The sequence below is a fragment of the Xanthomonas sp. NCPPB 2933 genome (assembly GCF_056725225.1).
Map to the genome: position 1 here is coordinate 1,149,024 of NZ_CM161518.1, position 56,838 is coordinate 1,205,861.

At 64.8% G+C, this 56,838-nt stretch carries 51 protein-coding genes and 1 other RNA gene (2 of these 52 running past the window's edge); 21 read left to right on the top strand and 31 right to left on the bottom strand.

Features of this window, described 5'->3' with window-relative positions; translation table 11 throughout:
* Positions 1-1,743, bottom strand: partial view of a bifunctional DedA family/phosphatase PAP2 family protein gene (locus AC1PLU_RS04790; RefSeq protein WP_481107853.1) — the 5' portion only. It extends 360 nt beyond the left edge of the window; the window shows 1,743 of its 2,103 coding nt (coding positions 1-1,743); its start codon is at positions 1,741-1,743; its stop codon lies off the left edge, out of view.
* A gap of 162 nt (positions 1,744-1,905) precedes the next feature.
* On the opposite strand from AC1PLU_RS04790, the gene AC1PLU_RS04795 reads away from it, so the two are divergent.
* The 4 genes from AC1PLU_RS04795 to AC1PLU_RS04810 all read left to right on the top strand — a co-directional run bounded on the left by AC1PLU_RS04795 (position 1,906) and on the right by AC1PLU_RS04810 (position 5,843).
* Complete coding sequence (locus AC1PLU_RS04795; RefSeq protein WP_006448836.1) at positions 1,906-2,565, top strand: serine/threonine-protein kinase; 660 nt, start codon at positions 1,906-1,908, stop codon at positions 2,563-2,565.
* Between the two features lie 212 nt (positions 2,566-2,777).
* On the top strand, positions 2,778-3,593 hold the full coding sequence (locus AC1PLU_RS04800; protein WP_481107854.1) for an SDR family oxidoreductase: 816 nt from the start codon (positions 2,778-2,780) through the stop codon (positions 3,591-3,593).
* Positions 3,594-3,811: 218 nt separating this feature from the next.
* The gene (locus AC1PLU_RS04805; protein WP_481107855.1) at positions 3,812-4,792 is read left to right on the top strand and encodes a YiiG family protein; all 981 of its coding nucleotides are present in this window, start codon (positions 3,812-3,814) and stop codon (positions 4,790-4,792) included.
* A 109-nt stretch (positions 4,793-4,901) separates the two neighbouring features.
* The gene (locus tag AC1PLU_RS04810) at positions 4,902-5,843 is read left to right on the top strand and encodes a YiiG family protein (protein WP_481107856.1); all 942 of its coding nucleotides are present in this window, start codon (positions 4,902-4,904) and stop codon (positions 5,841-5,843) included.
* Between the two features lie 542 nt (positions 5,844-6,385).
* Here AC1PLU_RS04810 and AC1PLU_RS04815 read toward each other — a convergent pair.
* A complete protein-coding gene (locus AC1PLU_RS04815) occupies positions 6,386-7,258 on the bottom strand; it encodes an ion transporter (protein WP_176339137.1) in 873 nt (290 codons plus the stop codon).
* 72 nt (positions 7,259-7,330) lie between these two features.
* On the opposite strand from AC1PLU_RS04815, the gene AC1PLU_RS04820 reads away from it, so the two are divergent.
* Positions 7,331-8,557: an acetylornithine transaminase gene (locus tag AC1PLU_RS04820; protein WP_481107857.1), complete on the top strand. Its 1,227-nt coding sequence runs from the start codon at positions 7,331-7,333 to the stop codon at positions 8,555-8,557.
* A 108-nt stretch (positions 8,558-8,665) separates the two neighbouring features.
* Here AC1PLU_RS04820 and AC1PLU_RS04825 read toward each other — a convergent pair whose 3' ends face one another.
* Positions 8,666-9,283, bottom strand: coding sequence for an HAD-IA family hydrolase (locus AC1PLU_RS04825; protein WP_481107858.1), 618 nt, complete (start codon positions 9,281-9,283; stop codon positions 8,666-8,668).
* Positions 9,284-9,567: 284 nt separating this feature from the next.
* Between AC1PLU_RS04825 and AC1PLU_RS04830 the strand changes: the two genes are divergently transcribed.
* From AC1PLU_RS04830 to azu, 6 genes are all read left to right on the top strand, one after another.
* Positions 9,568-11,862 carry a TonB-dependent receptor gene (locus AC1PLU_RS04830; RefSeq protein WP_481107859.1) on the top strand — a complete coding sequence of 765 codons (2,295 nt, stop codon included), beginning with the start codon at positions 9,568-9,570 and terminating at the stop codon, positions 11,860-11,862.
* A gap of 87 nt (positions 11,863-11,949) precedes the next feature.
* Positions 11,950-13,557 (top strand): flavin monoamine oxidase family protein, encoded by a 1,608-nt coding sequence (locus AC1PLU_RS04835; RefSeq protein ID WP_481107860.1) that lies wholly within the window; start codon positions 11,950-11,952, stop codon positions 13,555-13,557.
* Positions 13,554-13,979 (top strand): c-type cytochrome, encoded by a 426-nt coding sequence (locus AC1PLU_RS04840; RefSeq protein ID WP_481107861.1) that lies wholly within the window; start codon positions 13,554-13,556, stop codon positions 13,977-13,979. The genes AC1PLU_RS04835 and AC1PLU_RS04840 overlap by 4 nt, the downstream gene beginning before the upstream one ends.
* 32 nt (positions 13,980-14,011) lie before the next feature.
* Positions 14,012-14,515, top strand: a complete 504-nt coding sequence (locus tag AC1PLU_RS04845) for a RidA family protein (RefSeq protein WP_481107862.1) — start codon at positions 14,012-14,014, stop codon at positions 14,513-14,515.
* Positions 14,516-14,545: 30 nt separating this feature from the next.
* On the top strand, positions 14,546-15,748 hold the full coding sequence (locus AC1PLU_RS04850) for a pyridoxal phosphate-dependent aminotransferase (protein ID WP_481107863.1): 1,203 nt from the start codon (positions 14,546-14,548) through the stop codon (positions 15,746-15,748).
* A 91-nt stretch (positions 15,749-15,839) separates the two neighbouring features.
* Positions 15,840-16,289, top strand: a complete 450-nt coding sequence (azu, locus tag AC1PLU_RS04855) for an azurin (RefSeq protein WP_481107864.1) — start codon at positions 15,840-15,842, stop codon at positions 16,287-16,289.
* An 84-nt stretch (positions 16,290-16,373) separates the two neighbouring features.
* Here azu and AC1PLU_RS04860 read toward each other — a convergent pair whose 3' ends face one another.
* Both AC1PLU_RS04860 and hemL read right to left on the bottom strand, forming a co-directional pair.
* A complete protein-coding gene (locus AC1PLU_RS04860) occupies positions 16,374-19,145 on the bottom strand; it encodes a winged helix-turn-helix domain-containing protein (RefSeq protein ID WP_481107865.1) in 2,772 nt (923 codons plus the stop codon).
* A gap of 249 nt (positions 19,146-19,394) precedes the next feature.
* Positions 19,395-20,684, bottom strand: coding sequence for a glutamate-1-semialdehyde 2,1-aminomutase (hemL, locus tag AC1PLU_RS04865; protein WP_074058193.1), 1,290 nt, complete (start codon positions 20,682-20,684; stop codon positions 19,395-19,397).
* A gap of 307 nt (positions 20,685-20,991) precedes the next feature.
* Here hemL and AC1PLU_RS04870 point away from each other — a divergent pair, with 307 nt between their 5' ends.
* On the top strand, positions 20,992-24,171 hold the full coding sequence (locus tag AC1PLU_RS04870) for a TonB-dependent receptor domain-containing protein (RefSeq protein WP_481107866.1): 3,180 nt from the start codon (positions 20,992-20,994) through the stop codon (positions 24,169-24,171).
* Positions 24,172-24,953: 782 nt separating this feature from the next.
* On the opposite strand, the gene thiE is transcribed toward AC1PLU_RS04870, so the two are convergent.
* Entirely contained in the window at positions 24,954-25,577 is a 624-nt protein-coding gene (gene thiE, locus AC1PLU_RS04875; protein ID WP_115040889.1) for a thiamine phosphate synthase, read from the bottom strand.
* A 23-nt stretch (positions 25,578-25,600) separates the two neighbouring features.
* On the opposite strand from thiE, the gene AC1PLU_RS04880 reads away from it, so the two are divergent.
* Positions 25,601-25,840 (top strand): rubredoxin, encoded by a 240-nt coding sequence (locus tag AC1PLU_RS04880; RefSeq protein WP_229009144.1) that lies wholly within the window; start codon positions 25,601-25,603, stop codon positions 25,838-25,840.
* Positions 25,841-25,937: 97 nt separating this feature from the next.
* Here AC1PLU_RS04880 and AC1PLU_RS04885 read toward each other — a convergent pair whose 3' ends face one another.
* From AC1PLU_RS04885 to AC1PLU_RS04920, 8 genes are all read right to left on the bottom strand, one after another.
* Entirely contained in the window at positions 25,938-26,819 is an 882-nt protein-coding gene (locus AC1PLU_RS04885) for a SirB1 family protein (RefSeq protein WP_481107867.1), read from the bottom strand.
* A 40-nt stretch (positions 26,820-26,859) separates the two neighbouring features.
* On the bottom strand, positions 26,860-27,309 hold the full coding sequence (locus AC1PLU_RS04890) for a DUF192 domain-containing protein (RefSeq protein ID WP_481107868.1): 450 nt from the start codon (positions 27,307-27,309) through the stop codon (positions 26,860-26,862).
* A gap of 164 nt (positions 27,310-27,473) precedes the next feature.
* Positions 27,474-28,121 (bottom strand): ribose-5-phosphate isomerase RpiA, encoded by a 648-nt coding sequence (gene rpiA, locus AC1PLU_RS04895; protein ID WP_115040887.1) that lies wholly within the window; start codon positions 28,119-28,121, stop codon positions 27,474-27,476.
* Positions 28,122-28,211: 90 nt separating this feature from the next.
* Positions 28,212-28,688, bottom strand: coding sequence for an EVE domain-containing protein (locus AC1PLU_RS04900; RefSeq protein ID WP_481107869.1), 477 nt, complete (start codon positions 28,686-28,688; stop codon positions 28,212-28,214).
* Positions 28,685-29,275: a 5-formyltetrahydrofolate cyclo-ligase gene (locus tag AC1PLU_RS04905; protein ID WP_481107870.1), complete on the bottom strand. Its 591-nt coding sequence runs from the start codon at positions 29,273-29,275 to the stop codon at positions 28,685-28,687. Before AC1PLU_RS04905 ends, AC1PLU_RS04900 begins: the two co-directional genes overlap by 4 nt.
* An 81-nt stretch (positions 29,276-29,356) precedes the next feature.
* Positions 29,357-29,541, bottom strand: a non-coding RNA gene (ssrS, locus tag AC1PLU_RS04910) — 6S RNA.
* A 96-nt stretch (positions 29,542-29,637) separates the two neighbouring features.
* Entirely contained in the window at positions 29,638-29,937 is a 300-nt protein-coding gene (locus AC1PLU_RS04915) for a cell division protein ZapA (protein ID WP_006451377.1), read from the bottom strand.
* Complete coding sequence (locus tag AC1PLU_RS04920) at positions 29,934-30,155, bottom strand: TIGR02449 family protein (RefSeq protein ID WP_011038363.1); 222 nt, start codon at positions 30,153-30,155, stop codon at positions 29,934-29,936. The genes AC1PLU_RS04915 and AC1PLU_RS04920 overlap by 4 nt, the downstream gene beginning before the upstream one ends.
* A gap of 237 nt (positions 30,156-30,392) precedes the next feature.
* Between AC1PLU_RS04920 and AC1PLU_RS04925 the strand changes: the two genes are divergently transcribed.
* Both AC1PLU_RS04925 and AC1PLU_RS04930 read left to right on the top strand, forming a co-directional pair.
* Positions 30,393-30,935 carry a YecA/YgfB family protein gene (locus AC1PLU_RS04925; protein ID WP_006451375.1) on the top strand — a complete coding sequence of 181 codons (543 nt, stop codon included), beginning with the start codon at positions 30,393-30,395 and terminating at the stop codon, positions 30,933-30,935.
* A 13-nt stretch (positions 30,936-30,948) separates the two neighbouring features.
* On the top strand, positions 30,949-32,280 hold the full coding sequence (locus AC1PLU_RS04930; RefSeq protein ID WP_481107871.1) for an aminopeptidase P N-terminal domain-containing protein: 1,332 nt from the start codon (positions 30,949-30,951) through the stop codon (positions 32,278-32,280).
* Between the two features lie 506 nt (positions 32,281-32,786).
* On the opposite strand, the gene AC1PLU_RS04935 is transcribed toward AC1PLU_RS04930, so the two are convergent.
* From AC1PLU_RS04935 to rph, 8 genes are all read right to left on the bottom strand, one after another.
* Positions 32,787-33,185: an XVIPCD domain-containing protein gene (locus tag AC1PLU_RS04935; protein ID WP_481107872.1), complete on the bottom strand. Its 399-nt coding sequence runs from the start codon at positions 33,183-33,185 to the stop codon at positions 32,787-32,789.
* Positions 33,186-33,213: 28 nt separating this feature from the next.
* The gene (pepQ, locus tag AC1PLU_RS04940; RefSeq protein WP_481107873.1) at positions 33,214-34,539 is read right to left on the bottom strand and encodes a Xaa-Pro dipeptidase; all 1,326 of its coding nucleotides are present in this window, start codon (positions 34,537-34,539) and stop codon (positions 33,214-33,216) included.
* Positions 34,540-34,608: 69 nt separating this feature from the next.
* On the bottom strand, positions 34,609-34,956 hold the full coding sequence (locus AC1PLU_RS04945) for a PilZ domain-containing protein (RefSeq protein ID WP_006451372.1): 348 nt from the start codon (positions 34,954-34,956) through the stop codon (positions 34,609-34,611).
* Positions 34,953-37,385, bottom strand: a complete 2,433-nt coding sequence (locus tag AC1PLU_RS04950; protein WP_481107874.1) for a DUF1631 domain-containing protein — start codon at positions 37,383-37,385, stop codon at positions 34,953-34,955. Before AC1PLU_RS04950 ends, AC1PLU_RS04945 begins: the two co-directional genes overlap by 4 nt.
* A 179-nt stretch (positions 37,386-37,564) precedes the next feature.
* Complete coding sequence (gene hemW / locus AC1PLU_RS04955) at positions 37,565-38,722, bottom strand: radical SAM family heme chaperone HemW (RefSeq protein ID WP_481107875.1); 1,158 nt, start codon at positions 38,720-38,722, stop codon at positions 37,565-37,567.
* 16 nt (positions 38,723-38,738) lie between these two features.
* Positions 38,739-39,338, bottom strand: a complete 600-nt coding sequence (gene rdgB / locus AC1PLU_RS04960; protein ID WP_481107876.1) for an RdgB/HAM1 family non-canonical purine NTP pyrophosphatase — start codon at positions 39,336-39,338, stop codon at positions 38,739-38,741.
* Positions 39,335-39,727, bottom strand: coding sequence for a VOC family protein (locus tag AC1PLU_RS04965; protein ID WP_481107877.1), 393 nt, complete (start codon positions 39,725-39,727; stop codon positions 39,335-39,337). The genes rdgB and AC1PLU_RS04965 overlap by 4 nt, the downstream gene beginning before the upstream one ends.
* Positions 39,724-40,449, bottom strand: coding sequence for a ribonuclease PH (rph, locus tag AC1PLU_RS04970; RefSeq protein WP_005996762.1), 726 nt, complete (start codon positions 40,447-40,449; stop codon positions 39,724-39,726). Before rph ends, AC1PLU_RS04965 begins: the two co-directional genes overlap by 4 nt.
* A 109-nt stretch (positions 40,450-40,558) precedes the next feature.
* On the opposite strand from rph, the gene AC1PLU_RS04975 reads away from it, so the two are divergent.
* From AC1PLU_RS04975 to rpoZ, 3 genes are all read left to right on the top strand, one after another.
* Positions 40,559-41,419, top strand: a complete 861-nt coding sequence (locus tag AC1PLU_RS04975) for a YicC/YloC family endoribonuclease (RefSeq protein WP_481107878.1) — start codon at positions 40,559-40,561, stop codon at positions 41,417-41,419.
* Positions 41,420-41,571: 152 nt separating this feature from the next.
* On the top strand, positions 41,572-42,183 hold the full coding sequence (gene gmk, locus AC1PLU_RS04980) for a guanylate kinase (protein WP_043888920.1): 612 nt from the start codon (positions 41,572-41,574) through the stop codon (positions 42,181-42,183).
* 289 nt (positions 42,184-42,472) lie between these two features.
* Positions 42,473-42,772, top strand: a complete 300-nt coding sequence (gene rpoZ, locus AC1PLU_RS04985) for a DNA-directed RNA polymerase subunit omega (protein ID WP_002812428.1) — start codon at positions 42,473-42,475, stop codon at positions 42,770-42,772.
* Between the two features lie 195 nt (positions 42,773-42,967).
* Here rpoZ and AC1PLU_RS04990 read toward each other — a convergent pair whose 3' ends face one another.
* The 9 genes from AC1PLU_RS04990 to AC1PLU_RS05030 all read right to left on the bottom strand — a co-directional run bounded on the left by AC1PLU_RS04990 (position 42,968) and on the right by AC1PLU_RS05030 (position 52,938).
* Complete coding sequence (locus AC1PLU_RS04990) at positions 42,968-44,629, bottom strand: FGGY-family carbohydrate kinase (RefSeq protein WP_481094960.1); 1,662 nt, start codon at positions 44,627-44,629, stop codon at positions 42,968-42,970.
* Positions 44,630-44,632: 3 nt separating this feature from the next.
* Positions 44,633-45,406, bottom strand: a complete 774-nt coding sequence (locus AC1PLU_RS04995) for an SDR family NAD(P)-dependent oxidoreductase (RefSeq protein WP_481107879.1) — start codon at positions 45,404-45,406, stop codon at positions 44,633-44,635.
* 85 nt (positions 45,407-45,491) lie between these two features.
* Positions 45,492-46,511: an ABC transporter ATP-binding protein gene (locus AC1PLU_RS05000; protein ID WP_481094962.1), complete on the bottom strand. Its 1,020-nt coding sequence runs from the start codon at positions 46,509-46,511 to the stop codon at positions 45,492-45,494.
* Positions 46,512-46,536: 25 nt separating this feature from the next.
* Positions 46,537-47,367, bottom strand: a complete 831-nt coding sequence (locus AC1PLU_RS05005; RefSeq protein ID WP_115006829.1) for a carbohydrate ABC transporter permease — start codon at positions 47,365-47,367, stop codon at positions 46,537-46,539.
* A gap of 1 nt (position 47,368) precedes the next feature.
* Complete coding sequence (locus AC1PLU_RS05010) at positions 47,369-48,238, bottom strand: carbohydrate ABC transporter permease (protein ID WP_481094963.1); 870 nt, start codon at positions 48,236-48,238, stop codon at positions 47,369-47,371.
* Positions 48,239-48,340: 102 nt separating this feature from the next.
* Entirely contained in the window at positions 48,341-49,636 is a 1,296-nt protein-coding gene (locus AC1PLU_RS05015) for a carbohydrate porin (protein WP_481094964.1), read from the bottom strand.
* A 96-nt stretch (positions 49,637-49,732) separates the two neighbouring features.
* Positions 49,733-51,076, bottom strand: a complete 1,344-nt coding sequence (locus tag AC1PLU_RS05020) for an ABC transporter substrate-binding protein (protein WP_481094965.1) — start codon at positions 51,074-51,076, stop codon at positions 49,733-49,735.
* Positions 51,077-51,260: 184 nt separating this feature from the next.
* Positions 51,261-52,214, bottom strand: coding sequence for a sugar-binding transcriptional regulator (locus AC1PLU_RS05025; RefSeq protein ID WP_005996784.1), 954 nt, complete (start codon positions 52,212-52,214; stop codon positions 51,261-51,263).
* Positions 52,215-52,239: 25 nt separating this feature from the next.
* Positions 52,240-52,938, bottom strand: coding sequence for an HAD family hydrolase (locus tag AC1PLU_RS05030; RefSeq protein WP_481094966.1), 699 nt, complete (start codon positions 52,936-52,938; stop codon positions 52,240-52,242).
* A gap of 193 nt (positions 52,939-53,131) precedes the next feature.
* On the opposite strand from AC1PLU_RS05030, the gene AC1PLU_RS05035 reads away from it, so the two are divergent.
* The 3 genes from AC1PLU_RS05035 to recG form a co-directional block, all read left to right on the top strand.
* Positions 53,132-55,303, top strand: coding sequence for a RelA/SpoT family protein (locus AC1PLU_RS05035; protein WP_006451365.1), 2,172 nt, complete (start codon positions 53,132-53,134; stop codon positions 55,301-55,303).
* Between the two features lie 71 nt (positions 55,304-55,374).
* Positions 55,375-55,755: a RidA family protein gene (locus AC1PLU_RS05040; RefSeq protein ID WP_006451364.1), complete on the top strand. Its 381-nt coding sequence runs from the start codon at positions 55,375-55,377 to the stop codon at positions 55,753-55,755.
* Positions 55,756-55,785: 30 nt separating this feature from the next.
* On the top strand, positions 55,786-56,838 hold the beginning of the coding sequence (gene recG, locus AC1PLU_RS05045) for an ATP-dependent DNA helicase RecG (protein WP_481094968.1). Its footprint extends 1,092 nt past the window's final position; only the first 1,053 of its 2,145 coding nucleotides appear in the window; the start codon lies at positions 55,786-55,788; the stop codon falls past the right edge of the window.

The following is a 56,838-nucleotide window of genomic DNA, read 5'->3' on the forward strand; positions in this document are numbered from 1 at the left end:
ATGGCCGGGTGCGGCATGACGCACCATCAGCAGGGCTTCGACCTGTGTATCCAGGGTGGCCGGCAGGATCGGCACCTCGTCCGGGCGGCCGCTGACGTCGAGCAGATGCAGCGCTTGCTCCCAACCGGCCTGCGGTTGAACACGCCAGCCGCGCGCTTCGAGTTGGCGCTGCAGCGGTGCGAGCGGGCCGGCCAGTTGCACGTCCAGCGGCCAGCGCTGGTCGTCGTCGAATTCGTTGCGGCGCGCCGGCAGCAGGCGCCACTGGCCGTCCCACCAGTCGCTGGCCGGCAACTCCATCAGCAGCGGCGGCGGCGGTTCGAACTTGGCCAGTTTGGTTTCCAGATTGCGCGGGGCAAACACGATCGCGCAGGTCAGGAAAACGCCGTAGAACATCCACGACACCGGCTTGACCCAGAACGCGCGCGTGGCGCGGCGTCGGTAAGCGATGCCCAGCACCAGCAGCCAGAAAATGCCGAACAACATGCCGCCGACCACGTCGCTCAGCCAATGCGCGCCCAGGTACAACCGTGCAAATCCAATGAGCGACACGATTGCGCCGCTGACCAGATACGGCCATACCCGTCGCCGGCCGGGCAGCTCGCGCGCGATCAACAGCGCGAAGAAGCCGAAGCCAATCGTGGCCATGGTGACGGCCACCGACGGGAACCCGAATCCGCTGCTGGCCGCAGGCGGGCGCACCACCTGCACGGTGGCGCCCAGCAACTGGGTCAACGCCAGGCCAAAGGCCAGCGCGATCACCCAATGCGCCACCGCCATCCAGCGTCGGCGCCAGGCCAGGTAGCCCATTGCTGCGGCGATCGCCGGCAGCAGTACCTGCCAGTCGCCCAGCGAGGCCAGCGCCACCATCGGGTAGTCGGCCAGCGGGTTGCGCAGCGCCAGCATCAGATCGTGCACGGCCAGGTCCACGCGCAGCGGCTCGCCATGCGCCAGCACCACCATCAGCAACACGAACCAGCCCCAGCCCAGCAACAGCAGCATCAACGCCATCATCGCCAGCGGCACCGACTCGCGACGGCGCGGGTCGAACACGCCCACCGACCAGTTGCCCAGCACCGGATGCCGATGCGACCACTCCAGCAGCCGCGCAAGCAGCGCATCCAGATGGCCGGCCGACCAGCGATACGAGTACAGCACCACCGCCCAGGCCAGCCCGATCACCGCGACCAATAGCGTAACCACCACGAACAAACGCCCGGCCACTGCCGCAACCGCATCGTAAGCGGTGCCCAGCACCCAGCCCGGCACCAGAAACAGCAGCGCCCACGAGATGCAGGCCAGGCCGCTGGCAAACAGATAGCGCTTGAACGGCATGTGCGACATGCCGGCGATGGCCGGCACGAACGGCCGCACCGCGCCCACGTAGCGGGCGATCAGAATGCTCTTGAAGGCATTGCGCCGGAACAGCAGCTCGCCGCGTTCCAGCAATTGCGGGTAGCGGCGAAACGGCCAATAGGTGTGCAGCTGGTGACCCCAGCGATGGCCCACCCAAAAGCTCAGCGCGTCGCCGACGAAGGCGCCCAACGTGGCGCAGACCACCGCATACGGCCCGTTGATCTGGCCGAGCCCGATCAACACGCCGATGGCGAACAGCAACGGCAGCGCCGGCACGATAGCGCCGAGCACGATCACCGCATCGCAAAATGCGATGGCAAAGATCACCACGCCAGCCAAGGTGGGGTGGTGTCCGATCCACTCCAGCGTGGCGTCGATCCATGAGTTCATTGCCGAATTATAGGTGGGCATGGCGACGAGGGGACTTGCGCCGTCATCACATCGGCCTGCCTGCTTCACCTCAGGTTGCGAGCGGGCAACGTTGCACGCTTGTGTGACACGCAGGCAACGCGCGCTGTGTGGCGAGGCGGACGGCCCGCCTACAATGCAGGGATGAGTGACGATCCCGCCGGCCATCTGCCGCTGAAGTCCGATACCTTCGGGCGCATCCTGTTGATCCGCGAAGGCGATCGCGTGTTCGTGCGGCGCGACCTGAGCGTAGCGCCGTGGTTGTTGCGCGGCGTGGCCTGGTGGTTGGCGCGACGCGAAGCCCTGGCCTTGCGTCAGCTGGATGGCTTGCCGCGGACGCCACGGCTGCTGCGCTGGGATGGACGCCAGCTGGATCGCAGCTATCTGGCCGGCGATGCGATGTACCAGCGCCCGCCGCGCGGCGATCTTGCTTACTTCCGTACCGCACGCAAGTTGCTGCAGCAGCTGCACCGCTGCGGGGTGGCGCACAACGACCTGGCCAAGGAAGCCAACTGGCTGGTGCAGGACGACGGCAGCCCGGCGGTAATCGATTTCCAGCTCGCGGTGCGCGGCAATCCCCGCGCGCGCTGGATGCGTCTGCTTGCACGCGAGGATCTGCGCCATCTGCTCAAGCACAAGCGGATGTATTGCCCGGCCGCCATCACCCCGGTGGAACGCCGCGTGCTCAAGCGCACCTCCTGGGTCCGCGAGCTGTGGTTCGCCACCGGTAAACCGGTCTATCGCTTCGTGACCCGCCGCGTGTTGCATTGGGAAGACAACGAGGGGCAGGGGCCGAAGCCTTGAAGTGCCGGGATTAGGGAGTCGGGATTGGGGATTGGGGATTCGTAACGGCGCATGGCTTGGGTTGTGGCGTTGGTCGAGCGGAGGGGTGAAGGCGATAAGCTTTTGCGAATCCCGAATCCCGAATCCCGAATCCCGAATCCCGAATCCCGAATCCCGGCCGTTTTGCCGGGAGCTGTAAGCTCACAAATCCCCAATCCCGACTCCCCAATCCCATGACCTTAAACGGCAAAACCCTGTTCATCACCGGTGCCTCGCGCGGGATTGGCCTGGCGATTGCGTTGCGGGCGGCGCGCGATGGCGCCAATGTGGCGATTGCGGCCAAATCGGCGGTGGCCAATCCCAAGTTGCCGGGCACCATCCATAGCGCAGCCGCGGCGGTGACTGCGGCCGGTGGGCAGGCGTTGGCGCTCAAGTGCGATATCCGCGAAGAAGAGCAGGTGCGTGCGGCAGTGGCCGCGACTGTCGAGGCGTTCGGCGGTATCGACATCCTGGTCAATAACGCCAGCGCGATCTGGTTGCGCGGCACGCTGGACACGCCGATGAAGCGTTTCGATCTGATGCAGCAGGTCAATGCGCGGGGCAGTTTTCTGTGCGCACAAGCGTGCCTGCCGCATCTGTTGCAGGCGGCCAATCCGCACATCCTCACCCTGGCGCCGCCGCCATCGTTGAACCCGGCGTGGTGGGGGGCGCATACCGGCTACACCCTGGCCAAGATGGGGATGAGTCTGGTGACCCTGGGGCTGGCAGCCGAGTTCGGCCCGCAAGGCGTGGCAGTCAACGCGCTGTGGCCACGCACCGTGATCGCCACCGATGCGATCAACATGATCGATGGCGTGGATGCGGCTGCGTGTCGCCGGCCGGAGATCATGGCCGACGCCGCACATGCAGTGCTCACGCGCGAGGCGGCAGGATTTCATGGCCAGTTCCTGATCGACGACGAGGTGCTGGCCCAGGCCGGCATCACCGACCTGAGCGGCTATGCGGTCGACCCGTCGCGTGCGTTGCTGCCGGATCTGTTTCTCGACTGAGGGCGGCGAACATCGCAGCGCGCTTGGCTGGATACGGAGGGCGGCCGGGGAATCGGCGTGCGGGGGTACCGCGATTCTGAGGATCGATGTGGCAGACCAGCGGTCGCGCTTTCGAGGTGCAGCTGTCTTACGCCCGTCCTGAAGTGAGCACAAAAAGTTCACAGTAGGGTTTGTTATCGTGCGCGGCTGAAAACGTTTCCAACAGGGATGTACCGCGCGTGTCTCCGAAGTTCCGTGTGCTTGTCCTGGTGGCTTGCGTGTCCGTGCTGGCGACCGCCTGTGGCGGCAAGTCGCAGCAGCCTGCAACCGGTGCCGATACCAAGACGACTGAAAAGCAGCTGGATTCCTTGCAGGGCGTCAACGCCAAGCTCGGCGCCTATATCGACTGCTTCAACCGCGTCAACGCGAAAGTGCACACCGGCGCCAGGTACTACACCGGCTGGATGCAGGACCCGTTCGCCGGCCCGACCGGTCGCGAATCCGGCATGACCGGTCCATACGATATCGACCACGACGACATGAAGCAGTGCGATGCGCCGGTCAGTGCGGCCGCTGCGGCGAAACCATCGCTGTCTGCGTTGGACAAGGCGGCACGCGACTATCGCGCGGCATTGAAGGCGCTGCAGCCGATCAGTCACGCGGTGGCCGATTACTACACGCGGCAGGACTACGAAGACGACCAGTTCGCCAAGGGCAAACAGCTGCATCCGGAGTTGATGGATGCGCTGGCGACCTACGCCGATGCCAGTACCACCTTCAGCGCCGAACTGGACATACAGAACGACGCGGCGCAACGCGAAAAACTCAAGATGCTGGAGCGAGGCGAGGGCCGCACGCGCGAGTACTACCGGCTGGCGATGATGCTCGACGCCAAGAAGATCGCCGATGCGCTGGAAGAGGAGCAGTTCGACGTGCCACGTGTCACCGCGCTGCTGGACGGCTTCAACCGTATCTCCGATGAGGCGCATGCCAAGGTGGCCGATCAGGAGCCGGGCAAGCTGACCTGGAACAGCTTCGAAACCGCTGCAGAAACCTTCCGCAGACAAGCCAAGGCGCGAGTGAAACGCGTGGTCGAAAAAACGCCCTATAGCAAGCTGGAACAGGGCTGGTTGAATAGCCCCACGCTGGCACCCGAAGGCTCGTCGCGCAAGTTGCTCAACACTTACAACGCACTGGTGTCCGAAAGCAATCGTGAGTAAGCACTGCTGTCCTCAGCCATCGTTCGTGTGCCGGGCGATCGGCTGCGCCAGATGTCATTCGGCCGCACGCTGCGGCGCCACCTTCTTCAACCCATCAATGGAACGCAAGATGACCCATCAACTTCGTTATGCGCCGCTCGCCGCGACGATGGCTTTCGCTGCGCTACTTGCCGGCTGCCAGAAAAACGCACCCGCCGCCGCGGTGGAAGGCGCCGACAAGATCAACGCCTACATCACCTGCTTCAACGGCGTCGAGCAGCCGATCCATGAGAGCTATCAGCAATATATCGGCTGGATGCAGGACCCCGAGGCTGGTCCGACCGGCAAGGAAAGCGGTATCCATGCGCCGGGCACGGTGCTCTCGCATCACGTGGACGAATGTGGCGCGCCGATGACTGCGGCGTTGGCGCAAACGCCGGCCAACCCCGAGCTCGACCCGGTGGCCAAGACCTATCAAGAACGTTTCACCACGCTCAACGAACGTATCGGGGAAGCGGTGCGCTACTACGACCGCGAGGATTATCTGCGCGACGATGGCAAGGGCATGAAGGCGCTGCACGCGCCGCTGATGCAGGCCTATCAGGCATTCTTCGAAGCCGGCGCAGCCATGAATACCGCGCTTGAACATAATGAAGACACGCGTCGCCAAGCCCAGATCGATGCGATCGAAAAGGAAGAAGGCCGCAGCGCTTCCTGGTATCACCTGAAGATCATCGGCGAAGGCAAGCAGCTGGTGCAGGTGCTCGACAGCGACGCGCCGGATCTTGCCGCAGCGCAGTCCCAGCTGGCGCGCTACCAAGGCATTCTGGAAGAGGCGCAGAAGGCCAAGATCGGGCAGGGCGATGCGATGTGGGGCCATATGGAACGTTCCGCCGACAAGCTTGCGCGCGAGTCGGGGCGGCTGGTCGAGCGTATCCGCACCAAGACACCATTGAACAAGAGCGAGCAGATGCTGCTGGAAAGCGGCTCTATGCCGCCGGGCGGTACGCGCCAGGCAGTGCTGGCCAGCTACAACGATCTGATCGACATGAGTAACCGCATGTCGCATTGATGCTGTGCACGCATCTCTGTCGCGTTGTGGAAGCGCATCGAACAGGTGATTGTGCAAGTTCCGAAGGCATCGCTATTTCGAGTGGTAGCTGAATTTAGATGTAGTCAAAAGCTCAGTGATCGAGGGCGCGGTGCCCTCACCCCTCGCGGGACACGCCGCAAGTACCTCCATGTAGGCTCGGTGGCGGCATCCATGCCGCCACACGGTCCCGCAATCGGTGAGGACACCGCACCAGAAAGTTGGTCGGTGACTGGATGAAAGCCAGCCTGTTGATCGCGTCGTGTGGGAAAGTTGGCAGGATGTGCCGTTATCAGAAAACGCACGCCATGCATTGCTTTGACCACACACACCGACCATCTCGACGGGTCCTTGCCCGCTCACCGGCGCGGGACCTTACGCGGCATGGATGCCGCGTAAGAGCCTACACGGACGTACTTGCGGCGTGTCCCGCGATGGTGGGCGGGCAAGGGCCCTGCAACCAAGCCGCAGATCAGCCGCTCCACACCTGATCCACCCGCACTGCCCAACCACTCCAAGACAATTTAGCCATTGGAGAGTTCCGGCAGCGGCTCTGCGCATTGCCGGCAATACCGCGCATCCGGCGCATGGCCTTCCAGCCCGCAACGCGGGCAATTGCGGACATCGCGCTTGCCGGCGTGGCCGCCTTCGCGCAGCGTGCTGGCCAGTTCGGCGGTGTAGATGCCGGTGGGCACCGCGATGATGCTGTAGCCGATCAGGATCAGGGCCGAGGTGACGAAGCGGCCCAGCGTGGTCTGCGGCACCAAGTCGCCAAAACCCACAGTAGCCATGGTCACGATGGCCCAGTACATGCTGGTCGGGATGCTGGTGAACCCGTGTTGCGGGCCTTCGATGACATACATGGTGGCACCGGCGATCACGGTGATGGTGAGCACGCTGAACAAGAACACCAGCACCTTGCGCCGGCTGCGCCACAGCGCGTCCACCAACTGCCCGCTCTCTTCGATGTAGCGGGTGAGCTTGAGGATGCGGAACAGGCGCAGGATGCGCAGCACGCGCACGACTAGCAGCGTCTGCGCACCGGGGACGAAGAACGACAAATAGCTGGGCAGGATCGACAATAAATCGATCACCCCCCAGATGCTGAGTGCGTAATGCAGCGGGCGCCGTACCACCGCCAGACGCAACGCGTACTCGACGGTGAACAGCACCGTGAACGCCCATTCCAGCGGTACCAGCCAATGCGCCGAATGCGAGTGGATGCGCGGCACGCTGTCGATCATGATCACCACCACGCTGGTGAGGATCGCCACCACCAGCATCAGATCGAAATTGCGCGACGGGCGGGTGTCGTGCCGGTAGATGATGTCGAACCATTGCCGGCGCCAGCCGTCGTCGGTGGCAGGGGTAAGCTGAGGATCGGAGAAAGGGCGCATGCGCGCATTGTGCCGCAGGCCGGCGAATGCGCGAGAATGCGGGTTCTCCCTCCGCTTCTGCGACCCACCATCATGAGCACCGCTGCCGATTCGCCCCTGTCCCTCGCGCATTACTACCTGCCGGTCTACCGCCCGCGCCAGGTGGTGCTGGAGCGTGGACAGGGCAGTCGCGTGTGGGACGACCAGGGCCGCGAATATGTGGATCTGTCCGCCGGCATCGCGGTCAGCGGGCTGGGCCATAACGATCCGGATCTGATGGCTGCGCTCACCGAGCAGGCCGGCAAGTTGTGGCACACCAGCAATGTGTTCTTCAGCGCACCGCCGCTGAAGCTGGCCGAGGAACTGGTCACTGCTTCGCGTTTCGCGCAGAAGGTTTTTCTCTGCAACTCGGGCACCGAGGCCAACGAGGCGGCGATCAAGCTGGTGCGCAAGTGGGCCAGCAATCAGGGCCGCCCGGCCGACAAGCGCGTCATCGTGACCTTCCGCGGCAGCTTCCATGGGCGCACCCTGGCCTCGGTCACCGCGACCGCACAGCCCAAGTATCAGGAAGGCTACGAGCCGCTGCCCGGCGGCTTTCGCTATGTGGATTTCAACGATGTGGCGGCACTGGAAACGGCCATGGCGGCCGGCGATGTCGCTGCGGTGATGCTAGAGCCGATTCAGGGCGAGGGCGGAGTGATGCCGGCCGCGCCGGGTTTCCTGAGCCGCGTGCGCGCGCTGTGCGATCAGCACGATGCGCTGCTGGTGCTGGATGAGATCCAGTGCGGCATGGGCCGTACCGGCACGCTGTTTGCGCACTGGCAGGAGCAGGTGACGCCGGACATCGTGACGCTGGCCAAGGCGCTGGGTGGCGGCTTCCCGATCGGCGCGATGCTGGCCGGCCCCAAGGTGGCCGAGACCATGCAGTTTGGCGCGCATGGCACCACCTTCGGCGGCAATCCGTTGGCCGCAGCGGTGGCGCGCGTGGCGCTGCGCAAGCTGGCCTCGCCGCAGATCGCCGAGAACGTGGCGCGGCAGTCGGCCGCGCTGCGCGCCGGTCTGGACGCGCTCAATGACGAGTTCGGCGTGTTTGCGCAAATCCGCGGGCGCGGCTTGATGCTGGGCGCAGTGCTGGCCCCGACGCATGCCGGGCAGGCCGGGGCGATCCTGGATTTTGCGGCCAAGCATGGCCTGCTGCTGTTGCAGGCGGGGCCGGATGTGTTGCGTTTTGTGCCGGCGCTCAATCTGACCGATGCCGAGCTGGCTGATGGGTTGGAACGTTTGCGCCTGGCGATTGCCGAGTACGTCGCGCAGCAGTGATGCAGAGCTGCGCTTTCTGCGTCATCGTGGCCGGCACCGCGCCGGCCACGATGACGGAGGAAGATCCGCCGGCGATTTCCGATGATTCAATCTCGAATCCCGGCTCTCCTACGCCACCCCATACCGCTTCAACACCCGCCGCAAGGCGCGCGCATCGCGCACCGTATCCGCGTGCAGGCCGGCTGCACGCGCGCCACGCACGTTGACGAACAGGTCGTCGACAAACAAGGTGTGCGCTGCAGTGGCGTCCAGCTGTGCAAGCGCGCGCTGATACACCTGCACGTCGGGCTTGCGGCCGCCGAGTGCGCCGCTGCACAGCACGCGGCCCTGCAATAACGGAAACAGCGCAGGCACGATCCGCTCGATTGCCTCCGCCATCAACGGTCCATTGTTGGTGAGTACCGCCACGGCCGTCGTCGCCGATACCGCCAGCACCTGCGCCACCACCGAGGGGTCCGCGCGGCATGCCGCCACGCGCGCGTCGATCCAGGTGGCACGATCGATTACGCCGCCCAGCTCCTCGCTCAATTGCGCCAGGTAGTCCTGCGTGTCGATAAGCCCAGCATCGTAGGTACGCTCCAGGCCCTGCTCGAACAACACCTGCTGTACCCGTTGCGGCGTGCAGGCAGCGGCTGCAGCAAGTGCAGCCACGCGGCGCGGCCGCGAGTAGCTGGCCAATACGCCATCGAAATCGAGCAGTAACAGAGAGGGTGCTGCAAGCGGCATGCGCGGACTCGTTATGCGGCTGCGCAGCGTTGTCGATCTGCGACGTCATGGCAAGCATGCGAGAGCTGGTATGACCGGATGCATGCAGGTGGGTGGGGACAGTACGTATTCAGATCGTTGAATTCGGCAGCAACCTACCCACCCGCGCCGCCCCTACCCTCCGCGCGGGGCTTGCGGCGGAACTGCGCTGGTTATGGTCGATGCATGCCGCATTTGCGGTGTCAGCCGGTCTGGGGGAGCGGCCCGGTCACTCAGCACGCCACACGCATCCAGGGGTCGATTGCATGCCTAAGCGCTTCAAAACCGATCAGCTGGCGGTCTCGGTCGCCGCCATTCTCACCACCGCCACGCGTCGCCACACGCTTGCCTCGATGACCTTGTTGCTGGCCGGCGCACACAGCCTGCCCGCACTGGCACAGGAAGCGCGCACGCTCGATGCGGTCAGTGTGGTGGGCACCGGCTCCACGCGCACCACCGCGTCCATCTCCGCCGCCGAGATCCAGGCGCAGGTGCCCGGCGTGGCACCGCAGCAGTTGCTGGCGAGCCTGCCCGGCGTGAATGTGCAGACCACCGATCCGTTCGGGCTGTACGAGTTCGGCGACTCGATGACCATCCGCGGCTTCTCTGCCAACCAGATCGGCGTGACCCTGGACGGCATCCCGATCGAAACCTTCGACACCCGCGAAGGCGGGCCGATCACCCGCTACGTGTCCAGCGAGAACCTGCTCGACGTCACTGTGTCGGCAGGTTCCGGCGATGTCACCCAGCCCTCGTATCACGCACTCGGCGGTGCGATCCGCTACACCAGCCTGCCCCCGAAGGGCGGCGACAGCTGGAGCGGCAATCTCACCCAGACCATCGGCTCGGACGATCTGGTGCGCAGCTTCATACGCCTGGATACGCCGGATTGGTGGGAAGGTGGCCCCAGCGCATACCTCTCCGCATCGCGCACGCAGGGCGGGGTGTGGGACATGGAACCGGCCACGCAAAAGAGCGATCACTTCGAAGCCAAGATTCGCCAGGCCTGGGATGCGGGCAGCCTGACCCTGGGCTGGATCTACAACAACCGCAAGGACTACGACGTGCAGTCGTACAACTCCGACGGCTCGGTGTCGTGGGATCTGCACGAACGCATCACCGGTAATCCGGAAGTGGATGCAGAGCACTACAGCGAATGGCAGAACGGTCGACGCGATTCGTTGCTCAGCCTGCACGGCGATTTCCTGTTCAACGATGCGATCGGCTTCACCTTCACCGGCTACTACGAAAACAAGCATGGTTACGGCGTCGGCGGCACCCCGCCAAGCACCGCCACCGGTTTATACAACGATGCCATCGCCGGCACGCCGGGGCGTACCGATATCGCCATCAACGACCCCCAGATTGTCGATGCCAACGGCAACGTCACCAGCGTCGGTGCGATGACCCGGCGCGAAGAAATCATGGGCGGCGATCGTTATGGTGTGACCACTGCAGTGTCGTGGGAGACCGAGCACAACAAGCTCGAAGTCGGCGCCTGGTACGAGAATTACGACTTCGATCAGGTGCGCCCGCTGTACAACCTGGACCCGGCCACTGGCGCCTTGCTCAAGGGCTCGCTGCCGATCGTCATCTACTACGACAACCACTTCTCCACCGAGGTGAAGCAGCTCTACATCAAGGACACGCTGCGCCTGCTCGATGACCGGCTCACGATGGAGTTCGGCGCCAAGGGCCTGGATGTCAAACGCGATTACAACGGCATCGCCAATCTGGATGATTTCAATGTCGGTGTGCGGCGCGATGTCACCATCAAGAACAGCGACTGGTTCCAGCCGCAGGTCGGCGCCAGCTTCCAGCTTGCCGAAGGCGTGCAACTGTTCGCCAACTACGCAGAAAACTTCAGCTCCGCCCCGCGGCTGGCGTTGACCTCCGGTGCGTTCAATCCGGATATCGCACCGGAAGAATCCACCAACATCGACATCGGCATCCGCGCCGAATCCAGCCAGTGGAGCGGCTATATCGCCGCCTACAAGATCGATTACGAAAACCGCATCATCGCGCTGACCGATCCGGATCCATTGGTGGTGGCACCCACCGTCTACGCCAATGTCGGCGACGTGCAGACCTATGGTGCGGAAGTGTCCGGCATGTGGAAGCCGGCGCCGGGCTGGCGGCTGGGCGCCTCGTTGACCTGGAACAAATCCGAATTCCAGGACAACTATTTCGGCCCGGTCAGCGGCAACCTGGTGCAGGTGGAAGGCAACGAAGTGCCGGATTCGCCCAAGGTGATGTTCAGCGTCAACGGCGGTTGGGAAGGCGAACATTTCTTCGTCAACCTCGATACCAAATACACCGGCAAGCGCTACGGCGACACGCTCAACACCGATCAGGTGGATGCCACCTTCATCGTCAACGGCAGCGTGGGTTATCAGGGTGAGGATGCAGGGTTTCTTGCCGGTGGGCGACTGCAGTTGTCGGTCTACAACCTGTTCGACAAGGACGATGCGATCGGTGCGGTGTTCCCGAACGAAAGCTCCGGCTCGTATCAGTTGATCGCACCACGCCAGCTGTTCGCCAGCCTGGCCTACAAGTTCTGAGCCAGTGATGCGGCCGGCGTCGCTGCCGGCCGCGCCACTGTTTTTGTCGGTCGTACTTGATCCATGACATGCAAGGACTACGCGTTGATGCAAGGCAACCACTCTGGGGCGATGACGCGGCGGCAATTGCTGGCGCGTATCGGCATGACCGCTGGCGGCGCAATGATGTATCAGGCGATGAGCAGCCTGGGCATGGCAGCCGAATCAAATTTCAAAGGGCCGCTGCAACTGGATGGCGACCCGAAGGGCGCCTCGGTGCTGATTCTGGGTGCTGGGCTGGCCGGCATGGCGGCGGCCTTCGAACTGCGCAAGGCCGGGTATCGCGTGCAGTTGCTGGAATACAACGACCGCCCCGGCGGCCGTAACTGGACGCTGCGTGGCGGCGACCGTTACACCGAACTGGGTGGGGCGACGCAGCACTGCCAGTTCGACCAGGGGCTGTATCTCAATCCCGGCCCGTGGCGCATTCCGCATCACCACAAGGCGGTGCTGAGTTACTGCAAGCAATTCGGCGTGGCGCTGGAAGCCTTTAATCAGGTCAACTACAACGCGCTGCTGCATAGCGAAAAGGGCTTCGGCGGCAAACCGCAGCGCTTTCGCGCCATCGATGCCGATTACAAGGGCCACGTGTCCGAGTTATTGGCCAAGTGCACACAGCAGCAGGCACTGGACAAGAGCGTGAGCCGCGAAGACCAGGAAGTGTTGTTGGAATCGCTGCGGACCTGGGGCGCGCTGGATCACAAGTTCGGCTACGTCAAAGGCAAGGACAGCAGTGAGCGCCGCGGCTTTGCGCGGTATCCCGGCGGCGGTCTGTCCGGCAAGCCGGAATTCTCCGATCCTTTCAGCGTGCAGGATGTGTTGCGCTCGCGCCTGTGGACCACGCTGGCGGCCGGCAACAACTACGAAATGCAGACCACCATGTTTCAGCCGGTGGGGGGCATGGACCAGATCGGCAAGGCGTTCGCGGGCCAGCTCGGCGATGCCATCACCTACAACGCCAAGGTCACCAAGATCGATCAGGACGGCAGCGGCGTGCGCGTGTCCTGGCAGGATGCCGCGCACGGCGGCGAAGAACGCATCGCCAGTGCCGATTGGTGCATCTGCACGATTCCGCTATCGGTGCTCAGCCGCATTCCGGTCACCGCCAGCGACGCAATGACCACCGCGATCGGCCAGGTGCCGTATGCGGCATCGGTGAAAGTGGGCCTGCAATTCAAGCGCCGCTTCTGGGAAGAGGACGAAGCCATTTACGGCGGCATCAGCTACACCGATCTGCCGATCACCTTGATCAGCTATCCCAGTACCAACTATCACAGCCCAGGCAAGGGCGTGCTGCTCGGCGCCTATGTGTGGGGATTGGACGCTTACCAGTTCACCTCGATGACCCCGGAGCAGCGCGTGCGTAAGGCGGTCGAATACGGCACGCAGCTGCATCCGCAATATCCACGCGAATTCGAAAACGGCATTTCGGTCGGCTGGCACCGCGTGCCGTTTACGCATGGCTGTTTCGGCATGTGGACCGAGCAGGCGCGTGCCGAACATTACACGCCGTTGTGCCAGATCGACGGGCGCCTGGCGCTGGCCGGTGAGCACGTGTCCTATATTCCGGCCTGGCAGGAAGGTGCGATTCTGTCTGCGCACGATGTCGTGGGCCGTCTGCATCGCAAAGTGCTGGCCGGAGGAGGGCGCGCATGAGCCTGTTATCACGCTTGGCCGCTGCCACGTTCGTCGTTGCGATGGTGGCGTTGTTGCTGCCACCGGGCGCGTATGAGGCGCAGGCGCAGAGTTCCGATGCCACGCAGTTGTTTCCGCAACAAGGCTTTGCCAAGGCGTCCGGTCAGGATGTCTACCAGGCGATCTGCCAGGGCTGCCACATGCCGGCCGGGCGCGGCGCGCAAGGTGCCGGCGAGTATCCCGCGCTTGCAGGCAATCCCAAGCTCGCCGCCGGCCCCTACGTCACCATGATGGTGCTCGACGGCCACGCCGGCATGCCCGGTTTCGGTGAGATGCTCAACGACCGCCAGGTGGCCGAAGTGGTGAGCTATGTGCGCACGCACTTCGGCAACGATCACACCGAGGTGGTCACCGCCGACGACGTCAAATTGCTACGTCATTGATTCTTTCTTTCTCTCTCATGCAAGGAGTTGCCATGTTCCGTCCCGTGACTGCCGTTCTCAGCGTCGCCATGCTGTGGTCCGCAGGCTTCACCACTGCGCATGCGGCCGATGTGATCCGCCACAAGATTCCCAATAGCGATTTCCCAATTGCCGCAGCCGTGGAAATTCCCGCCGGCAAGGCCACCGTTTATGTCAGCGGCAAGGTGCCGGCCGTGGTGGACACCAGTGCGCCGAAAGACTCGGCTGCTGCGTATGGCGACACCAAGGCGCAGACGGTCAGCGTGTTGAATCAGATCAAGCAGCAATTGACCACGCTCGGCTTGGGCATGGGCGATGTGGTGAAGATGCAGGTGTTTCTGGTCGGCGACCCGGCAATGGGCGGCAAGATGGATTTCAACGGGTTCATGGAGGGCTACCGTCAGTTCTTCGGCACCAAGGAGCAGCCCAATCTGCCGGCACGCTCTGCATTCCAGATCGCCGCGCTGGGCAATCCGCTGTATCGGGTGGAAATCGAAGTGGTCGCCGTTCGTCCTTGAATTCGTGGTGTCGTCCTGCTGGAGGTTGTCATGAAAACTGCTCTTTCGCGCCGCATGTTTCTGCGTGATTCTGCGTTGTTTGCCGGCGCTGCCGGTGCGAGTACGCTGCCGCTGCTGGCGAGCGCCGCCGAACGCTCCGCTGCAATCGCGCCGACACCGGCAAGTGCGTTGTCGCCTGTGATGATCGGCTCCAACGAGTTTCCCGATGGCCCGTCGGCTGCAGCAGTCAACGCCATCGCGCAGATCGCACCGCAAGGCGGACGCTATCTGCGCGATGTGCAGATGGAATTGATGAATACGCTGGCTGCCGAGCTCAAGCTGCCGGTCAATCACCTGATGGCCTACGCCGGTTCCACCGAGCCGCTGGACTACACGATGCTGGCGTTCACCTCGCCCAGCGCCGCGCTGGTCACCGCCGATCCCACCTACGAATCCGGTTGGCGCGCCGCCACCCGCAATGGCGCCAAACTGATCAAGGTGCCGTTGCGCAAGGATTTCTCGCACGATGTACAAGCGATGTGCGCCGCCGACGCCAGCCCGGGCGTGATCTACATCTGCAATCCCAACAACCCCACCGGCTCGGTCACCGCGCGCAAGGATCTGGATTACGCACTGGCGCACAAGCCCAAGGGCAGCGTGCTGGTGGTGGACGAGGCTTACATCCACTTTGCGCACAGCACCAGCAGCGTGGTCGACATGGTCGCCGCAGGCGAGGACGTGGTGGTGTTGCGTACCTTCTCCAAACTTTACGGCATGGCCGGCATTCGCCTGGGCTATGCAGCTGCACGCCCGGACCTGCTGGCCAAGCTGATGTTCTACAGCGTCAACAGCTTGCCGGTGACTGCCGCTGCTGCAGGCCTGGCCAGCCTGCGTGATCCGGCATTGGTGCCGCAGCGCCGCGCACGCACGGCGGCCACGCGCAAGGATGTGCTGGAGTTTCTCGCCAAGCAGGGCTACGCCTGCACCGCATCGGAGAGCAACTGCTTCATGGTCGATGTGAAGCGCCCGGCTGCCGGCTTCAAGGACGACATGGCCACCCATGGCGTGTTCATCGGCCGCAGCTGGCCGGTGTGGCCGACCTGGTCGCGGATCACGATTGGCACCGAAGCGGAGATGGCACGCTTCAAGCAGGCGTTCGTGCAGGTGATGGCCGGCAAGCGCGGCCCCTTGCCGCTGACGGAAGCCACCGCCGATGTGCAGGATCCGATGGATGCTTTTTTCCGGTACGCATGAGGCGTTACTCTGGTCACACCGGCGCATGCGAACGCGCTGGGGTGACCAGGCGCGCTGGGCGTCGCGCATCTTTTATCGCAGGAGTGTTCCTTTGAAGCTGTTTTCGACGATTGCGGTGCTTGGACTGGTGCTGCTGGCACCTTCGGCATGGGCGCGTACCTGCGCGGTGACCATCACCGGCAACGATCAGATGAAGTTCGACCAGAGCGCGATCAAGTTGGCGCCCGACTGCACGCAGGTGGACCTCACCCTCAAGCACTCCGGCAAGATGGCCGCCACGGTGATGGGCCACAACTGGGTGTTGACCAAGGCCGCCGATTTTCAAGCCGTCGCCAATGCCGGCGTACGCTCCAGCATCGCCGACAGCTATCTACCCAAAGCCGACGCCCGGGTGATCGCGCATACCAAGGTCATCGGCGGCGGCGACAGCACCACCGTGAGCTTTGCGACCAGCAAGTTGAGCAAGGGCGGCGACTACACCTTTTTCTGCTCATTCCCGGGCCATTGGGCAATGATGAAAGGCACGCTGAGTTTTGGCTGATGGGGTCTGCGACATCGCCTGACAGGCGATGTCGCAATGCGCGCAGATGCGCGTCCAGCGCAGGCTGTGATACACGCGCTCGGATCAGTTCGGTGCTGCATCCGAGCCAGCATGCGGATCGGCCGCCCGCAATAATCCGCGTTGCAACGCCTGCGCCAGGGCGCTTTCGCGACTACGCGCGTCGAGCTTGCGATAGAGATTCTTCAAATGGAACTTGACGGTGTTTTCCGACAGGTGCAAACAGCGTGCGATCTGTTTGTTGGAATAACCACGCGCCAGTTGTGCCAGCACCTCCAGTTCGCGTTCGCTGAAAATATCGCCGGCCGGGTCTTCGTCGCCACTGAGGCGTTCGAGCAAGGCTTGAATGGTAAGCGCACGCGTGGTGCCGCCCACGGTATGCGGGTCGTGTTGGCGGAGCGAGCGCAGCATCGCCTTGGCCGGCAGGCCGAGTTCGACGATCGCCTGCCAGCTTTGCGTCAGCGCTACATGATCCAGCGCGCTGTACAGATGCGGCAGCGCCGCGATCAGTTCACCGCGCTGCTGCAGCACCAGGGCGATGCGCGCACGGGTGCGGGCGAGATGGCACAGGTTGTCGTTGGCCAGGCAGGCGTGTTCGATCTGGCCCAGGATGGTCAGCGCCGCGCTGCTGCGGCCGGCCAGGCGATGCCAGCGTGCCAGCGCAAAGCCCATCGCCGCGCGGTCACGCCAACGGTGCGCCGAGCGCAGGGTATGCGCCAATCCGGATTCACCGCCGGTACGCGCTATCAGGACGTCGATGGCGGCATTGCCTGGATGCTCCAGCAACAGCATCAGGCGCCAGGCTGCGGCCAGTTCCGATAGCCGCATCAGCTTGCGCCCATGCGCGATCTGTTCGATGTGCTCGAGCAGCGCCAAGGCACTGCGCCCGCTGTGATCGCGCACGCGCTCCAATCCCAGTGCGGTGTCGTAAGCGGCCGCCAGCACGTCCATGCCGCCGTCGTGTTGCTCCAGCAATTCCAGCGCCGGATGCAGCAGATCGGCCGCATCGTCGTGATGCCCGCGTTCGTAATGCAGTTGCGCCAGCAGGCAGTTGGCCGTTGCTTCCAGCACGCGATCCAGTTGCGGCGTGCGTGCGCAGCCGCTCAGTGCCTGTTGGTAACAGGCCTCGGCGTCGCTGAGGCGACCGCGATAGAAAAAACTCTGGCCCAACGACAACAGCGCCTGGCTCGCACCCAGTTCGCTGCCGCCACGCTGCATCGCATCGCGTGCGTTCAAGGCATAGCGTTCGGCTAGTACAAAGGCGCCTTGCGCAATGGCGGTGGTGGCACAGATGCACAGCAGCATGCCGCGTCCGAGATGGTCGTCTTCGTCCAGTGCGGAGGCTTGTGCGGCGATCTGGGTCAGGCCATGCGGATTGCCGCAGATCTCATCGAGGCGATCGCGCAGTGCCGCCACCACCACGGTGTAATCGCGCTGCAAGGGCTCACGCAGTGCAGCGGGAAAGTCGCGGAAACGTTCCAGCAACAACCGCGCGTGGCTGAATTCGCCAAGCTTCGCATGCAGATGCGCTTGAGTGAGATTCAGCGCCGGGGTGTCGCGGATGGTGCGGTGTTCGAAGTGACGCAGCAGCGCGCGCACTGCATGCGTGCCGTGGGTCAGCAACAATTGCCAGGTGCCGGCACGCGCGATGTAGCTGGCCGCTAGGTCGCCGCAATCGCCGCGCGATGCGTGCCGCACCGCTTCGGCCAGATACTGATGATCGCCGAACCAGCGCGCGGCGCGTTGATGCAGTTGCATGGCCTGGCCAGGATGCTCGCGATCGAGCAGCTGCTGCAAAAAGTCGGCGAACAACGGGTGATAGCGAAACCACTCGCGCTCGCCATCCATGGGCACCAGCAGGCCGTGGAAATGTTCCAGCCGCGCCAGCAGCCGGCCGCTGTCATCGCGCTGGCGCACCGCATCGGCCAGCGCGGCGTTGACGCGCTCCAGCACACTGGTCCGCAGCAAGAGATCGCGCGTGTCGGCATCCAGATCGTTGACCACCTGCTCGGCCAGATACGCGGCGATCTGCGCGCTGCGCCCGGAGAAACGCGCGGCCACTTCCTGCTGACGTTGCGCGCCGCCTTCCAGCCACAGCCGCGCCAGATGCAGCGCCACCGGCCAGCCTTCGGTGTAACGCAGCAATTCTTCCACGACCGGCGCGGGAACCTGCGCCCCCAGCAATGCCTGCGCTTCGCGCTCGTCCAGCGCCAGTTGCGCGCTGCCCACGCGGCTGAGCAGCGCCTGCAGATCCAGGCGCGCCAATGGCAGCGCCGGTATGCGTCGGGTGGCCAGCAGTAGGTGCAGACGTCCGCCGCTGTGTTCGACCAGGCGCAACACCAGCTCGTCGACGATGCCGCTGCCGAGCCGGTCGTAGTCGTCGAGAATCACGCTGATGCGCCGTGGTGCGGCGCGCAGCGCGCGGATCAGCACCGTCACCGCCTCGCGCGGGTCCTGATCGCGGTTATGCAGCACCGCTGCGCACAGTGCCTGATCCGCCCCTGCGCTCTGCAGCGCCAAGGCCAGATGGCCGAGGAAGCGCGCGGCGTCGGCGTCTTCTTCATCCAGCGACAGCCACGCCACAGCGGCGTGATCGCGCGCGCACAGCTGCGCATGCCACTGGGTCAGCAGGGTGGTCTTGCCAAACCCTGGCGGCGCCAGCAACAGCGTGAGCGGGCGGGCGTGTGCCTGATCCAGCGCAGCCAGCAACGCGCCACGCACCACCGCACCAGGGCGCGACAGCGGCGGCTCCAGCTTGCTGGCAAGCAGCCAATCGGGAAGAACGGAATCGCGCGACGGTGACGGGCGCGGAGTAAGCAACGCAACAGGCTTGAGCATGAGGCGAGGGCGGCCGTGGCAAGCGTCGGCAGCGCGCCGACTCGACGCACTGCAGATCGTGATGAAACAGCGGCGACGCACCAGGCGTCACCGTGACCGGCGACGACGACACATCCGCTGCTTCGAGGGTCCCCACCCATGCCCGTCCGTGGACACCTTTCAGAAAGGTATGACAGCCACAAGACAAAAGCAAAGTTTGCGGTGGTCACTGCGCAAATCGAATCTCGCAGCGACCCGCATGAATGCGCCTCAGCGTGCCACTTCCGCAAATGCCTCGCGTGCCGCTGCAAGCGTGGCTTCGATCACCGCAGCGTCGTGCGCGCTGGACATGAAGCCGGCCTCGTACGCCGACGGCGCCAGATACACGCCCCGCTGCAGCATCGCGTGGAAGAAACGGTTGAAGGTGGTGATATCGCAGGCGGTGGCTTGCGCGTAGCTCTCCACGATCTCGTCGGTGAAGAACAGCCCGAACATGCCGCCGACCTGATTGGTGGTGACCGCGATGCCGGCCGCGTGGGCGGCATCTTCCAGGCCTTCGCACAGCGCGCTGGTCTGCGCGCTCAGACGGGCGTGGAAGCCCGGCTCCTGCACCAGCTCCAGCATCGCCAGGCCCGCCGCCATCGCCACCGGATTGCCCGACAAGGTGCCGGCCTGGTAGATCGGGCCGGAGGGTGCGATCTGCTCCATCAAGTCGCGCCGGCCGCCGTATGCGCCCACCGGCATGCCGCCGCCGATGATCTTGCCGAAGGTGCTCAGGTCCGGGGTCACCCCGTAATGCGCCTGCGCGCCACCGAGCGCAACGCGGAACCCGGTCATCACTTCGTCGAAGATCAGCAGCGCGCCGTGCCGCGTGCACAGTGTGCGCAGGTGCTGCAGGTAGCCGGCCTGCGGCGGAATGCAGTTGGCGTTGCCGACCACCGGTTCGATGATCACCGCCGCCACATCGGCGCCGATGTCGTCGAACAGCGCCGTGGCGCCTTCGAAGTCGTTGAAGGTGAGGGTGGCGGTCAGCTCGCTCAGGCCGGGCGGCACGCCGGGCGAGGTCGGCACGCCCAGAGTGAGCATGCCGCTGCCGGCCTTGACCAGAAACGAGTCGCCGTGGCCGTGGTAACAGCCTTCGAACTTGACGATGCGATTGCGCCCGGTGGCGCCGCGCGCCAGGCGCACCGCCGACAGCGTGGCTTCGGTGCCGGAATTGACCATACGCACCATTTCGCAGGAGGGCACCAGCCGATTGATCGTCTCGGCCATGGTCACTTCGGCCGCACACGGCGCACCGAAGGACAGCCCATCGCGGATCGCACGCTCCACCGCCTCGCGCACCGCCGGGTGATTGTGGCCGGCGATCATCGGCCCCCACGAGCCCACGTAGTCGATGTAGCGGTTGTCGTCCACGTCATACAGATACGGGCCATCGGCGCGCGCCACGAAGAACGGCTCGCCGCCCACCGACTTGAACGCCCGCACCGGTGAGTTGACGCCGCCGGGCAACAGGGTCTGCGCCTGGGCGAACAGGGCGTGGGAGCGGGAGTGGTTCATGCGCGTAGATCCTTGAGTGATGCCGATGGGGCGGCGCTGCCCAACCACGGGCAGCGCACGCGCCATTGTCAGGCTTGCGGCCCCTATCCGCCTACCCACCATGTGCCTGCCTACCCGTCGGAGCAGGCGGGTAGGGCAACGCAGCTGCCTATGATCGAACGGGACGGTATCGATGGTTTGGGGCATGAGCTGATGGCGGGTGGTCATTGGCGCTTCGATACGGATGTTCAGAAAGTGTGATTCCGGTAGCCACTGGCGCCGTTCATTTTTGTCGCGTTGTCGACAGTTCCAGACTTGGGGAGAAAGCATGAACCGTAGTATCCAGAAGCGTGCCTTGGCGTTGGCGCTGGTCGTGGCGATGGGGAGCGTCCACGCGCAGTCCACCAGCGGCAGCATCGTCGGCAGCGTGGGGCAGAGCAGCGGCACCAGCGTGCTGGTGGAAAACAACAGCGGTTTCACCCGCGAAGTGCCGGTGGATGCGCGCGGCCGTTACACCGCCGGCAATCTGCCGCTGGGTACCTACAAGGTCACGGTCAAGCGCGATGGCGCGGTGGTGGAAACCCGCGAAAACGTTGCGATCACCGTTGGCGCGAACACCGATGTGTCGTTCGCCGCCGCTGCGGGGAGCGGTATGCAGACCCTGGATAGCGTCACCGTCACCGCCGCGGGCCTGACCACCATCGACGTCAGCAGCGTGGACACGCGCACCGTGGTCACCGCCGAGCAGCTGCAGCAACTGCCGCTGGGCCGCACTGCCGAAGCCATCGCCTTGCTGGCGCCGGGCGTGGTGGTCAACAGCGGTGGCTTCGACAACGGCCCGCTCGGCGGTTCGCTGCCCAGCTTCGGCGGCTCGGCCGCCAGCGAAAATGCCTATTACCTCAATGGCTTCAACACCACCACCATCAGCAACAATCTTGGCGGTCTGACCCTGCCGTACGGCGCCATCGACCAGCAGGAAATCTTCACCGGCGGCTACGGCGCGCAATACGGCCGCGCCAACGGCGGCGTGATCAACCAGATCGGCAAGCGCGGTACCAACGAGTGGAAGTTCGGCGCAGCGGTCATCTGGGAGCCGAACGGCCTGCGCGCCAATCAGCGCGACATCTACTGGCGCCCGGATGCGCAGGCCAGCACCGTCAACAACGCCGCCTATCGCTATGCGCGCGCAGCCAACGGCCTATACCAGCCGGCCAGCGAGGCCGAAGCCAACCAGACCACCTACAGCGCCTATGTCGGCGGGCCGATCATCCAGGACAAGCTGTTCTTCTTCCTGGCAGCCGAGCAGGTGGATTCGGACGGCGTGCGCGTTGGCACCAATCGCGACACCGACAACGGCCGTACCGGTGGCCTCACCGATTACGACTACAAGCAGAAGCGCTGGTACGCCAAGGTGGATTGGAACATCACCGACAATCATCTGATCGAGGTGACCGGCGCCAGCGACGAGGCCGAAACCAACGGCTCCATCTACCGCTACGATTACCTGGCACGTGAGCGTGGCAGCTATATCACTAACGACGCGACCTGGAAGACCGGCCCGACCCTGTTCACCGGCAAGTACACCGGCTATCTCAGCGACAACCTCACCGTGACCGCGCTGTACGGCAAGATGAAAACGCCTGACGAGCTGACTCAGTACAACTACAACGCTGAGGATGGCCCGTTCATCGACAGCACCGCATTGCAAAATCCTGCCTACACGGGCGGTACTCCCATAGAAGGACGGCAGCCGGTAAATACGGCGATCACGTCGCCTGACCGTGCCTACAAGAAGGACAATCAGCGTCTGAACCTTGAGTGGCGCATCGGTCACCACACGCTCAACTTCGGTATCGACAACCAGAAGTCCGAGGGTATCGATGTTGGTTCCCAATTACGTGGCCCTGGATACTCGTGGACTTACGGCCAGACCGATGATCCTAACGGTGTAGGGACGGGCGGACTGGTCAGCCAGTCTGCCAACGAAGCTGGCGGCATCGGTGCGCCGAGCCCGGGCCTGGTCGATCCGGTCAACGGATCGAGCGGTTATTACGTGGTGCGCAACATCAATACCAGCCTGTATTCGTACGAGGCCAAGCAACGCGCCTATTACATCGAAGACAAGTGGCAGGTCACCGACAACGTGTTGCTGAGCATCGGTCTGCGCAAGGACGAGTTCACCAACTACACCCCGTCCGGCGACCCCTACATCGAAGTGGACAATGCCTGGGCGCCGCGCTTGGGCTTCAGCTGGGACGTCAACGGCGATTCCAGCCTGAAGGTGTTCGGCAACATCGGCCGTTATTATCTCGGCCTGCCGCTGTCGGCAGTAGGTCTGTTCACACCTCAGATCACCACAGATACCTATTTCACCTACAGCGGCATCAACGCCGACGGCACGCCGATTCTTGCGCAGCAGCTGGGTTCGGCCGTGTCGGCCAACTCGCGCTTCGGTCGCATCGCCGATGTACGTACCGCGGTGGTCAAGGACATCGAAGGCGAGAATCAGGACGAGATCATCCTTGGTTTCACCAAGCAGCTGGACACCGGCTGGATATTGGGCGTACGCGGCACGCATCGTCGCCTCAATGCCGGCATCGACGACCAGAACTACGACGTCTCCAACACCGCGTTGATCGCTGCTGCCGCCGCGCAAGGTGTGACCATCGACTTCTCGCAAGTTGCCGGCGCATCGTTGATCAATCCCGGCCAGACCAACACCTGGGGCGTGATCGGCACCGACGGCCAGTTCCACGAAGTGCCGGTGAGCCGCGAGGCAGCGGGCTTCCCGAAGTTCAAGCGCAATTACTCGGCGGTGGAGTTCAACCTGGAGCGCCCGTTCGACGGCCAGTGGTACGCCAAGGTCAACTACGTCTGGTCGCATAGCTACGGCACCACCGAAGGTCAGGTACGTTCGGACCTGTGGCGCACCGGCGGCGCACTGGGCAGCTATCAGGGCCAGGCGTCGGTCTCCACCACGCAGAGCTGGGACCACGCGGCGCTGATGGAACACTTCAACGGCGATCAATCCAACGATCACCGCCATCAGCTCAAGTTGTTCGGCTTCTACCAGTTCAATCCGCAATGGGGCGCGTCGGCCAACTTCAGCCTGATTTCGGGCGCGCCGCATAACTGCCTGGGCAACTACTACGGCGACAACTACCCCGGCACGGATCCGGCCGGCTACGGTGGCAGCGCGATCACCGGCGGGCCGTACCACTACTGCTACAACCCGGAAACCGGTACCGGCGTGGCATCGCCTCCGGGTTCGCAGGGGCGTCTTGGCTGGATCGCGCAGCTCGACATGGGTGTGACCTACAAGCCGGCATTCGCCGCCGGCAAGCTGGCACTGCGCTTCGACGTGTTCAACATCACCAACGAGCAGACCGCGACCAACATCTACCCGTTCTCGCAGCTGCCCGACAACACCACCAACCCGCTATGGGATCAGGTCGTCGCCTATCAGGCACCGCGCTCGGGCCGGGTGACGCTGAGCTACGACTTCTAATCGCGTTGGGCGACGGAGTCAAAACCGGCAGCGACGCGTGATGGCACGCGTCGCTGTTTTTTTTAGCGATGGGGCTCTAACCAGCTTCAATCGTCTGAATAAGGCGCGCGACCCGCGCGACTTTTTACCGGGTCAGGGCCAACGCTCTGGTGCGGCGAGGGCAGCGTGCCCTCGGTCCACTGAGCTTTTGCCTGCATCTATCCGACGCGACGACTCGATCACTCGGTTGTCTTGAGTGGGTTGGACGATGCGGATAGATCAGGTGTAGAGCGGTTGATCTGCGGGTTTGCTGCAGGGCCCTTGCCCGCCTACCATCGCGGGACACGCCGCAAGTACGTCCCTGTAGGCTCTTACGCGGCATCCATGCCGCGTAAGGTCCCGCGACGGTAGGCGGGCAAGGACCAGTCGAGGCGGTCGGTGTGCATGGCTCAAGCAATGCATCATGTGCTTCTAACTTGCTAGCGCACATGTAGTTCTGCAACCCGTACCGGGAAGCCCACGCACTTGCGAGACGCTCAGCTTTTTACCAAGCGACCGACAAACATTCTGGTGCGGTGTCCTTACCGATTGCGGGACTGTGTGGCGGCATGGATGCCGCCACCGAGCCTCCAGGGACGGATTCACGGCGTGTCCCGCGAGCGGTGAGGGCACCGCGCCCTCGACCAACCAAGCTTTTGACCTGAGCTTGCGACTGCATCAAACATCGCTACGACTCGAAATCCTGATGGTCTTGCGTCTTGGACAGCACGTGTCGCCGGCAACTCTGTCGTCTGCCAGCAGCGCTACTGCGCAAACCCGGCCCGATATGCCTGCACTGCTGCGACCGGATCCGGCGCGGCGTACACGCCACTAACCACCGCAATCAACTCGGCGCCTGCTGCTACCAACTCCGGCACCTGCGCAGCCGCGATGCCGCCGATCGCCACGCGCGGCACTCCCAGCGCAGCGGCCTGCTGCAACAGCGCAGGCGAGGCGCGACGTGTCGTCACCTTGGTCGTGGTCGGGAAGAACGCACCGAAGGCCACATAGCTCGCACCGGCCGCCACCGCCGCCTGCGCACGCGCGATCTCGTCGTAGCACGATACCCCGATGATGGCCTGCGCGCCCAACAGCGCGCGTGCCGCCGCCACCTCGCCATCGTCTTCGCCCAGATGCACGCCCTGCGCGCCCACCTGCAACGCCAACTGCGCATCGTCGTTGATGATCAACGGCACACCGTGCGCAGCGCAGGCCTCGCGCAGCGCGCTGGCCTGTTCCAATCGCAGCGGCGTGGTGGCCTGCTTGTTGCGGTACTGCAGCCAGGTGACGGCAGGCAGCAGCGGTCGCGTGCGCGCGAGCAGGCGCGCAGTGTCGGGCTCGTCTGGAGTGATCAGGTAGACGCCGCGGGCGTTGTGCAGGTCGGGCATGGCAGCGCTTCCGGAAGCGGTGGGTGGGATGGGACAATGCAGTCCCACCGTTGCGTGACCGCGATTATCCGATGAGCGAGACATCCACGACCACCTACCGCACCTGGATGTGCGTCGTCTGCGGGTTTCTCTACCACGAGGCCGACGGCATCCCCGAAGAAGGCATCGCCCCGGGCACCGCCTGGCAGGACGTTCCCGAGACCTGGACCTGCCCCGATTGCGGCGTGACCAAGGACGACTTCGAGATGATCGAGATCGGCTGAGGCGCTTTGCAGCGCAGTTGAGTGACTGCGTTTTTCGCGCCAGAACCTCGCCTGCGCCGGTCGCGTGACGCCGACGCACGCGCAGCTGGCGGTGATTTCAGTGCGCGTGCGCGCGCTGACCGTTCAGCTCGACCAGATGCTCATGCAGATTGGTCGCATCCTGCGCACTGGGGTTGAGCTGCAGATAGCGCGACAGATCGTGGCGTGCGCCGTTGCGGTGGCCCAGATGCAGATAGGCCATGCCGCGGTCGCGCAGCGCTTCGGGCTGGTCCGGCACCAGCTTCAGGATGCGATCGGCGCTGCGCGCGGCGCGGTCCCAGTGCTCGGCATCGGCGTACACACCGTGCAGATTGCGCAGGATACGGATCAGGATCGCACGGTGCGGCGCCGGGTCGAGAATCTGCGCCAGGGCGCGGTCGTCGGGAACCTCGCCACCCAGATGCGGACGCGCACGCTCGCGCAACTCGTCCACACCCAGCGGGCGTCCGCCGTTGAACGGGTCCATCACCAGCACGCCGTCGTCCACCGGCAAACGCACCAGAAAATGCCCGGGAAACGACACGCCCGCCAGCGGAATGCCTAGCCGGCGCGCGACTTCGATCTGCACCATCGCCAGCGAGATCGGGTTGCCCAGGCGGCGCTCGAAGACCTGATTGAGGTAGCTGTTGCGCGGGTCGTAATACTCGTCGTGATTGCCCGAGTACCCCAGCTCGTCGAACAGATAGCGATTCACGGCGGCCATCTTCAGCGGCCACAGGTCGATCGCCTCTACTTCACGGCGCAGATGCTCGACATGGCTTTGCACCAGCGTGTCGTACAACTCGGCATCCAGCTGCGGATACTCGTCGCGTGCGATCAGCAGCGCGGTGGACATCAACGGCACCGCGTCGTCGTCCAGGCTGGCGAGCGCGGTCCAATGGGGAAGTGGGAGCATGTCGACCATACTGCCAAGAGTGTCGGCAAGCGGCGCGTGGTTCAAGTCCGGTACTTCCTGACAGGAATGGCCTGTGGTGTGAGATTTACTTGAGCTTCGGGATGTCCGGGCTGAAATTCAGCGTGGCGCCGTCCTGCAGATTGAGCTTGGCGGCCTGGCCGGCATTGAGCTCCAGCACGTAACGGGCGGGCTGCTTGCTGGGGTAGGGCGGGCAGGCATCGCCGGCCGAACACGGCGGCACGTCGCGTTGCTGCGACACCAGCTGGCGCTGGTTGTCGAAATACAGGATATCCAGCGCGATCTTGGTGTTCTTCATCCAGTACGCCAGCGGCTCCTGGCGGTCGTGGATGAACAGCATGCCGTGATCGTCGGCCATGGCATCGCGGAACATCAGGCCCTTTGCGCGATCGGCGTCGTTCTGCGCCAGTTCCACCTGATAACGCGTGCCGGCCAGTTCCACCCACGCGCTACCGGCGCTAGCGCAGCCGCTCAGCAGGATCAGGCAGGCGAGGGCGAGAAAGCGAAAATGGCGCATGCGGCGTACCAACGGACGGGAATGGCGCACCATCTGCCAAGCGGCCGCGTGCGTCAAGCCGGCGTGGTGGGTTGGGCCGGTCATCGCGTGCAGTAGGTGGGCGGCCCGCAGTGGCTTCGCGCCGCAGGCCGGAAATGCGCGCGCGAACGCGCGCATGTCACCGCTCAGATCACGCGCGGCGGTTCGCCACCGACGATCACCACATCGGCCGGGCGACGCGCGAACAGGCCCACGCAGACCACGCCGGGAATCTGGTTCAAACTGCGCTCCAGCGCCACCGGGTCGGTGATCTGCAGGTTGTGCACGTCCAGCACCACATTGCCGTTGTCGGTGATCACGTTATCGCGCCACACCGGCTGGCCGCCGGTGAGCGCCAGGATCTGACGGGCCACCAAACTGCGCGCCATCGGAATCACTTCCACCGGCAACGGGAAGGTGCCCAGCACCGGCACCTGCTTGCTCGGGTCGATGATGCAGATGAAGCGCTCGCTGGCCTCGGCGATGATCTTCTCGCGCGTCAACGCCGCGCCGCCGCCCTTGATCAGGCAGCGGTTCGGGTCGCACTCGTCGGCGCCGTCCACATACAGCGACAGGTTGCCGGTGTGATTGAGATCCAGCACCTCGATACCGTGGCGCTTGAGCTGCGCGCTGCTCTGCTCGGAGCTGGACACCGCCCCCTTGATGCGATGGGCGATGCGGCCCAGTGCGTCGATGAAGTAGGCCACCGTCGAGCCGGTGCCCACGCCGACGATCATGCCGTCTTCCACGTAATCGATCGCTTTTTCGGCAGCCAGGCGTTTTGCTTCGGACATGGGTAAGAGCTCGGGATTGGGGATTGGGGATTCGTCAAAGCGGTGCGACGCGGGCGGGCAGTGGGCCAATCCCCAATGCCCAATCCCGAGTCACGGCGATTCCATCGCCAGCAGCAGCTTCCACTGCGCGGCAGTCACCGGCAGGATCGACAGGCGATTGCCGCGTGCGATCAGCGGGAAACCTTCGCCCAGCGCATCGGCCTGCTGCTTGATTTCGTCCAGCGCAATCGTGCGCTTGAGTTTGCGCTCGAAGGCCACGTCCACCAGCATCCAGCGCGGATCTTCGCGGCTGGCCTTGGGGTCGTGGTAATCGGATTTGGGGTCGAACTGGGTGTCGTCCGGGTAGGCCGCGCTGGCGACCTTGGCGATGCCGACAATGCCCGGCACCTTGCAGTTGGAGTGGTAGAAGAACACCCCATCGCCCACATGCATGCCGTCGCGCATGAAATTTCGCGCCTGGTAATTGCGCACGCCGTTCCACGGCTCGGTGCCGACGCGCTCCAGATCATCGATGGAAAACGTGTCCGGCTCGGACTTCATCAACCAGTAGCGCTTGCGGGCAGTCATACGGACACGGTGTCGTTTTTCAAGAAGGTGGCGCGTTCGGTGCAGACGGCATCCACCGCCACGTCCCACGATTCTGCGGGCAAGGCGGGAACCTGTTGTGCAGCGAAGCCGACGCCGACCAGCCAGGGCGGCGGCGCCTGGCGATGCCGAAACGCGAAGCTGCGATCATACCAGCCGCCTCCCATGCCTAGCCGCCGGCACTGCGCATCGAAGCCGGTCAGCGGCGTGATCACCAATGCCATTTCCTCGGGTGCAAGCAGCTCGGCGCGCTCCACGTCCGGTTCGGGAATGCCGTAGCGGTTGCTGACCAGGCCCTGGCCCGGCCGCCACGGCGCGAAGCGCAGCACGCGTCCGTCCAGCACCGGCAGGCAATAGCGCACGCCGGCCGGCAGACTCAGTTGCCACCGGTGCAATGCGATTTCGCCATCCATCGCCCAGTACCCGGCCACCGCACCGGCCTGCGGTGCGAACGGCAGCGCCAGCAGGCGTTCGGCCAACGCATCGGCGGCCGCCAGTCGCTGTGTTGCCGGCAGGCTGCGGCGTTGCGCACGCAACTGCTGGCGCAATGCATCTCGGTCGTCGGTCATGGGTGTCTCATGGCGGAAGGGATGACGCATTGTTTCAGACACACAAAAAGAAACGACGCCCGAAGGCGCCGTTTCAGATTTGCATTCTCCGCCATGAACGATGCGGGCGAAACGACCTTGAACCCGGGGTTCAAGTGGGGACGTTGTGAGGCCATCGGGCTTCCCGCTACAAGGCGGACTTGCACTCCCGGCTTCGTCGCGCCCCCGTGGTCGTAATTAAGGGACAAGGCGAATGTTTTGCACGCTGTCGTTTACAGCAGAGAACGCAGGTGAAGTATAGACCTCTGTTGCGCGATGGCTAGCCCATTCGTCGGCCGGCACGATTGAAAATTCATATTTGCGACGACAGTGCGAATTGCACTTCAACGCGGTGTGTCGGCCACGCTGTCGAGACGACGATTCAAGTTGTCAAGCGTGTTCGCCAACTCACGCTCGTAGAGCGCTTGCTGTTCGCGCAGTTGCTGCAATTCGTGCGCCAGATTGAGCGCGGCCAGCACTGCAACGCGATCCACCGCCGCCATGCGATTGCTGCCACGGATCTCGCGCATGCGCAGATCCAGCAGACGTGCTGCAGCAGTGAGACTCTCGCGTTCGTCTGCGGTAACGCCAACCGTGTATTCACGATCCAGAATACGCACGCTCACCGGCTCGTTGTTGCTCACGTGTGTTGCTCCAGTGACTTCAAGCGCACGATCATCGCTTCCACGCGCGAGCGCGCCTGTTCGTTCTTGGTCAGCAACTGCGCACGCTCGCCGATCAACTGCTCCTGCTGATGACGCAGGCTGCGGTTCTCGTCGGTCAACCGTTGGGTGCGCTCGACCAACGCCTCCACGCGGGCGGCAAGTGCGCGGAGTTGGGCGAGGGCGGCAGCGTTGTCCATACGCCCACGATAGGGGCGCGTGCGCGCGGCGGTCAAGCGCGCGATCACAGCCCGCTCACCCGCCGTCAGGCCAATCCCGACAAGGGCTGGCGCTGGCTCGAGCTAAGCCGGCGTCGTGCGCGTGGAACGCTGCATGGAACGCGGCAGTAGCAGCCGGGGCGGGGTGCCTTGATACACTGGGAAGTCTGATCGCCGGCCGGTGTGCCGGCCCCTTCTGTTCTTAGCCTGGATGACCTGATGGATCTGCCTGACGTAACCGCTGTGCAAAACGAGAGTCGCCAGTTGGCGCTGGCGTCCTCTGCGGCGGAGTTGCATGGTGGGCTGTGCGGGTGGCTCTCCGGTGGTGGCGCCGACAGCGGCGACTGGCTGGGGCACGTGCTGGCCGACGTGGCGCAGGTACCGCCCAAGCAGGGCGGCGCACTGGACCAGATGCGCCAGGCCACGGTGGCGCAGCTGGAAGACCGCGATTTCGCCTTCGAGCTCCTGTTGATCGACGACGGCGCACCGCTGGCGGCGCGTACCGACGCCTTGTTCGACTGGTGTCGTGCCTTCCTGGGCGGGTTCGGTCTGGCTGCAAAGCAGCGCCCGGCACTGACCGAAGAGGGCGAAGAAGCGCTGCAGGACCTGGCGCGGCTGGCGCAGGCCTCCAGCGACGATTTCGATGCCGCCGACGAAGACGACACCGCGCTGGCGGAGATCGAAGAGTTCGTGCGCGTGGCGGTGCTGTTGCTGCATGGCGACTGCGTGATGGGGCCGCGTTTCCGCCAACGTTTGAACTGACGGCGCGACCGACATGAAAAAGCTCACCGGGATCGGCGCGGCCGAATACGCGCGCCGGCGCAAGCAGTTGATGCAGATGGCCGGCGAGCAGGCGATTCTGATCCTGCCGGCCGCACCCGAGCGGGTACGCAGCCACGACACCCATTACCCGTACCGGCAGGATTCGGATTTCTGGTACCTGAGTGGCTTTCCGGAGCCGGAAGCGGTGCTGGTGCTAGTGCCCGGGCGCAAGCATGGCGAGGCGATCCTGTTCTGCCGCGAGCGCAATGCCGAGCGCGAAGCCTGGGATGGCCCGCGCGAAGGTCAGGAAGGCGCGGTAGCGCATTACGGCATGGACGATGCGTATCCCATCGACGATGTCGACGAGATCCTGCCGGGGTTGCTGGAAGGCCGTAGCCGCGTCTACTACCACTTCGGGCGCGATGTCGACTTCGATCTCAAGTTGATCGGCTGGCTCAAGCGCGTGCGCGAGCAGGTGCGCCACGGCGCGCAACCCCCGCATGAATTCCTGGAATTGGGACATCTGCTGCACGAGCAGCGGCTGTTCAAATCGCGCGATGAAATCGCGTTGATGCAGCAGGCCGCCGACATCAGCGTACGTGCGCATCGCGCCGCGATGCGATTGGCACGGCCGGGCGTGCATGAGTACGAATTTCAGGCCGAGGTCGAGCGCGAATTTCGCGCTGCCGATGCGTGGCCGGCGTACGGCAGTATCGTCGGCACCGGCAGCAATGCCTGTGTGCTGCACTACCGCGCCAACAATGCGCGCAGCCGCGACGGCGAGCTGGTGCTGATCGATGCCGGCGCCGAATATCGCGGCTATGCAGCCGATATCACCCGCACCTTTCCGGTCAATGGCCGCTTCACGCCGGCACAGCGCGCGCTGCACGATCTGGTCGGTGCGTCGCAGGCTGCCGCACTCGCGCAGGCGCGCCCCGGCGTAGCGTACGAAGCCGGGCATCTGGCCGCAGTGGAAACCTTGACCGAAGGATTGCTGCGCCTGGGGCTGCTCAAGGGCACGCTGGAACGCAACATCGCCGATGGCCATTACAAGCGCTTTTATCGGCACAAGACCGGCCACTGGCTGGGCCTGGATGTGCACGATGTAGGCGACTACCGGCTGGCAGGCGACTCGCGTCTGCTCGAACCCGGCATGGTGTTCACCATCGAACCGGGGCTCTATATTTCCGCCGACGACACCACGGCGGAGGCCAGGTGGCGCGGTATCGGCATCCGCACCGAAGACAACGTGCTGATCACCGCCGAAGGCCATCGCGTGTTGACCGATGCGCTGGCGCGCAGTGCCGACGAGATCGAAGCGGAGATGGCCGGCAGCGTTGCGTAATGTTGCGTCCAACGCGCGTCGCATCGACGACGCGTCGAATCGGGTTTATCGCCTTACTTAGAACAGCTAACAGAACGACTTCATGCCGGCCTGCTGCAGGGCGGCTGATCTGCGGCCTGGCTGCAGGGCCCTTGCCCGTCCACCATCGCGGGACACGCTGCAAGTGCGTCCCTGTAAGCTCTTATGCGGCATCCATGCCGCATAAGGTCCCGCGACGGTGGGCGGGCAAGGACCAGTGGAGATGGTCGGTGTGCATGGTTTTCAACAAAGCAACCGACTGACTTCTGGTGCGGTGTCCTCGCCGATTGCGGGACCGTGTGGCGGCATGGATACCGCCACCGAGCCTACATGGACGTACTTGCGGCGTGTCCCGCGAGCGGCGAGGGCACCGCGCCCTCGACCGACTCAGCGGTTGACCTGGACTTCTGACGGCAATCACCAAGATGCGGCTGACAAAACCCTGCGCTCACTGTTAGGCATCCGCTCAGTCGTTTTATTAGCCGATCTTACTGCCTCAACCGCGGTGTCTGCGTGGGTTCTGGTGGCTGGACTTGCTCGTCCGGCGACGCAAGCTGCCGCGCACGCTCGAACGATTGTTTTTCCGGCATGCCAAGTGCCTGCTCGGTTTTCATATGCGCGCGCAGATGCGCCGGGTTGGCCGGGTCGCCTTGCACCACGAAGACGTTCTCGCCGCCGTGCACACCTTTGTTGTTGGCCTCGCTCATCAGTACGTGATCCACGCGCGACAAGCCGCCTTCCTTGGCCAGCGGCAGCAACGCGGCAGTGAGCCGCGCGCTGGTCTGGTCGGGCTCGCGCCCGTGTGCGGCGTCGATCGCGTGCACACCGCGCTCGATCTGCTGATACATCGGATGGTCCGGGTGCGAGGGTTGGCGTGGATCGTTCATGGCGATGCTCCGTGCTGTGCAGAATAATTTATGGTGCGGCAAACACTGGGCGCGTCAGGTTTTCGGGAGCGCCATCAGTGCACACCACTTCGTCTTCGATGCGGATGCCGCCGTAGGGTTTGAAGTGGTCGACGCGCTGCCAGTCGATGCTGGCGGCGTGGCCGTTCTTCTTCACTTCGTCCAGCAGCATGTCGATGAAGTACACGCCCGGCTCGATGGTGACCACCATGCCCGGTTCGAGCACGCGGGTCAGGCGTAGATACGGGTGACCGGCGGGGCGCTCGATGCGGCCGCCGCGGTCGCTGGCTGCGAAGCCGGCGACATCGTGCACCTGCAAGCCGATCAGATGGCCCAGCCCGTGCGGGAAGAACGCGGCGCTGACGCCGGTGGCGAGCGCGGCTTCCGGCGACACGGTGAGAATGCCGAAGTCCTTGAGGATGCCCATCAACGCCAGATGCGCCTCCACATGCAGCTGCTTGTAATCCACGCCCGCGCGCACGTTCTGGCCCATACGGATCTGTGCGGCGTCGACTGCATCAATGAGTGCCTGGAATTCGCTGCCCGGGTCGGCGGCATAGGTGCGGGTGATGTCGCTGGCGTAGCCGTAGGCCGAAGCGCCCGCATCGATCAAAAAGCTGCGCAGCGGTTGCGGCGGCTGCTGGCCGAGTTCGGTGTAGTGCAGCACTGCGCCGTGTTCGTTGAGCGCAATGATGTTGCCGTACGGCAGTTCGTTGGCGTCCTGGCCCACGGCTGCGCAATACGCCATGTGGATGCCGAACTCACTTTGGCCTGCACGGAATGCCGCTTCGGCGGCGCGATGGCCGCGCACTGCCAGCTGCTGGGCAATGCGCAGCAGTGCGAGTTCGTATGGGGTCTTGAAGGCGCGCTGGTAGTCCAGGTAATCGATTAACGGCTGCGGATTGTTCGGCACATAGGCGCCGAGCGCACTCTGCGCTTCGCCGAGAATTGCGCAGCGCTCGGGCTGTTTGGGCAGCAGTGTCAATGCTTCGTCCGGGGTGCGGATGATGTGGATGTCGCAGTGCTCCACCCACCAGCCGCTGGGGGCGTCAGGCACCACATGCCAGTAGTCGAACGGCTGGTAGAAGATCACCGTCGGGCGCTTGCCCGGGGTGTAGATCAGCCAGCTGTTGGGCACCCGCGTCAGTGGCACCCAGGCCTTGAATTGCGGGTTGACCGCGTACGGGTAATCGCGGTCGTCGAACACCTGGTAATGCAGGCTGCCGCTGGGCACGACCAGATGATCGAAGCCGCCGCGCTGCAGCGCCTGATCGGCGCGCGCGGTCAGCGTGCGCAGGTGGTCGGAATACAGGTGGCTCAAGGACGGCTGGGTCATGCGGGGCTCGATCGGCAATGCAAAGGCAATGCGCAATTTTGCCGCAATCCTGGCAGCGGCGCTGTGCCTTCAGCCGGCCATGTGTTCCTCGGCGATCCAGGCGCGCAGGCGTCGCCGATGCGGCTCCGACATCGTCAGAAAGCGAAAACCGGCCCAGGCCTGTCCGGGAGCGTGCGCGGCTTCGGACCACAGCAGGTGCACGCCGACATCGATCTCGGTGGCGCGGCCTACGCGCTCGGGCAGGGTGAAGCGCAATTGATACAAGGCGTCGTCATGCAGCGGAACCGAAGCCAGCAGCAGCATGCCGGTTTCCGACACATTACCGACCCGGCCGATCTGCGCCTCGCTGAGCATGTCGGTGACCGGCACCAGATCGGTCGGTTGACGGCGCGGTGCGCGACGGGTGTCCTGGATCATGGGGCGACCTCTGCAGCAGGCGACTGGCCGGCAAGGTGACGTAACGTACGCACGGTGGCATGCCAGGCGCGGTCGATCAGACGCGATTTTTCTTCGATCAGCAAGCGCGCCTGACCGCCGGCCATCAGCCGCGCCAGACCATCCAGCGACTGCTCGCCGATCTTTTGCCCACGCTGATTGACGAACAACGCGTTGTCGGTCATCGGGCTGTACCAGGACAGCCGTTGCCGACGCAGGTCGCCCTGCTGGTTGACCACGAATTCGAACCAGGTACCGAATGGCAGGCTGCGCAACTGCGTGTAGCACGCTTCTTCGGCCGGCGAGCGCGGTGTAGCGATGTCCTTGCGCGGGGCGTTGTCGCCCTGGTCGCCCAGCCGCGTGCGCGCCCTGAGTTTGGCGGTGAGTTCGGTGCGCGAGGTCATCTCATCTTCGCCACCGGGCGTGGACAGGCGCCGCGCGATCGCTGCCGCTTCGTCCTGGTGATAGCCGATCTGTAGCAGCGCGGTTTGGACATCGCCACCGAGCGCGGTGTCGGTGGGCTGACCCTTGCTCAGACAGGTGACCTCGGCGATACGCGCCGTCAGTGCCTGGCGCTCATCCCATTCGGGCGATTGCTCGCCTTGCCGCAGCAGCGTGAGCGTGAGCACGTCCGACCACGCCTGGCGCAGCAGCGATTGCACGAAACGCGGCGGCGCGCTCTGCTCGCACAGATCTTCGATGCGCTCGGCGGCCTGTTGCTTGGCCGATTCCAGCCGCTCCTTGCCGCGTGCGGCATCCACATGGCGGCGCTCGGCGACCTCGGCCTTGCGCGCCAGTGCGCGTAGATGGGTCTGGATCTCGTCGTTGGCCGCAGCGAAAACGCTTTCGTCGCCGTGATAGTCGTTGACGATCTTGTCGACCGCATTGCCCAGCTTGTGCAGCAACTGCGGGTCGACATCGTCCTCGCCCAGCCATACCGCACCGGACTCGGCCACGGTGTTGAGCAATTCGCGCACCGGGTGCTGATCGCGCACGAAAAAATGCGTGTCGGCCAATGCCGCGCGCACCACCGGTACCTGCAACTTGGCAAGCAAGGTCTGCGCCGGGGTCTGCTCGCGCACTTCGCGTTGCATCTGCGCGTAGAGCAGGCCGAGCAGGTCGAAGGTATCGGTGTCCTGCGGCGATAGCGCCGCGTCCGGGCCGTGCTGGGCGCGCAGCAACTCCAGCACCTGCCGCTGCACCGCATCGATGCCGGCCGCTGCAGTCGATTGCGCGGCTAACGCGCCTTGCAGGCTGGCCAGCGCGTCGCCGAGCGCGGCTTTGGGCACTGCCGTGGAAGCCAGCTGGGGAAATGCTCTTTCAGCTGTTGCCTGCGAGCCTGTTGCGGGCGCTGTGCCGTGATTGGCAGCGCCGTGATTCGATGCACTGTGATGCGCGGATGGACCTGTGTTGCCGGCCGCCTGCGATTGACGTGCCGATGACATCAGGCCGCCAAGCGCCTGCATTGCATCGCTCAATGCAGGTGTTGCCTGCTCACCGTATGTAGCCGCAGCCAGTGTCATCGGAAAATCTGACGGATCCAGCAAGGCGCTCTGCCACGGTGTCGGTGCGGACTGCCCGCTCCAGCCGGTCGCCGGTTGCCCGCCACGCGGCGGCATCGCGCGCGCGTTGGTGGGTGCAGCATCCTTTGATGCAGTGGCCGATGCAGGCAGCGCGCGCCGCGTCTGCACCTGCGTGGGCTTGACCAGATACGGGTGATAGATCAGCCCCGGCAGGATGCCTTCCTGTGCGAGGACGCTGTTGACACGCTCATACAGATCGTTCAAACGCTCGATCAGCTGACGCTCGAACACGCGGTACAGCGTGAGTTGCCCATCCAGGCTCAGCCCCAGCGTTTCGCCGCATTGGCGCAGCAGGCGGCACAGCGCGTAAGGACCGAGCGGGACTTCTTCGAGTTCGAATTCGGCAACCACGCCGATCACCGCCAACCGTTGCGCCAGCAATTGCAGCGCATCGGCACGGCGCGAGGTTTCGCGGCGCGCGATCTCGCTGAGCACGATGTCGCGGTCAATATCGGTGTCTTCCACCAGCGTGAGCATCTGCGGATGCGCCGGCGCATCGGCCAGCGGTGTCAGCGACGGGCGCTCGCGCAGGTTGGCCAGATCCTGCGCCAGCTGCTGCAGAAAGGCTGGCGGAAACCGATCGATATGATCGCGCAAGCCACGCGTCTGCGCGTAGGTTTCGGCCTGGATCTGGCTGTTGCGCGCATGTTCGGCCTGATGCAGTAACTCGCGTTCCAGCTCGACAATGGTCAGCCGCAGCGGCCCGCTGAGCGCCTGCACGCAGTGCACGTGCAGTGCCGCGAGCAGATGCCGGCCGCGCGCGGACACCGGCGCATCGGCAATCGGGCCGCTGAGTGTGTGCTGCAGGGAAGAGGCGGGCGTGGACATCCGTGGAGGTGTGCTCGGTTCGAAGCGTGAGCTATGTAGCATGTTTTCCGCGTTGCCGCGCGACATTGGAGTGGCCAGGCGCGGCCATTGCTCGGTGCGCTGGACCACTCGAACACTCCAGACCTGCCGTGCCGGTCACGCGCGCATGACGGGCGCTCGCGAGGGTTTGCTGGCCAGCGTCAGGTCAGGAACAACTCGACCACATCGTTGGTGAAGCGGCGGCCCAGTTCGGTCAGTATCACGCGTCCGTCCTGCTCGGTCATCCAGCCCTGCGCGACCGCGCGCGCCAACGGCGCTGCGATCTCGGACGCCGCCAGACCGGTAGAGGCTTCGAAATCGCTCAGCCGGAAGCCTTCGTGCAGGCGCAATACATTGAGCATGTATTCGAACGGCAACCGCGCGCGCGGCACGACCTCATCGCCGCCGATCGATGCCGCAGTGCCGGCGCTGGCCAGATAACTCTGCGGATGCTTGTGCTTCCACCGCCGCAGTACGTGCTGCTCGGCGCCGGAACTGATCTTGCCGTGTGCACCGGCGCCAATGCCCAGATAATCGCCAAAGCGCCAATAATTGAGGTTGTGCGCGCATTGCCGCCCGGGCTTGGCGTAGGCGCTCACTTCGTACTGCGCGTAGCCGGCCTCGGCCAGCAGACGCTGGCAATGTTCCTGGATATCCCAGGCCGCATCGTCGTCGGGAATCCCCTTGGGCGGCCGCGCGAAGAACACCGTGTTCGGCTCCAGCGTGAGCTGGTAATGCGACATGTGGGTGGGCTGTAGCGCAAAGGCGCGTTCGAGATCGCGCTCGGCCTGCGCCAAAGTCTGCTCGGGCAGCGCGTACATCAGGTCGATATTGAAATTGTCGTAACCGGCATCCTGCGCCAGCTTGATCGCGCGCTCGGCCTCGGCACTGTCGTGGATGCGACCGAGCCGCTGCAGCGCCACATCGTCGAAGGTCTGCACCCCGAAGCTCAGGCGGTTCACGCCGGCGGCGCGATAACCATCGAAGCGGCCATGCTCGGCGGTGCCTGGATTGGTTTCCAGGGTGATCTCGAGATTCGGTGCGAAGCGCAGCCGCGCAGCCGCGGCTTGCAAAAATCTGTCGATCGCCTCGGGCGGAAACAGGCTCGGCGTGCCACCGCCGAAGAACACCGAATGCACCACGCGCCCCCACACCAGCGGCAAATCGTTGTCCAGATCGCGGATCAACGCATCCACGTACTCCTCGAACGGCAGCACGCCCTTGGCCGCATGCGAATTGAAATCGCAGTACGGGCATTTACGCACGCACCACGGCAGGTGCACGTACAGCGATAACGGCGGTGGGATCAGGTCGGGCACTGCATCAGGCCATCGTTCACAGCGACAGGGCGTGCAGCTTGTGCTGCAACGTAGCCAACGCCACCGCACGGTGACTCAGCCGGTTCTTCAACGCAGTATCCATTTCCGCAGCGGTCAGGCCGTACACCGGGTCCAGAAACACCGGGTTGTAGCCGAAGCCGCCATCGCCGCGCGGTTCGGTGGTGATCACCCCTTCCCAGCGGCCTTCGGCGATCAGCGGTTGCGGATCTTCCGGGTGACGCAGCAGCACGATCACCGCATAAAACCGCGCGCCGCGGCGCTCTGCCGGCACGGCGCGCATGGCCTCGAGCAACTTGGCGTTGTTGGCCCGCGCATTGGTCGGGCTGCCGGCATAGCGCGCGCTGTACAAGCCGGGCGCGCCGCCGAGCGCATCGACGATCAGGCCGGAGTCGTCGGCCAGCGCCGGCAGGCCGGTGACCGCGCTGGCATGACGCGCCTTGATCAAGGCGTTCTCGACGAAGGTCAGGCCGGTTTCCGGCACGTCTTCGACACCCAGTTCGCCCTGCGCCACGATGCGCAGCGGCAGGTCGGCGAGCATGGCACGCAGTTCTTCCAGCTTGCCGGCGTTGCCGCTGGCCAGGACCAATTGTTTCATTGCTTGGGCTCCAGCAGATCCCACTTGGTGCCGTACAGGTCGCGGAATACAGCGACCGTGCCGTACGGTTCCTCGCGCGGGGTTTCCAGAAATTCCACGCCAAACGCCTGCATGGCCGCGTGGTCGCGCCAGAAGTCGTCGCTGTAGAGGAAATGATCCACCCGCCCACCGGTCTGGTCGCCGATACGCGCCTGCTGCGCGGCGTCGGCCGGCTGCGCAAGCAGCAAGCCGGCGTCCTGCGCGCTGCCCGGGCCGATCACCACCCAGCGTTTGCCGTCGCCAAGTGCGCGATCTTCCAGCACGTGGAAACCCAACGCGCCGGTGTACCAGGCGATCGCCGCATCGTAGTCGGCGACCAGCAAGGTGGTCAGGGCAATGCGACGGCTCATCCGGCCAGCGCAGCGCGTTGCAGGGCGAACAATTCGCCCATGCCTTTTTCGGCCAGGGCGAGCAGCGCGTTGAGTTCGTCGCGGCGGAACGCGTGGCCTTCGGCGGTGCCCTGCAGCTCGATGAAACCGCCACCGTCATTCATCACCACATTCATGTCGGTGTCGCAGTCGCTGTCTTCGGGGTAATCCAGATCCAGCACCGGCTCGCCGCGATAGATGCCCACCGACACCGCAGCGACGGCGCCGATTAAAGGATGCTTCTTGATGTCGCCACGCTTGAGCAGCAGGTTCACCGCATCGGCCAGCGCCACGTAGGCGCCGGTGATCGCAGCGGTGCGGGTGCCGCCATCGGCCTGCAGCACGTCGCAGTCCAGGGTGATGGTGCGCTCGCCCAGGGCATTGCGATCCACACAGGCGCGCAATGCGCGGCCGATCAGACGCTGGATTTCCAGCGTGCGCCCGCCTTGCTTGCCACGTGCGGCTTCGCGATCGGAACGGGTGTGGGTGGAGCGCGGTAGCATGCCGTATTCGGCGGTCACCCAGCCTTCGCCCTTGCCGCGGAGGAACCCCGGCACGCGGTTTTCCACGCTGGCGGTGCACAGCACGCGCGTGTCGCCGAAGCTGACCAGCACCGAGCCTTCGGCGTGACGGGTGAAAGCGCGTTCGATGCGCACCGGGCGCAGCTGGTCGGCCGTGCGGCCGCTGGGACGGGAAAAGGTCATGCGATGAGTCCGGAAGTCGGGAGGTGGGTCTGGGTCAGCGCGTGGCGAGGCGGTCAGCCAGCGCGGGCGGCTAGGGTACCATTCGCGCTTTGAAGGCACGGGACTGACGATGATTCGAAGCATGACCGCGTTTGCTGGCGGCGAACGCATCACGCCCTGGGGCACGCTCGGTTGCGAGCTGCGCTCGGTCAACCACCGGTTTCTGGAAATAGGCGTGCGCCTGCCCGAAGAACTGCGTGCGCTGGAGCCGATGCTGCGCGAACGCGTGGCGGCAAAAAACAGCCGCGGCAAGCTGGATCTGGCGCTGCGCCTGCGCGCGCCGGATAACGGGCAGACCCTGGCCGTCAACGAATCCCTGCTGCAGGAACTGGGCGCACTGGCCACGCGGCTCGACGGTGTGTTTCCCAAGTTGCAGGTCGGCTTTACCGATCTGCTGCAGCTACCCGGCGTGCTGCAGGTGCAGGACGTGGACGCACCGGCGTTGCAAGCCCAGGCCCTGGCATTGCTCGATGAGGTAGTGGACAGTTTCGTCGCCGCGCGCGAGCGCGAAGGCGGCAAGCTGGCCGAGGCGATCAGCGAGCGGGTGGATGCGATTGAACGCATCGCCGCCGAAGTGCGCACGCTGATTCCGGCCATTCGCGAAGGCCAGCGCGCCAAGCTCGCCGCACGCCTGGCCGATCTGCCGCATCCGGTGGACCCGGGGCGCGCCGAGCAGGAACTGGTGCTGTGGCTGCAGAAGCTGGACGTGGATGAGGAGCTGGATCGCCTGTCCAGCCATATTTCCGAGATCCGCCGCGTGCTCAAGCAGCGCGAACCGGTCGGCCGTCGATTGGACTTCCTGCTGCAGGAATTCAACCGCGAAGCCAATACGCTGGGCTCCAAGTCGGTGGACAGCCGCACGTCCAACGCGGCGGTGGATCTGAAGGTGCTGATCGACCAGATCCGCGAGCAGGTGCAGAACATCGAATAGCCGGGATTTGGCATTGGGGATTCGGGATTGGCTGACGGCAACTGGCATGCGTCGGCGTGCTGCGGCCAATCCCGGTAGCATATCGACCCCGGTGGCACCGGCCCCGCAACTCGTTTGCGAATCCCGACTCCCCAATCACGAATCCCCGACCTATGCGCGGCACCCTCTATATCGTTGCGGCTCCCTCCGGCGCCGGCAAGAGCAGCATCGTCAACGCCACCCTGGCGCGTGATCCCAAGATTGCCTTGTCGATCTCGTTCACCTCGCGCGCGCCGCGGCCCGGCGAGCGGCATGCCGAGCACTACCACTTCGTCTCCGCCGACGAGTTCCAGGGCATGATCGAAGCGGGCGACTTCTTCGAATATGCGTTGGTGCATGGCGACTGGAAGGGCACCGCGCGGCAGTCGGTGGAGCCGCAGCTGGCTGCCGGCCATGATGTGCTGCTGGAAATCGACTGGCAGGGCGCGCGCCAGGTGCGCCAGAAAGTGCCCGACGCGGTCAGCGTGTTCATCCTGCCGCCCTCGCGCCAGGCGCTGGACGAGCGCATGCGCAAGCGCGGCCAGGACAGTGAAGACGTGATGGCGCAGCGCCTGGCCGCCGCACGCGAAGAGATGCTGCACTTCGAAGAATTCGATTACGTCATCATCAACGAGACCTTCGAGACGGCGGTGTCGGAGATGTGCGCGATCTTCACCGCCAGCCGGCTGCGTCGGCAGGCGCAGCAGCAGCGGCATGCCGGCCTGATCCAGGCGCTGCTTGACTGAGTTCCTGGTGTGGTGGGTGGAGCGGCGATCCTCGGTGTCACGGCGCGATGACGCTGCAGCTGAACATCGCATTCGGCCTGCGTGTCGCCGGGGCTTAGGGAAACGGCCGGCCAGGCGTGCGGGCTGTTCTGCGCACCAGGACGGCGCTGCGTCTCGATCGATTTGTTCCAAGTGGCTGATTCCAAAGCAAACTGAACGACAGCCGGTTGCCCGCCCAGCGGCCCCGGCGTACACTCCGCCCCCTTTCCCTCATTCGATGCGCGGCCGTTGCTGGTCGCCGGGAGCCCGCATGGCCCGCATTACCGTAGAAGATTGCCTGGAAGTCGTGAACAACCGTTTTGAGCTGGTCATGATGGCCTCCAAGCGCGCCCGTCAGCTTGCCAACGGCGTCCAGCCGCTGATCGAAAATGCCGACGCCAGCGATAAGCCCACCGTGATGGCACTGCGCGAAATCGCCGCACGCCGGATCGACAACGCGCTGATCGATGAAGTCGAGAAGGCCGAGCGCGAGCGTGCCGAGCGCGAAGCGCTGGAATGGGCCGCCGCCGAAGTGGTCGCCGACGAAGACATGTCCAAGAACGACGATTGATTGCATCGCCTCACGGCGTGAGCAGGTGATATCCGGATAGCCCGCCTTGCGCGGGCTGTCTGCGTTTTGGGGGCGATAGACGTGGCGGCGGCAACGTAGTGCGATTGCCGGCAATCGACCGGCGTGGCGGTGGTAATCGCGGCGAAGGTGTTGCCCTTGTAGTAACCGAACGCGCTCAAACGCGCCGCACTCCACTCAGTCGGCAGGATCCGCTATATGCGCCATCTCGCCACGCAGCGTGCGATCCAGTGCCTGCATCGCGTGATAGCAGCGCCGTTTGGCGGCATGCAAGCGGGCGATGTCCGCGGGCGTTGGCGCGGTGCTCGCGCCCAACCCGCTCATCGCCGACATCGCTGCAGGCAGGTCGGCGTAGCCGCCGCTGGCGACTGCGGCCAGCATCGCACTGCCCAGCAGCACCGGTTCGGCGGTGGCGGCCACGTGGACCTGCACGCCGCTGGCATCGGCCATCAGCTGGCGGACCAGGCGGCTGTGGCTGGCGCCGCCACTCATGATCACGCTGTCGAACTGCACCCCTTGGGCGCGCAACGCATCAATGATGTCGGCCAGACCGTAGCCCAGGCCGCATACGCCGGCGACGTAGAGCGCTTCCAGACCCTGCAGGTCGTGGTCGATGGTCAGCCCGGCGATGACGGCACGGGCGTTTGGGTCGGCATCCGGCGAGCGGTTGCCCAGGTAATCCGGCAGCACGTGCAGCCCGCGCGCCAACAAGGCCGCCTGCGAGGGATCGCCTGCTCGCGCCAGCACCCGTTCCTCCAGCCACGGCAACAACTGCATGCCGGCCGCCGCTGCCTGTGCGCTGGCATCGGCGTAGCCTGGATGCGAGCGCACCAGGCAATCGATCGCCACGCCGGCTGCGGACTGGCCGCCTTCGTTGAGCCACAGACCCTCGACCAGCGCCGAGCCGTACGGCCCCCAGACACCGGGGGTGAAGCAAGGCGTCCGGGTGCTGGCCAGCACGCAGGCCGAGGTGCCCAGGATGTAGGCCAAGCGCGCGGTGAGCGACACCGGACGGCCCTGTGCGGACGGACTGGCGATGGTGCCGATGGCGCCGGCATGCGCGTCGATCAGCGATGCGCCTACCGCGAGACCGGCAGGCAGCCCCAGTTCGCTTGCGGCCAGCGGCGACAGCCCCTGGCCCAGCGCGGTGCCCGGCGCCACCACTTCGCTTCCGATCCGCGCAGCAGCGTCGTCCAGCAACTCGGCCAGGCCGATGCGTTCGAAGTAGCGCCGGCTCCAGCCGCCCTCGTGCTGCACGTAGGTCCACTTGCAGGTGACCGTGCATAGCGAGCGCGCGGTGCAACCGGTGGCGCGCCAGGTCAGCCAGTCGGCCAGATCGAAGAAGTGCGCGGCACGCGCGTAACTGTCCGGCAGGTGCTGTTTGAGCCACAGCAGCTTGGGGGTCTGCATTTCCGGCGAAATCTGCCCGCCGACGTAGCGCAGCACCGGCTCGCCGGTGGCGTTGATCTGCTCGGCCTGGGCGATGGCGCGGTGATCCATCCACACGATCACATCGCGCTCGGCCTGGCCGCTGGGACTGATGCACACCGGCCCGCCGTCGGCGGCCACCGCCACCAGCGAGCAGGTGGCATCGAAGCCGATGCCGGCCACCTGCACGGCGTCCACGCCGGCGTGTGCCAACGCGGCGCGGATCGCCTCCACGCAGGCCTGCCAGATGTCGGCGGAAGACTGCTCGACCATCTCGCCGGGCAGGTACCAGGTCTGGATGGAATGGCGCGCGCTGCCCAGCAGTTGCCCGTGCGCGTCGAACAGCCCGGCGCGGACACTGCCGGTGCCCACGTCCACCCCGATGTAGATCGCCTCGTTATGCATGCGCATGGCTCACCAGCAGGTGTAGCCGCCATCGGCCAGCACGATGCTGCCGGTCATCAGGCTGGCGGCAGGGGAGGCAAGAAACAGCGCCACCGAGGCGATTTCTTCCACTTCGCCCAGCCGCCCCATCGGCGTGCCGCCGATCCAGGCGTCGTACATCGCCGGGTCTTCCTTGACGAAGGCATTGAGTGGCGTGGCGATGTAGGTGGGCGCAACTGCATTGACGCGCACGCCGCGCGCGCCCCACTCGGCGGCCAGCGATTTGGTCAGGTGATGCACCGCTGCCTTGGAGGCGTTGTAGTAGGCCTGCGCTTGCGGTTTGTTGACGATGAAGCCGGACATCGAGCCGACGTTGACGATTACGCCGTCGCCGCTTTCCAGCATGTGCTTGCCGAACGCGCGGCAGCACCAGAAGGTGCCATTGAGATTGACGTCGATGACATTGAGCCAGTGCTCGTCGGTGACCGTTTCGGCCGGGGTCTGGCTACGTGCGATTCCGGCGTTGTTGACCAGGATGTCGACCTTGCCGAACTGTGCGTTCAATGCATCGGCCACGCTGGTGACGCGCGCCGAATCGGTGACGTCCATCTGCACGATCTGCGCATCCAGGCCCTTGCTGCGCAGGGTGGCCAGGCCTTGCTCGGCCACAGCGCAATCGTGATCGGCAATGACCACCTTGGCGCCGGCCTCGGCCAGCGCTTCGCAAATCGCCAGGCCGATCGCGCGGCCGCCGCCGGTGACGACCGCCACGCGGCCATCGAGTTTGAACTTGTCCAGATACATCGGCATATCTCCTGCTGGTCTTGCGTGGGGGGAGGAGCGAAACGGGGGAGGAACACATGGGAGGAACAACGAGGGAGTGGCGCGCTCAGCGCATGGCCTGTTGTTGCGCGTCGAAGCGATGCAGATGCTGTGGATCGGGGATCAGGGTCACCGTCTCGCCGACGTGCACGCGCAGATCGCCGGTGCAGCGCGCATCGACCGTGCCCACGCCGGGGATTTCGACGTAAACGAAGGTGTCGCTGCCCAGATGCTCGGCCTGGATCACGCTGCCCTGCCAGGCATCGCCGGTGCCGGGTGCTGGGCTGCCGCGCTGCACGGCGATATGTTCCGGGCGCACGCCGAGCGTGACCGCGCCGTGGCGCGCGGCCACCTCACCCTGCAACAGATTCATGCGCGGCGAGCCGATGAAGCCGGCCACGAACACGTTGGCAGGGCGTTCGTACAACGCCAGCGGCGTACCCACCTGCTCAATGCGTCCGGCCTGCAGCACCACGATCTCGTCGGCCATAGTCATTGCTTCGACCTGGTCGTGGGTGACATATACCGCGGTGGTCTTGAGCTGCTTCTGCAGGCGAGTGACTTCCAGGCGCATCTGCACGCGCAGGGCGGCATCCAAATTGGACAGCGGCTCGTCGAACAGGAAGCCCTTGGGCTCGCGCACGATGGCGCGGCCGATCGCCACGCGCTGGCGCTGGCCGCCGGACAACTGCCCGGGCTTGCGGTCGAGATAATCGGTGAGGTTGAGCACGGTGGCGGCCTGTGCTACGCGCCGCTCGATCTCGGCGCTGGGCACGCGCGCCATCTTCAGGCCGAAGGCGATGTTCTTGCGCACGCTCATGTGCGGATACAGCGCATACGACTGAAACACCATCGACAGCCCGCGCTTGGCCGGCGCCAGGCCGGTGACGTCCTGGCCGTCGATGAGGATGCGCCCGCCGCTGACGTCTTCCAGACCGGCGATCAAGCGCAATAATGTGGTCTTGCCGCAGCCGGACGGGCCGACAAAAACCACGAACTTGCCATCGTCGATCTCCAGATCCGCGCCGTGGATGACCTGTGTGTCGTCGAAGGATTTGCTGACACCTTGCAGCGTAATGCGTCCCATGAACCACCTATCAAAGTTGAGTGATCTACTTCACCGCGCCGAAGGTGAGCCCGCGCACGAGCTGCTTCTGGCAGAACCAGCCCAGCACCAGGATCGGCGCGATGGCCATCGTCGAGGCGGCCGACAACTTGGCCCAGAACAGGCCTTCCGGACTCGAATACGAGGCGATGAACGCGGTCAACGGCGAGGCCTGCGACGAGGACAGATTCAACGACCAGAACGCCTCGTTCCAGGCCAGGATCACGTTGAGCAGCAGCGAAGACGCGATGCCGGGAACTGCCATTGGCGCCAGGATGTAGAGGATCTCCTTGCCGATGGTTGCCCCGTCCATGCGCGCCGCTTCCAGGATGTCCTTGGGGATGTCCTTGAAGTAGTTGAACAGCATCCAGACCATGATCGGCAGGTTGCTCAGGCACAGCACGATGATCAGGCCCAGCTGCGTATCCAGCAGCCCGGAGTCGCGGTACAGCAGATAGATCGGCACCAGCACGCCGACCGGCGGCAGCATCTTGGTGGACAACATCCACAACAGGATGCCGCGCGTGCGCTTGGTGGGCGCGAACGCCATCGACCACGCGGCAGGGATGGCGATGGCAAGCGCGATCAGGGTCGAACCCAGCGATACCGCCACCGAATTCCAGGCATGCGCAAAGTAGTCGCTGCGGCCTTGCACGGCCACATAGTTTTCCAGTGTCCAATGGAAGAATACGAAGCTGGGCGGGCTGGAAAACGCATCGACTTCGGTCTTGAAGCTGGTGAGCAGCATCCACAGGATCGGGAAGAAGATCACGCCGCCGACCACCCATGCGGCAACCGTGGTGACGAGGATGTGCAGCGTGGAGGTACGACGGGCCATCTCAGGTCTCCAGGTTCTTGCCGACGATGCGCACCAGGAAGATGGCCGCGATATTGGCCAGCACCACGGCGATCAATCCGCCTGCCGACGCGGCGCCCACGTCGTACTGCAGCAGTGCCTGCGAATAGATCAGGTACGCCAGGTTGGTGGTCTGCAGGCCGGGCCCGCCGCCGGTGGTGACGTAGATCTCCACGAACACGGTGAGCAGGAAGATGGTTTCGATCAGCACCACGATGGTCAGCGGGCGCGCCAGATGCGGCAGGGTCAGATGGAAGAAGCGGTCGAACGCACCGGCGCCATCCATCAGCGCGGCTTCCTGTTGTTCTTCATCCAGCGATTGCAACGCGGTCAGCAGGATCAGCACCGCAAACGGCAACCATTGCCAGGCCACAATGACGATGATGGAAAACATCGGGTACTGGGTGAACCAGTCGATCGGGGTCAGGCCAACGCGCTGCCACAGCCACGCCAGCAGCCCGGAAACCGGATGCATCAGCAGGTTCTTCCAGATCAATGCGCTTACCGTCGGCATCACGAAGAACGGCGCGATCAGCATCAAGCGCACGATGCGGCGACCCACGAACACCTGATCCAGCAGCAATGCGATCAGCACGCCGAACACCGCAGTGATCGCCAGTACCGACGCGACCAGCAACAAGGTATTGCCCAGCGAGGACACAAACGCCGGGTTGCCCAGGAAGTAGCGGTAGTTGCCCAACCCGACAAAGGTCTTTTCCGGCGTGAGCAGGTTGTAGTTCAACGTGGAAAACCACACCGTCATCGCCAGCGGCACGATCATCCAGGCCAGCAGCAGCACGATCGACGGCGCGATCAGAAACCGTGCGAGTTTTTGCGTTTGATGGGTGGCCATCGGCAAGGTCCAGGGTGGAGGCAGGCAGCGCGCCTGCAATGCATGGCAGCGGCCGGATGCGTCGACGCAGGGATGAGCGTCGAACGCACGGCCGGTCGGGCGTCAGAAGTTCAGGCTGACCTGTAGTCCGAAAATGGTGGCGTTGTCGCCATCCAGTCCACCCGGATGACGGATGTACTGCACGCTGGGCATGACTTCGATCCCGCGGCTGACGGCAATGTTGTAATTGAGCTCGATGGGGTATTCGTAGCGCTGCACGCCAATGGCCGCCGCGCCTGCAGGCAAGCGCTGGTTGTAGCGGGTTTGCGCTGCACGCAAGCGATCGCTGAGCGCATTGCGGCCCACTGCCACGCCGACGCGATCGTTGGGGCGCGCAGCCGACAGTCCCTTCCAGAATCCGCCGATCGCCAGCACCTGGCCGACGGTGCTGACGTCGTCGTCGGCGTCGATGACGCTTGCGAACAGCCGCAAGCCGCCCCCGGCGCCATTGCTGGTGATCTGTTGTTCGACGTTGGCGTAGAACGCGCGATCGGTGTCCTGCAGCGCGGCCGGATCGGTGCCGAGGCTGGTCGGCACGCCCGAGCGGGTGTAGACGCGCAGTTGATCGTTGCTGTTGCGGGTCGCACCGATGCGGTAGTCGCCATCGATCCCGTTACCGTAGTCGGGCTTGTACTCCACTTCGGCCACCAGCATGGTGCCGTGGTCGTCGCCGGAGGTACCGAGCTTGAGACCTTGGTCGGTGGATCGGTTCTGCGGGTTGGCATCGTAGCCGCCCACGCGGAAAAACCAGCGTTTGTCCGGGCTTAAAGTGACCACGCCGCCCCAGGCACTGAGCGGGTCGCCATACCAGTTGTTGCTGATGTAGTTGGACGAGCCGCCGCTGCAAAAGGTCAGGTGCTGGTAGTTGCAATTGAGCGCGAAGAAATCGGCGCTGGGATACAGGCGGCCGGCCTTCAGCGTCAGCCTGTCGTCGAACAGGCGCTGGGTCAGCGAGAACTGGGTCAGGCGCGTCACATCGCCGCGCCCAAAGATCTGCTGCGACTGCAACAGCGTGGGGATGCCTGCGCTGTTGTTGATCAACTCGCCGTTGCGATTGGTGATCTCCAGTTTGAAATCGGCGCCTGACCAGCCCCACAGCCGTTCCAGGTCGAAGTAGCCGCCCAGGAAGAATTGATCGGCATAGGCAGTGCGCTCGCGTCGTCCGCCGGAGGTGTTGTGGGCGGTCTGGCTGAAGTGCGCCAGTTTGAACTGGATGCCGTCATCGGCCAGCCTGCTACGCAGGCCGCCCCAGTCGCCACCGATGTGTTTGTCCGGATCGAATGCCTGGGCGCTGGCCTGCGTGCAGGCCATACCGGCGAGCAACATCGTCAGCGCAGGTGTGGTGTGCCTGATCTTCATCGATTGCCTCGTGGGTTAGATACGGCGCCGTGACGCCGGAGCATGTCTGTGGCCGGGGGCGGGCCGGGCAGGGTGCCCGGCCCAGTGGACCTGCTCTTAGCGCTTGGGGTAGCCGGCACGCTGCATCTCGCGCTCGGTGGCGGCCTGCGCGTTTTTCAATGCCTCATCCACGCTGATCGAGCCGGTGAGTGCCGCGGAAAACTGCTGGCCCACGGTGGTGCCGATCGACTGGAACTCGGGGATGGCCGCGTACTGCACGCCGACATAAGGCACCGGCTTGACCGTGGGGTGATGCGTGTCGGCGCCCTGGATGGCAGCCAGCGTCTGCTTGGCGAAGGGGGCGGCCTTGAGGTACTCGGCCGTGGTGTACAGCGACTGGCGCGTCCCTGGCGGGACATTGCCCCAGCCTTCCTTGCCGGCCACCAGCTCGGTGTAGTGCTTGCTGGTGGCCCAGGCGATGAATGCCTGCGCCTTGTCGGCTTTTTTCGAACTGGCCGGGATGGCCAGATTCCAGGCCCACAGCCAGCCGGTGGTCTTGCCCTTGCCCGCATCCGGCGCCGCGGCAAAACCAACCTTGTCCGACACCTTGGATTCGCTCGGGTTGCCGATGAACGATGCGGCAACCGTGGCATCGACCCACATCGCGCACTTGCCGGCGGTGAACAGCGCAAGGTTCTCGTTGAAACCGTTGGACGCCGCACCCGGTGGGCCGGCCTCTTTCATGACATCCACATAGGTCTGCAGGGCGGCCTTCCATTCCGGCTGGTCGAACTGCGGCTTCCATTGTTCGTCGAACCAGCGAGCACCGAAGGCATTGCCCATCGAACTGATTAAGGCCATGTTCTCGCCCCAGCCGGCCTTGCCGCGCAGGCAGATGCCGTAGATGCCGGCCTGCTTGTCGGTCATCTTGCGGGCGGCCTCGGCCACGAAGCTCCACGAAGGCTGCGCCGGCATGCTCAGGCCGGCCTTCTGCAGCAGGTCGGTGCGATACATCAGCATCGAGCCTTCGGCATAGAAGGGCGCGGCATACAGCTGCCCCTTGTGACTGACCGCATCGCGGATCTGCGGGATCAGATCGTCCACCTGATAGGCCGCATCGAACGTGAGCGGCTTGAGCCAGCCGCGCTCGGCCCAGATCGGCACCTCGTAGGTACCGATGGTCAGCACATCGAACTGGCCGCCCTTGGTGGCGATGTCGGTGGTGACGCGCTGGCGAAGCACGTTCTCTTCCAGAGTGACCCACTCGAGCTTTATCTGCGGATGGGTGGCTGTGAAATCCGAGGTGAGCTTCTGCATGCGAATCATGTCGCCGTTGTTGACCGTGGCGATCACCAGGGTGTCGGGCTTGGATGCGGCGCCGCTGTCGCTCGCGCCGCCGCCGCATGCCGCCAGTGTTGCGCTCAGTCCCGCGCAGATCAGGGTCTTGATCGAAGTGTTCATACCGGTGCCTCAGCTTGAGGTTGGTTGAGCAAATGCCCGTGTGATGCGCATATGCCCACGGCCTTGCCGTGCTGTAAAGCACTTTCGATCTTGCAGCGCAGCATCGCAGCGCGCGCACAAGCGCCCGCACATGCCGGGAAATTTCAGCAATGAACCGCCATCGAGCCCGCTGCGATTGCGCCACTCAGCTGGCGAGCAAGGCCTTGGCGGTGTGCTCGTCGGTGATCAGGCCGTTGAGGATGCGGCCCTTCAGCGCGGCCTTGATCGGGCCCACCTTGGCGTTGCCCACGGCCACGCCGATCGACAGGCTGGTTGCCGGCACCGGATGCGGCACGCTGGTCAAACGCAGGTTGGTCCCTGCATCGATGATGTCGCCGGCTGCGGTGAGCGCCCAGCCGATCACTTCGCCCACCGCGCCCAGCCGGATCAGGTCCAGCAGTTCGGTGCGGCTGATGAAGCCATCCACATGCAGGGGCGCGGTCTGATCGAGCTGGCCGACACCGACCAAGCGCAGGTCGGCCTTTGCGGCGATCGCACGGACCCGGCGCACCGCCTCGATCCCCAGTAGCGTTTCGCGTTCTTCCTGCGAGGAAAGAAATACCGGCAGCGGCATCGGGTAGTGTTGCGCGCCGGTCAGGTCGGCCAAGCGCGCCACTGCATCGAACGGGCTCGCCGAGCCGTCCGGGGAGATATTGCCGACCAGCGAAACCAGCTGATGATTGCGCGTCTGCATCGCAGGAATGCGCTCCACCGCCGCGCGCATGGCGCGACCAGTGCCGATGCCGATGATGCTCGGGGTGTCGCTGCGCAGGGTGGATTCCAGCAGCGCCGCGGCACGTTCGGCGACACCGGTGACCAGGTGCGGATCGGCCGGATCGGTAGGCGCGACCTCGCAATAGCGCATGCCGAAACGATCCTGCAACTGCGCGGCCAGATCCATGCAGGCGGCGATCGGATGTTCCAGCCGGAAGGTGATCAACCGCTGGCTCAGGCACAACGACACCAGGCGCTGCGCGGTGGCGCGCGAGACCTTGAGCTTGCGTGCGATCTCATCCTGAGTGTTGCCGGCGATGTAGTACAGCCAGCCCGCTCTGGCTGCGGCATCGAGTCGGCTGGTGTCGTTATCGGGGTTGGCCATCGTCACATCTGTCTGCGTGGAAGTCTCAGCCTAACGTAGTGCCCAGGCGCTTGGTGCCGATGGCACCCAGTGCGGCGGCCACGGCTGGCATGTCTGCAAACACCTGCGATGCGCCTGCGGCAGTGAGTAGTGCGGCGGCCGCAGCGGTTGCGCGGTGATGGCCGCCGCCGGTGAATCCCCAGGTCTGCATCCCGGCCGCACATGCGGCCTGCACGCCGCTGGGGCTGTCTTCGATCACCAGGCAGGATGCAGGCGCCGCGTGCATGCGTGCGGCGGCGAGCAGGAACAGGTCCGGCGCAGGCTTGCCGCGGGCGACCAGCTCGGCGGTGTAGATGTGCGCGCCGAAATGGCCCACCAGGCCGGTGACCTGCAGGCACAGGCGAACCCGTTCCAGGTGGCTGGACGAGGCAACGCACCGCGGTGTCGGCAGTGCGTCCAGCAGCGCGGCCACGTCAGGCATCGGCTGCAGTTCGGTGGCAAAGCGTGCCAGTAGCGTGGCATTGAGGTCGCGCTCGAAGGTATCCGGCAGCGTGCGCCCCAGCGTCTGCACATACGCGCGCACGCTGCCCAGGCTGCGCCCGAGGAAGTGCTGCTGGACCCCATCGATGCCGATGTCCACGCCGTGTTGTTGCAGCGCCTGGGCCAGTACCGCGCACGCCAACGGCTCGCTGTCGACCAGCACACCGTCGCAGTCGAAGATCAGCAGGTCGGGCGGAGCGTGCATGGGTGAGGTCCCTGGGGCGATGCGGGGCCGAGTGTAGCAAGTTGGGTAAATGTCGCTCAGCTGGGCAAAATTGCATACTTCGCGCACGTTGCCGTTGCGGCAGGCGTGAAGCGGTTGCGCAGTGCCCGGTCACCAACGCGGCCGGCACGCATGCCGCGTTGCCGCAAACCGGCCACTGGCATAGTCTTCGCGCATGAACCCAGGCCCCACTGCCCAGGCGACCGTCGTGACGTCCTCGTCTCCCGACCCGGCCATCCCCGATTACGTCCTGCACCTTGAACGCGCTGCCAGCTACCTTCCCAAGGAGCAGCTGCCGATCCTGCGCCGTGCCTGGGAAGTAGGGGCCACCGCGCATGCCGGCCAGACCCGCAAGTCGGGCGAGCCTTACATCACCCATCCGGTCGCTGTGGCCGGCGTACTCGCCGAACTCGGCCTGGACATGGAATCGCTGATCGCCGCGATCCTGCACGACACCATCGAAGACACCCCGCTGACCCGCGAAGAGCTGGCCTCCGAGTTCGGCGAAGCGGTGGCCGAGCTGGTCGATGGCGTCACCAAGCTGGACAAGCTCAAGTTCCGCGACCGCCAGGAAGCGGCGGCGGAAAGCTTCCGCAAGATGCTGCTGGCGATGTCGCGCGACTTGCGCGTGATCATGATCAAGCTGGCCGACCGCCTGCACAACATGCGCACGCTGGGCGCGCAGAGCAGCGAGGCGCGCAGCCGCATCGCGCGCGAAACGCTGGAAATCTATGCGCCCATCGCACAGCGCCTGGGCATGAGCCTGATCAAGTCCGAGTTGCAGAACCTGGGCTTTCGCGCGCTGTATCCATGGCGTCACGCCATCATCGAAAAGCACATCCGCAGCCAACCGGTGGTGCGGCGCGAATCGATGGCGCAGGTGGAAGTGCAGCTGTCGCAGCGGTTAGCCAAGGAAGGGTTGGAACACCGCCTGGTCAGTCGCATCAAGACGCCCTGGAGCATCTATTCGAAGATGCACGAAGAGAACAAATCCTTCGACCAGGTGATGGATGTATTCGGCTTCCGTCTGGTGGTGCGTTCGGTGGCCGATTGCTATCACGCACTCGGCGCGGTGCATGCCACATTCAAACCGCTGGACGGGCGCTTTCGCGATTTCATCGCGATCCCGAAGGCCAACGGCTACCAGTCGCTGCACACCGTGTTGTTCGGCCCGTATGGCTCGCCGATCGAAGTGCAGATCCGCACCGAAGAGATGGACCTGATCGCCGAACGCGGCGTGGCCGCGCACTGGACCTACAAGGTCGGTTCCACCTCGCCCAACAGCGCGCAGAGCCGCGCACACGACTGGATCGTGGAGCTGATCGATTCGCAGCGCGCCGCCGGTTCGTCGCTGGAATTTCTGGACAACGTCAAGGTCGACCTGTTCCCGGACGAGGTCTATCTGTTCACGCCCAAGGGCAAGATCCTGGCGTTGCCGCGCAACTCCACCGCGCTGGATTTCGCCTACGCGGTGCATACCGATGTGGGCAACCGCGCGGTCGCCTCGCGCGTGGACAAAAAGTTGGTGCCGCTGCGCACCAAGCTGGTCAGTGGCCAAGCGGTGGAAATCATCACCGCGCGCTCGGCCACGCCCAAGCCGCAGTGGCTGGAGTTCGTGGTCAGCAGCAAGGCGCGCACCGCGATCCGCCACCAGCTGAAGCAACTCGAACACGAAGATGCCGTGCAGCTCGGCCACCGCATGCTCGATCGCGCGCTGGAAGCGATGGACAGCTCGCTGGAACGGCTGCCCAAGGGCCGCCTGGACGCCTTCCTCAGCGAGCACCGCTATCCGCGCCTGGAAGCCTTGCTGGCCGACGTGGCGCTGGGCAACTGGATGCCCAACCAGGCCGCGCAGGCCTTGATGGCCTATGCCGAACTGCGCGGTGGCGGTCACTCGAAGCATTCGCACGAAAAGATCCTGATCGACGGCAGCGAGCGCGGCGTGATCAGCTTCGCCAACTGTTGTCAGCCGATTCCCGGCGACGAAATCATGGGCTACCACACCGCCGGCAAGGGCATCGTGGTGCACCGGCTGGATTGCACCAACCTGGCCGAACTGCGCAAATCGCCCGAACGCTGGGTGCCGATCGATTGGGATTCGGGCGTCACCGGCGATTACGACACCGCCTTGGTGGTCGAGGTGGAAAACCGCACCGGCGTGCTGGCGCAGCTTGCCGCGGCGATTGCGCAGAGCCAGTCCAACATCGAGCGTGTGGATTACCTGGACCGCGATTTCAACGCGGCGGTGCTGCGCTTCAACATCCAGGTCCGCGACCGCCGCCATCTGGCCGAAGTGATGCGCCGGTTGCGGCGGTTGCATGTGGTGCAAAGCGTGGGTCGTCAGTAAACGCGCGCAACAGTCGAGCAAATCCGCACAAACGCCTAAACTGCTGCATACACCTTTGCAGCGGAGTTTCCATGTCCCAGATCATCCATACCGACCAGGCGCCTGCCGCCATTGGCCCGTACTCGCAGGCCGTGCGTGCCGGCAACACGGTGTATTTCTCCGGGCAGATCCCGCTGGATCCGGCCACCGGCGAGATCGTGCCGGGCGACATCGGTGCGCAAGCGCGTCGCTGCTTCGACAACCTCAAGGCGGTGGCCGAAGCAGCCGGCGGCTCGCTCGACAAGATCGTGCGCCTGGGCCTGTACCTGACCGATCTCGGCCAGTTCGCCGCCGTCAACGCGGTGATGCAGGAGTATTTCCAGGCCCCGTTCCCCGCGCGTTCCACCATCGAAGTCTCCGGTCTACCCAAGGGTGCCGGCTTCGAAGTCGATGCGGTGATGGTGCTCGAGTGATCCAGTTCGACTGATCCGATTCGATCTGCCGTGCCACGCGCGCTCACCGTCACGCCGAGCCTGGCCGTTGCAGGCCAGGCGTCGCTGTCCAGCCTGCCCGGGGTCGGCCCGAAAGTGGCCGAGAAGTTCGCTGCGCGTGGCATTTTTACCTTGCAGGATCTATGGCTGCATCTGCCGCTGCGCTACGAAGACCGCACGCGGCTGACCACGATCGCGCAGTTGCAGGGCGGCGTGCCGGCGCAGATCGAAGGCCGCGTCGATGCGATGGAGCGCGGCTTCCGCTTCCGGCCGGTGCTGCGGGTAGCGGTGTCGGACGACTCGCACGGCACTTTGGTGCTGCGCTTTTTCCACTTCCGCGCGGCCCAGGTGGCGCAGTTCGCACCGGGCACGCGGGTGCGTGTGTTCGGCACGCCCAAACCGGGGCAGAACGGCTGGGAAATCGTGCACCCCAGTTACCGTGTGCTGGCGGAGGGCGAAGACGCCGGGCTGGGCGATAGCCTGGACCCGGTCTATCCGGTGTTGGAGGGCGTTGGGCCGGCCACGCTGCGCAAGCTCATCGGCCAGGCGCTGGAGCGGTTGCCGCCGGAGGCCGCGCTGGAATTGCTGCCGCCGCATTGGCTGCAGGACGAACAACTGCCCTCCTTGCGCGAGGCGCTGCTGACCATGCATCGCCCGCCGGTCAACACCGACCCGCAACAACTGCTCGCGGGCGGCCATCCGGCCCAGCAACGCCTGGCGATCGAGGAACTGTTGGCGCATCAACTCAGCCTGCGCCGCCAACGCATCGCCTTGCAGCGCTTTCATGCGCCCAGGCTGCCCGGCAATGGGAACCTCGTGCAGCAACTGCGCGCGGCATTGCCGTTCCAGCTCACCGGCGCGCAGCAGCGCGTGTTCGAGCAGATTGCGCGCGATCTTGCCAAGCCATCGCCGATGCTACGGCTGGTGCAGGGTGATGTCGGCAGCGGTAAAACCGTGGTCGCCGCGTTGGCGGCAATGCTGGCGGTGGAGCAGGGCAAGCAAGTGGCGCTGGCCGCGCCGACCGAACTGCTGGCCGAGCAGCACCTCACCAACCTGCGTGGCTGG

What these genes read in the sequence shown, in the direction of transcription:
- AC1PLU_RS05020 (WP_481094965.1), bottom strand. Translation starts at nt 51,076, where the DNA reads ATGAACACTTCGATCAAGACCCTGATCTGCGCGGGACTGAGCGCAACA.
- AC1PLU_RS04850 (WP_481107863.1), top strand. Translation starts at nt 14,546, where the DNA reads ATGAAAACTGCTCTTTCGCGCCGCATGTTTCTGCGTGATTCTGCGTTG.
- AC1PLU_RS04815 (WP_176339137.1), bottom strand. Translation starts at nt 7,258, where the DNA reads ATGCGCCCTTTCTCCGATCCTCAGCTTACCCCTGCCACCGACGACGGC.
- AC1PLU_RS04900 (WP_481107869.1), bottom strand. Translation starts at nt 28,688, where the DNA reads ATGACTGCCCGCAAGCGCTACTGGTTGATGAAGTCCGAGCCGGACACG.
- AC1PLU_RS04795 (WP_006448836.1), top strand. Translation starts at nt 1,906, where the DNA reads ATGAGTGACGATCCCGCCGGCCATCTGCCGCTGAAGTCCGATACCTTC.
- AC1PLU_RS05025 (WP_005996784.1), bottom strand. Translation starts at nt 52,214, where the DNA reads ATGGCCAACCCCGATAACGACACCAGCCGACTCGATGCCGCAGCCAGA.
- rpoZ (WP_002812428.1), top strand. Translation starts at nt 42,473, where the DNA reads ATGGCCCGCATTACCGTAGAAGATTGCCTGGAAGTCGTGAACAACCGT.
- AC1PLU_RS04845 (WP_481107862.1), top strand. Translation starts at nt 14,012, where the DNA reads ATGTTCCGTCCCGTGACTGCCGTTCTCAGCGTCGCCATGCTGTGGTCC.
- AC1PLU_RS05030 (WP_481094966.1), bottom strand. Translation starts at nt 52,938, where the DNA reads ATGCACGCTCCGCCCGACCTGCTGATCTTCGACTGCGACGGTGTGCTG.
- AC1PLU_RS05040 (WP_006451364.1), top strand. Translation starts at nt 55,375, where the DNA reads ATGTCCCAGATCATCCATACCGACCAGGCGCCTGCCGCCATTGGCCCG.
- AC1PLU_RS04965 (WP_481107877.1), bottom strand. Translation starts at nt 39,727, where the DNA reads ATGAGCCGTCGCATTGCCCTGACCACCTTGCTGGTCGCCGACTACGAT.
- AC1PLU_RS04935 (WP_481107872.1), bottom strand. Translation starts at nt 33,185, where the DNA reads ATGAACGATCCACGCCAACCCTCGCACCCGGACCATCCGATGTATCAG.
- AC1PLU_RS04920 (WP_011038363.1), bottom strand. Translation starts at nt 30,155, where the DNA reads ATGGACAACGCTGCCGCCCTCGCCCAACTCCGCGCACTTGCCGCCCGC.
- AC1PLU_RS04820 (WP_481107857.1), top strand. Translation starts at nt 7,331, where the DNA reads ATGAGCACCGCTGCCGATTCGCCCCTGTCCCTCGCGCATTACTACCTG.
- AC1PLU_RS04825 (WP_481107858.1), bottom strand. Translation starts at nt 9,283, where the DNA reads ATGCCGCTTGCAGCACCCTCTCTGTTACTGCTCGATTTCGATGGCGTA.
- AC1PLU_RS05035 (WP_006451365.1), top strand. Translation starts at nt 53,132, where the DNA reads ATGAACCCAGGCCCCACTGCCCAGGCGACCGTCGTGACGTCCTCGTCT.
- AC1PLU_RS04890 (WP_481107868.1), bottom strand. Translation starts at nt 27,309, where the DNA reads ATGCGCCATTTTCGCTTTCTCGCCCTCGCCTGCCTGATCCTGCTGAGC.
- thiE (WP_115040889.1), bottom strand. Translation starts at nt 25,577, where the DNA reads ATGCCCGACCTGCACAACGCCCGCGGCGTCTACCTGATCACTCCAGAC.
- AC1PLU_RS04840 (WP_481107861.1), top strand. Translation starts at nt 13,554, where the DNA reads ATGAGCCTGTTATCACGCTTGGCCGCTGCCACGTTCGTCGTTGCGATG.
- AC1PLU_RS04945 (WP_006451372.1), bottom strand. Translation starts at nt 34,956, where the DNA reads ATGATCCAGGACACCCGTCGCGCACCGCGCCGTCAACCGACCGATCTG.
- pepQ (WP_481107873.1), bottom strand. Translation starts at nt 34,539, where the DNA reads ATGACCCAGCCGTCCTTGAGCCACCTGTATTCCGACCACCTGCGCACG.
- AC1PLU_RS04830 (WP_481107859.1), top strand. Translation starts at nt 9,568, where the DNA reads ATGCCTAAGCGCTTCAAAACCGATCAGCTGGCGGTCTCGGTCGCCGCC.
- AC1PLU_RS04925 (WP_006451375.1), top strand. Translation starts at nt 30,393, where the DNA reads ATGGATCTGCCTGACGTAACCGCTGTGCAAAACGAGAGTCGCCAGTTG.
- AC1PLU_RS05015 (WP_481094964.1), bottom strand. Translation starts at nt 49,636, where the DNA reads ATGAAGATCAGGCACACCACACCTGCGCTGACGATGTTGCTCGCCGGT.
- AC1PLU_RS04990 (WP_481094960.1), bottom strand. Translation starts at nt 44,629, where the DNA reads ATGCGCATGCATAACGAGGCGATCTACATCGGGGTGGACGTGGGCACC.
- hemL (WP_074058193.1), bottom strand. Translation starts at nt 20,684, where the DNA reads ATGAACCACTCCCGCTCCCACGCCCTGTTCGCCCAGGCGCAGACCCTG.
- AC1PLU_RS04995 (WP_481107879.1), bottom strand. Translation starts at nt 45,406, where the DNA reads ATGTATCTGGACAAGTTCAAACTCGATGGCCGCGTGGCGGTCGTCACC.
- AC1PLU_RS04860 (WP_481107865.1), bottom strand. Translation starts at nt 19,145, where the DNA reads ATGCTCAAGCCTGTTGCGTTGCTTACTCCGCGCCCGTCACCGTCGCGC.
- AC1PLU_RS04930 (WP_481107871.1), top strand. Translation starts at nt 30,949, where the DNA reads ATGAAAAAGCTCACCGGGATCGGCGCGGCCGAATACGCGCGCCGGCGC.
- rdgB (WP_481107876.1), bottom strand. Translation starts at nt 39,338, where the DNA reads ATGAAACAATTGGTCCTGGCCAGCGGCAACGCCGGCAAGCTGGAAGAA.
- rpiA (WP_115040887.1), bottom strand. Translation starts at nt 28,121, where the DNA reads ATGTCCGAAGCAAAACGCCTGGCTGCCGAAAAAGCGATCGATTACGTG.
- AC1PLU_RS04975 (WP_481107878.1), top strand. Translation starts at nt 40,559, where the DNA reads ATGATTCGAAGCATGACCGCGTTTGCTGGCGGCGAACGCATCACGCCC.
- gmk (WP_043888920.1), top strand. Translation starts at nt 41,572, where the DNA reads ATGCGCGGCACCCTCTATATCGTTGCGGCTCCCTCCGGCGCCGGCAAG.
- AC1PLU_RS04870 (WP_481107866.1), top strand. Translation starts at nt 20,992, where the DNA reads ATGAACCGTAGTATCCAGAAGCGTGCCTTGGCGTTGGCGCTGGTCGTG.
- AC1PLU_RS04810 (WP_481107856.1), top strand. Translation starts at nt 4,902, where the DNA reads ATGACCCATCAACTTCGTTATGCGCCGCTCGCCGCGACGATGGCTTTC.
- AC1PLU_RS05005 (WP_115006829.1), bottom strand. Translation starts at nt 47,367, where the DNA reads ATGGCCCGTCGTACCTCCACGCTGCACATCCTCGTCACCACGGTTGCC.
- AC1PLU_RS05000 (WP_481094962.1), bottom strand. Translation starts at nt 46,511, where the DNA reads ATGGGACGCATTACGCTGCAAGGTGTCAGCAAATCCTTCGACGACACA.
- AC1PLU_RS04950 (WP_481107874.1), bottom strand. Translation starts at nt 37,385, where the DNA reads ATGTCCACGCCCGCCTCTTCCCTGCAGCACACACTCAGCGGCCCGATT.
- AC1PLU_RS04835 (WP_481107860.1), top strand. Translation starts at nt 11,950, where the DNA reads ATGCAAGGCAACCACTCTGGGGCGATGACGCGGCGGCAATTGCTGGCG.
- AC1PLU_RS04905 (WP_481107870.1), bottom strand. Translation starts at nt 29,275, where the DNA reads ATGACCGACGACCGAGATGCATTGCGCCAGCAGTTGCGTGCGCAACGC.
- AC1PLU_RS05010 (WP_481094963.1), bottom strand. Translation starts at nt 48,238, where the DNA reads ATGGCCACCCATCAAACGCAAAAACTCGCACGGTTTCTGATCGCGCCG.
- rph (WP_005996762.1), bottom strand. Translation starts at nt 40,449, where the DNA reads ATGACCTTTTCCCGTCCCAGCGGCCGCACGGCCGACCAGCTGCGCCCG.
- AC1PLU_RS04800 (WP_481107854.1), top strand. Translation starts at nt 2,778, where the DNA reads ATGACCTTAAACGGCAAAACCCTGTTCATCACCGGTGCCTCGCGCGGG.